The 57671-nt window shown below is 66.2% G+C and carries 49 protein-coding genes, 1 tRNA gene and 2 pseudogenes (1 of these 52 running past the window's edge); 26 read left to right on the top strand and 26 right to left on the bottom strand.

Annotated elements, in window-relative coordinates:
* Positions 1–147 precede the first annotated feature (147 nt).
* The gene (locus tag ACILR9_RS29235) at positions 148–795 is read left to right on the top strand and encodes a reverse transcriptase domain-containing protein (protein ID WP_395713505.1); all 648 of its coding nucleotides are present in this window, start codon (positions 148–150) and stop codon (positions 793–795) included.
* A gap of 107 nt (positions 796–902) precedes the next feature.
* Here the strand turns inward: ACILR9_RS29235 and ACILR9_RS29240 are convergent, their stop codons facing one another.
* Positions 903–1907: an LLM class flavin-dependent oxidoreductase gene (locus tag ACILR9_RS29240; protein ID WP_395713506.1), complete on the bottom strand. Its 1005-nt coding sequence runs from the start codon at positions 1905–1907 to the stop codon at positions 903–905.
* Positions 1908–1964: 57 nt separating this feature from the next.
* Positions 1965–2402: a hypothetical protein gene (locus tag ACILR9_RS29245; RefSeq protein ID WP_395713507.1), complete on the bottom strand. Its 438-nt coding sequence runs from the start codon at positions 2400–2402 to the stop codon at positions 1965–1967.
* Positions 2403–2789: 387 nt separating this feature from the next.
* Here ACILR9_RS29245 and ACILR9_RS29250 point away from each other — a divergent pair, with 387 nt between their 5' ends.
* The gene (locus ACILR9_RS29250; protein WP_395713508.1) at positions 2790–3056 is read left to right on the top strand and encodes a hypothetical protein; all 267 of its coding nucleotides are present in this window, start codon (positions 2790–2792) and stop codon (positions 3054–3056) included.
* A 4-nt stretch (positions 3057–3060) separates the two neighbouring features.
* Here the strand turns inward: ACILR9_RS29250 and ACILR9_RS29255 are convergent, their stop codons facing one another.
* Positions 3061–3540 carry a CoA-binding protein gene (locus tag ACILR9_RS29255; RefSeq protein ID WP_395713558.1) on the bottom strand — a complete coding sequence of 160 codons (480 nt, stop codon included), beginning with the start codon at positions 3538–3540 and terminating at the stop codon, positions 3061–3063.
* Between the two features lie 22 nt (positions 3541–3562).
* Between ACILR9_RS29255 and ACILR9_RS29260 the strand changes: the two genes are divergently transcribed.
* Positions 3563–4723 (top strand): NADH:flavin oxidoreductase/NADH oxidase, encoded by a 1161-nt coding sequence (locus tag ACILR9_RS29260; protein WP_395713509.1) that lies wholly within the window; start codon positions 3563–3565, stop codon positions 4721–4723.
* A 16-nt stretch (positions 4724–4739) separates the two neighbouring features.
* Positions 4740–5501: a class II aldolase/adducin family protein gene (locus tag ACILR9_RS29265; protein ID WP_395713510.1), complete on the top strand. Its 762-nt coding sequence runs from the start codon at positions 4740–4742 to the stop codon at positions 5499–5501.
* Positions 5502–5630: 129 nt separating this feature from the next.
* Here ACILR9_RS29265 and ACILR9_RS29270 read toward each other — a convergent pair whose 3' ends face one another.
* From ACILR9_RS29270 to ACILR9_RS29290, 5 genes are all read right to left on the bottom strand, one after another.
* On the bottom strand, positions 5631–6803 hold the full coding sequence (locus tag ACILR9_RS29270; protein ID WP_395713511.1) for a multidrug effflux MFS transporter: 1173 nt from the start codon (positions 6801–6803) through the stop codon (positions 5631–5633).
* Positions 6800–7258: a MarR family winged helix-turn-helix transcriptional regulator gene (locus tag ACILR9_RS29275; protein WP_395713512.1), complete on the bottom strand. Its 459-nt coding sequence runs from the start codon at positions 7256–7258 to the stop codon at positions 6800–6802. Before ACILR9_RS29275 ends, ACILR9_RS29270 begins: the two co-directional genes overlap by 4 nt.
* 107 nt (positions 7259–7365) lie before the next feature.
* The gene (locus ACILR9_RS29280; RefSeq protein ID WP_395713513.1) at positions 7366–7686 is read right to left on the bottom strand and encodes a type II toxin-antitoxin system RelE/ParE family toxin; all 321 of its coding nucleotides are present in this window, start codon (positions 7684–7686) and stop codon (positions 7366–7368) included.
* Positions 7683–7970: a CopG family ribbon-helix-helix protein gene (locus ACILR9_RS29285; RefSeq protein WP_395713514.1), complete on the bottom strand. Its 288-nt coding sequence runs from the start codon at positions 7968–7970 to the stop codon at positions 7683–7685. The genes ACILR9_RS29280 and ACILR9_RS29285 overlap by 4 nt, the downstream gene beginning before the upstream one ends.
* 3 nt (positions 7971–7973) lie before the next feature.
* A complete protein-coding gene (locus ACILR9_RS29290; RefSeq protein WP_395713515.1) occupies positions 7974–8768 on the bottom strand; it encodes an enoyl-CoA hydratase in 795 nt (264 codons plus the stop codon).
* Between the two features lie 33 nt (positions 8769–8801).
* Here ACILR9_RS29290 and ACILR9_RS29295 point away from each other — a divergent pair, with 33 nt between their 5' ends.
* From ACILR9_RS29295 to ACILR9_RS29310, 4 genes are all read left to right on the top strand, one after another.
* A complete protein-coding gene (locus ACILR9_RS29295; RefSeq protein WP_395713559.1) occupies positions 8802–9245 on the top strand; it encodes a PaaI family thioesterase in 444 nt (147 codons plus the stop codon).
* Between the two features lie 71 nt (positions 9246–9316).
* Positions 9317–9781, top strand: a complete 465-nt coding sequence (gene rplM / locus ACILR9_RS29300; protein ID WP_395713516.1) for a 50S ribosomal protein L13 — start codon at positions 9317–9319, stop codon at positions 9779–9781.
* Position 9782: 1 nt separating this feature from the next.
* Positions 9783–10265, top strand: a complete 483-nt coding sequence (gene rpsI / locus ACILR9_RS29305) for a 30S ribosomal protein S9 (protein WP_395713517.1) — start codon at positions 9783–9785, stop codon at positions 10263–10265.
* A gap of 34 nt (positions 10266–10299) precedes the next feature.
* Positions 10300–10836: a gamma carbonic anhydrase family protein gene (locus tag ACILR9_RS29310; protein ID WP_395713518.1), complete on the top strand. Its 537-nt coding sequence runs from the start codon at positions 10300–10302 to the stop codon at positions 10834–10836.
* A 155-nt stretch (positions 10837–10991) separates the two neighbouring features.
* On the opposite strand, the gene ACILR9_RS29315 is transcribed toward ACILR9_RS29310, so the two are convergent.
* The gene (locus tag ACILR9_RS29315; protein ID WP_395713519.1) at positions 10992–12806 is read right to left on the bottom strand and encodes a PHA/PHB synthase family protein; all 1815 of its coding nucleotides are present in this window, start codon (positions 12804–12806) and stop codon (positions 10992–10994) included.
* Between the two features lie 232 nt (positions 12807–13038).
* On the opposite strand from ACILR9_RS29315, the gene ACILR9_RS29320 reads away from it, so the two are divergent.
* The 7 genes from ACILR9_RS29320 (at position 13039) to ACILR9_RS29350 (ending at position 21768) form a co-directional block, all read left to right on the top strand.
* Positions 13039–15336, top strand: coding sequence for an OmpA family protein (locus ACILR9_RS29320; protein WP_395713520.1), 2298 nt, complete (start codon positions 13039–13041; stop codon positions 15334–15336).
* 18 nt (positions 15337–15354) lie between these two features.
* A complete protein-coding gene (locus ACILR9_RS29325) occupies positions 15355–16611 on the top strand; it encodes an LL-diaminopimelate aminotransferase (protein WP_395713521.1) in 1257 nt (418 codons plus the stop codon).
* Between the two features lie 25 nt (positions 16612–16636).
* Positions 16637–17929 carry a homoserine dehydrogenase gene (locus ACILR9_RS29330; RefSeq protein ID WP_395713522.1) on the top strand — a complete coding sequence of 431 codons (1293 nt, stop codon included), beginning with the start codon at positions 16637–16639 and terminating at the stop codon, positions 17927–17929.
* 173 nt (positions 17930–18102) lie between these two features.
* Complete coding sequence (glpX, locus tag ACILR9_RS29335; protein ID WP_395713523.1) at positions 18103–19098, top strand: class II fructose-bisphosphatase; 996 nt, start codon at positions 18103–18105, stop codon at positions 19096–19098.
* Between the two features lie 13 nt (positions 19099–19111).
* Positions 19112–19615, top strand: a complete 504-nt coding sequence (locus ACILR9_RS29340; protein WP_395713524.1) for a hypothetical protein — start codon at positions 19112–19114, stop codon at positions 19613–19615.
* A gap of 188 nt (positions 19616–19803) precedes the next feature.
* On the top strand, positions 19804–21648 hold the full coding sequence (gene recJ / locus ACILR9_RS29345) for a single-stranded-DNA-specific exonuclease RecJ (RefSeq protein ID WP_395713525.1): 1845 nt from the start codon (positions 19804–19806) through the stop codon (positions 21646–21648).
* A 44-nt stretch (positions 21649–21692) separates the two neighbouring features.
* Positions 21693–21768, top strand: a tRNA-Glu gene (locus ACILR9_RS29350).
* Between the two features lie 545 nt (positions 21769–22313).
* Here ACILR9_RS29350 and ACILR9_RS29355 read toward each other — a convergent pair.
* The 4 genes from ACILR9_RS29355 to ACILR9_RS29370 form a co-directional block, all read right to left on the bottom strand.
* The gene (locus ACILR9_RS29355; protein ID WP_395713526.1) at positions 22314–22628 is read right to left on the bottom strand and encodes a hypothetical protein; all 315 of its coding nucleotides are present in this window, start codon (positions 22626–22628) and stop codon (positions 22314–22316) included.
* A gap of 400 nt (positions 22629–23028) precedes the next feature.
* Positions 23029–23454: a hypothetical protein gene (locus tag ACILR9_RS29360; RefSeq protein ID WP_395713527.1), complete on the bottom strand. Its 426-nt coding sequence runs from the start codon at positions 23452–23454 to the stop codon at positions 23029–23031.
* A 63-nt stretch (positions 23455–23517) separates the two neighbouring features.
* Complete coding sequence (locus tag ACILR9_RS29365; protein WP_395713528.1) at positions 23518–23880, bottom strand: hypothetical protein; 363 nt, start codon at positions 23878–23880, stop codon at positions 23518–23520.
* A 241-nt stretch (positions 23881–24121) separates the two neighbouring features.
* Positions 24122–25498 (bottom strand): tyrosine-type recombinase/integrase, encoded by a 1377-nt coding sequence (locus ACILR9_RS29370; RefSeq protein ID WP_395713529.1) that lies wholly within the window; start codon positions 25496–25498, stop codon positions 24122–24124.
* A gap of 543 nt (positions 25499–26041) precedes the next feature.
* Between ACILR9_RS29370 and ACILR9_RS29375 the strand changes: the two genes are divergently transcribed.
* Complete coding sequence (locus tag ACILR9_RS29375) at positions 26042–27223, top strand: Fic family protein (protein ID WP_395713530.1); 1182 nt, start codon at positions 26042–26044, stop codon at positions 27221–27223.
* A 24-nt stretch (positions 27224–27247) separates the two neighbouring features.
* Positions 27248–28339, top strand: a pseudogene (locus ACILR9_RS29380) (ATP-binding protein); the annotation flags it as partial.
* Positions 28340–28651: 312 nt separating this feature from the next.
* Here the strand turns inward: ACILR9_RS29380 and ACILR9_RS29385 are convergent.
* From ACILR9_RS29385 to ACILR9_RS29430, 10 genes and pseudogenes are all read right to left on the bottom strand, one after another.
* Positions 28652–28765: pseudogene (locus ACILR9_RS29385) on the bottom strand (ISAzo13-like element transposase-related protein); the annotation flags it as partial.
* 51 nt (positions 28766–28816) lie between these two features.
* On the bottom strand, positions 28817–30001 hold the full coding sequence (locus tag ACILR9_RS29390) for a sensor histidine kinase (RefSeq protein WP_395713531.1): 1185 nt from the start codon (positions 29999–30001) through the stop codon (positions 28817–28819).
* A gap of 145 nt (positions 30002–30146) precedes the next feature.
* Positions 30147–32348, bottom strand: coding sequence for a DUF7024 domain-containing protein (locus ACILR9_RS29395; protein ID WP_395713532.1), 2202 nt, complete (start codon positions 32346–32348; stop codon positions 30147–30149).
* Positions 32336–33448 carry a glycosyltransferase gene (locus ACILR9_RS29400; protein WP_395713533.1) on the bottom strand — a complete coding sequence of 371 codons (1113 nt, stop codon included), beginning with the start codon at positions 33446–33448 and terminating at the stop codon, positions 32336–32338. Before ACILR9_RS29400 ends, ACILR9_RS29395 begins: the two co-directional genes overlap by 13 nt.
* A 16-nt stretch (positions 33449–33464) precedes the next feature.
* Entirely contained in the window at positions 33465–34901 is a 1437-nt protein-coding gene (locus ACILR9_RS29405; RefSeq protein ID WP_395713534.1) for a hypothetical protein, read from the bottom strand.
* 394 nt (positions 34902–35295) lie between these two features.
* Positions 35296–36846, bottom strand: a complete 1551-nt coding sequence (locus ACILR9_RS29410; RefSeq protein ID WP_395713535.1) for a hypothetical protein — start codon at positions 36844–36846, stop codon at positions 35296–35298.
* Between the two features lie 60 nt (positions 36847–36906).
* A complete protein-coding gene (locus ACILR9_RS29415) occupies positions 36907–38577 on the bottom strand; it encodes a hypothetical protein (RefSeq protein WP_395713536.1) in 1671 nt (556 codons plus the stop codon).
* Between the two features lie 89 nt (positions 38578–38666).
* The gene (locus ACILR9_RS29420) at positions 38667–40154 is read right to left on the bottom strand and encodes a hypothetical protein (protein ID WP_395713537.1); all 1488 of its coding nucleotides are present in this window, start codon (positions 40152–40154) and stop codon (positions 38667–38669) included.
* A gap of 182 nt (positions 40155–40336) precedes the next feature.
* Complete coding sequence (locus tag ACILR9_RS29425; protein WP_395713538.1) at positions 40337–41317, bottom strand: FkbM family methyltransferase; 981 nt, start codon at positions 41315–41317, stop codon at positions 40337–40339.
* A 121-nt stretch (positions 41318–41438) separates the two neighbouring features.
* Positions 41439–42077, bottom strand: coding sequence for a trimeric intracellular cation channel family protein (locus ACILR9_RS29430; RefSeq protein WP_395713539.1), 639 nt, complete (start codon positions 42075–42077; stop codon positions 41439–41441).
* Positions 42078–42377: 300 nt separating this feature from the next.
* Between ACILR9_RS29430 and ACILR9_RS29435 the strand changes: the two genes are divergently transcribed.
* Positions 42378–42506 (top strand): hypothetical protein, encoded by a 129-nt coding sequence (locus ACILR9_RS29435; RefSeq protein WP_395713540.1) that lies wholly within the window; start codon positions 42378–42380, stop codon positions 42504–42506.
* Positions 42507–42788: 282 nt separating this feature from the next.
* Here the strand turns inward: ACILR9_RS29435 and ACILR9_RS29440 are convergent, their stop codons facing one another.
* Complete coding sequence (locus ACILR9_RS29440) at positions 42789–43424, bottom strand: hypothetical protein (protein ID WP_395713541.1); 636 nt, start codon at positions 43422–43424, stop codon at positions 42789–42791.
* 402 nt (positions 43425–43826) lie between these two features.
* Between ACILR9_RS29440 and ggt the strand changes: the two genes are divergently transcribed.
* Complete coding sequence (ggt, locus tag ACILR9_RS29445) at positions 43827–45422, top strand: gamma-glutamyltransferase (RefSeq protein WP_395713560.1); 1596 nt, start codon at positions 43827–43829, stop codon at positions 45420–45422.
* A 505-nt stretch (positions 45423–45927) separates the two neighbouring features.
* On the opposite strand, the gene ACILR9_RS29450 is transcribed toward ggt, so the two are convergent.
* Positions 45928–46809 carry an aldolase/citrate lyase family protein gene (locus tag ACILR9_RS29450; protein WP_395713542.1) on the bottom strand — a complete coding sequence of 294 codons (882 nt, stop codon included), beginning with the start codon at positions 46807–46809 and terminating at the stop codon, positions 45928–45930.
* Between the two features lie 77 nt (positions 46810–46886).
* Here ACILR9_RS29450 and ACILR9_RS29455 point away from each other — a divergent pair, with 77 nt between their 5' ends.
* The 5 genes from ACILR9_RS29455 to ACILR9_RS29475 all read left to right on the top strand — a co-directional run bounded on the left by ACILR9_RS29455 (position 46887) and on the right by ACILR9_RS29475 (position 52447).
* Positions 46887–47858: a Bug family tripartite tricarboxylate transporter substrate binding protein gene (locus ACILR9_RS29455; protein ID WP_395713543.1), complete on the top strand. Its 972-nt coding sequence runs from the start codon at positions 46887–46889 to the stop codon at positions 47856–47858.
* Positions 47859–47924: 66 nt separating this feature from the next.
* On the top strand, positions 47925–48611 hold the full coding sequence (locus tag ACILR9_RS29460; RefSeq protein WP_395713544.1) for a glutathione S-transferase family protein: 687 nt from the start codon (positions 47925–47927) through the stop codon (positions 48609–48611).
* A 235-nt stretch (positions 48612–48846) separates the two neighbouring features.
* Positions 48847–50058, top strand: coding sequence for an acyl-CoA dehydrogenase family protein (locus ACILR9_RS29465; RefSeq protein ID WP_395713545.1), 1212 nt, complete (start codon positions 48847–48849; stop codon positions 50056–50058).
* Positions 50059–50061: 3 nt separating this feature from the next.
* Positions 50062–51276 (top strand): acyl-CoA dehydrogenase family protein, encoded by a 1215-nt coding sequence (locus ACILR9_RS29470; RefSeq protein ID WP_395713546.1) that lies wholly within the window; start codon positions 50062–50064, stop codon positions 51274–51276.
* A gap of 154 nt (positions 51277–51430) precedes the next feature.
* Positions 51431–52447, top strand: coding sequence for an aldo/keto reductase (locus ACILR9_RS29475; protein WP_395713547.1), 1017 nt, complete (start codon positions 51431–51433; stop codon positions 52445–52447).
* Positions 52448–52459: 12 nt separating this feature from the next.
* On the opposite strand, the gene ACILR9_RS29480 is transcribed toward ACILR9_RS29475, so the two are convergent.
* Complete coding sequence (locus ACILR9_RS29480; RefSeq protein ID WP_395713548.1) at positions 52460–53338, bottom strand: TauD/TfdA dioxygenase family protein; 879 nt, start codon at positions 53336–53338, stop codon at positions 52460–52462.
* 146 nt (positions 53339–53484) lie between these two features.
* Here ACILR9_RS29480 and ACILR9_RS29485 point away from each other — a divergent pair, with 146 nt between their 5' ends.
* Together ACILR9_RS29485 and ACILR9_RS29490 are read left to right on the top strand one after the other, a co-directional pair.
* On the top strand, positions 53485–55320 hold the full coding sequence (locus ACILR9_RS29485) for an autotransporter assembly complex family protein (protein WP_395713549.1): 1836 nt from the start codon (positions 53485–53487) through the stop codon (positions 55318–55320).
* Positions 55320–57671: the 5' portion of a translocation/assembly module TamB domain-containing protein gene (locus ACILR9_RS29490; protein WP_395713550.1), read on the top strand. It continues 1872 nt past the right edge of the window; only the first 2352 of its 4224 coding nucleotides appear in the window; its start codon is at positions 55320–55322; its stop codon lies off the right edge, out of view. The genes ACILR9_RS29485 and ACILR9_RS29490 overlap by 1 nt, the downstream gene beginning before the upstream one ends.

Here is a 57671-nt window from a genome sequence, read left to right on the forward strand (position 1 = left end):
TCCTCGTCGGCGAAGATAAAATCGTGATCCGCCACTCCATCCCTATCGCCGATGAGCCCGCTGGAGGCGGCGAAGCGCCGACAAATGGCCGCTCAACAGGCTCGCATCGCGGAAGTTACCTTTTGCGTTCGGGGCGTGGACTCACCGTTGCTCGCGAACGTCTACCTGCACTACGTGCTGGACGACTGGTACGAGGGCACGGTGCGGCCTCAGCTGCGCGGGCGGAGCACGCTGGTCCGGTTCGCCGACGACTTCGTGATGGCGTTCGAACACAAGGACGATGCCGAGCGGGTATTGGCGGTGCTGGGCGCGCGGTTTGAGCGGTATGGACTGGAGATCCACCCGAGCAAGACGCGGTTCGTCGACTTCCGGCCGGATCGGCCGGACGGAGGAGATGGGTCAGGGACCGACGGCACGACGTTCGACTTCCTCGGCTTCACCCACGTGTGGGGCAAGTCGCGGCGAGGCTACGACGTGATCCGGCAGGTGACGGCGAAGAGCCGGCTTGCGCGTGCCCTGGCAGCGGTCAGCGATTGGTGTCGGACGCACCGGCACGAGTCGATCCCCGACCAGCACACTCATCTCAGCGCCATGGCGCGCGGGCACTACGGCTACTACGGCATGTCGGGCAACATCACCCGGCTGCGCCGGTACGGCCATGAGCTCGCGCGAACCTGGAAAAGGTGGCTGGCCAAGCGAAGCGCTCTCGGAGACTTCGACTGGGACCAGATGAACGTGCTGCTCCAGCAGCATCCACTTCCCAAAGCCCGCATCACTCACCGGTACACCGTTTGAGCAAAACTCCCTCGTGAAGAACCGGATGCGGTAATTCTGCACGTCCGGGACTGTGGGGGGTGGGGGCGGAAACGTCCCCACCTACCCGGCGGCCTTTCCTCACGTGTTCACAACGCCGGCATGACTTCCTTGGCGAACAGCTCGACCGAGCGCGCCGACTCCTCGAACGACAGGTCGCCGAAGGCGAGCCGGCACAGGCAGTAGTTGATGCCGGCGATGTCGTTGTCCTTCTTCATGCGCTCGCGCACGGTCGAGGGCGAGCCGGCGATGATGTAGCCCTGGGCCAGCGCGTCGTCGAACTCGGCCGGGATCAACTGGCGCGGCAGGCCGACACCGTGCGCGCGCCACAGATGGATCAGCGCGTCGTACCACAGCAGGAAGGCGCGCTTGGCGGCACTCTGCGCCTCGCGATCGGTGTCGCCGACCACGATGTGCCGGCTGAGCCCGATCAGGGGCATCGTCTGCGGATCGCGGCCGAGCGCCTGCCAGGCCGCGCGATAGCGCGCCGAGAACCGGCCGACGCCGTCGGCTTTCATGCCGACGGCCGTGTTGCACGCCTGCTTGGCCAGCCGGTCGGCACTCTCGAGCGAGTTGGCGCCGTACCACAGCGGCGGGTAGGGCCGCTGGACCGGCTGCATCTCCATCGGCACGTCCTTGAAGGTGAAGTACTTGCCGGCATGGTCGAGCCGCGGCTGGGTGAGACCCTTCAGGATCACGTCGAGCGCCTCGGCGAAGCGCTCCGGGCCGGTGGCCGGATCGACGCCGTAGTAGCCGACCTCGTACGGCGAGATGCCGCGACCGATGCCGAGCTCGAGCCGGCCGCCGCTCATCTGGTCGAGCATGCAGATCTCGTCGATCAGGCGCAGCGGATGGTAGAGGTTGAGGGTGTAGACGAGCGGCCCGAAGCGCAGGCGCGTGGTGCGCTGGGCCACCGCGGCGAGGAACACGCTGGGCGACGGCGCCATGCCGAGCGGCGTCGCGTGATGCTCGGCCAGGTGATAGGCATGGAAGCCCGCCTTCTCGTAGAGCTCGATCAGCCGCAGCCGCTCGTCGAACTGCCGGCCGAGATTGGCACCGGCCCGATCCATGTGATCGAAGACCCCGAACTTCATGCGTCTCTCCCTTCGCGCCGATGCTACAGGGTCTGCATGAAGAAGTATCAAACCGTCTTAACTGATATCGCCCCCCTGAGGTCGAGGTCGGACCGCTCGCCGCAGTCGCGCAAGGTCACCGAGCCGACGCCGTCCACCTTCGCCAGCTTCATCCCGCCTTCGAAGCCGCTGTAGCCTTCGATGCGGCAGGCATCCAATGGCGTCATTGAAGTCGGCGACGATCTTGGCGCCGTTCAGGTCGACGCCGGCGGTCGTCAGCGACCGGGCCACATCGATGGCGATGGGGCGCTTCAGGCGCACGTTGCCGCCGGCCCAGTTGAGCACGTCGCCGTGCGCGAAGGCTGCGCGCAAGGCGGCCTCGAAGTCCGTCGGGTCAGCCGGCGTCGGTATCTGGGCGGCCTGGGACGGGCGTTTGTCCTGGGCGCGCACGACGCCCGGCCCGAGCGCTGCCAGCGCCGCAGCGCCAGCCACGAAATGCCGCCTGGCGTCGTCCATCGCATCCTCTCCACATTGCCGGGTGGGATTTGGCACCCAACGATGCGCCAGCACCCGGGAGAGGGGTGTGATCATGCGGTGAACGGTTGCCGCCCAGAGGCTTTGAGGAAACAAACGCTTCGTTTCACGAGATTGAGTGGCATACGACAAGGTTGTCATCCCGAGCTTGGCGAGGGACCTTTGAGGCGGCAGGAAAGGTCCCCTTCGCTACGCTCGGGATGACAGAGTCGTTGTCGCGCGCACCCATCGTAACGATCGGGGTTTGGAGCACTTGTTTTGTCACAGGCGCTCAGCGCCGACGGCAGGATCGACGGAGAGTTGGCGTGGCCCTGAATGAGGCTAAACCCTGGCTGTGCTATCGTCATACGCCACATGCGAGGAATGACGATGCGTGCTGACTCGGCTCCGCAATTGGAGGGGATGGATGACGGCGTCCCGCGCATTGTTGCAGGGGGCGCCGACTATGTTCGGGAGAATGCCCCGGACTCGGAGTGCCGCGACGTCATGCTGAAGATTGGCGCGGCGATGGCTGAATTGTGTGACATTTCAAGAATGATCTATGCCGAGCACCCGGCGTTGAACCCCTATGCCGAGGAATACGAGATTGCTCGGAAGCTCCGCGAGACCGCGGAGCCAGACAAGGGAAAGGGTTAATCCGTCAGAGCGCCCGCTTCCGGCTGCTGATCACGCCGCTGGCGATGCCGTGCCATTCGATGGTGCCGGCCAGGCGGGAGTGCTCGATCTTGGGGCAGCGGTTCATCACCACGCGCAGGCCGGCGGCCTCGGCCCGCTTGGCGGCAGCGTCGTTGCGCACGCCGAGCTGCATCCACACCACCTTGGCGCCATGCACGATGGCGTCGTCGGTGATCGCGCCGGCCGCCTCGGAGTTGCGGAAGATGTCGACCATGTCGGCCTCGACCGGCAGCTCGGCCAGGGCCGCGTAGACCTTCTGGCCCATGATCTCCTGGCCGGCCGCCGCGGGATTGACCGGGATGACCCGGTAGCCGCGGTCGAGCAGGTACTTCATGGCGAAATAGCTCGGCCGATTCCAGCTCGCCGAGGCGCCGACCATGGCGATTGTCTTGCACTCGCGCAGGATTTTGCGCAGGTAGGAATCCTCGTAACGGTCGTGGATCACGGCGGTCATGCAAGGAGTATACATGTCGGGACCCCTGCTTTTCGAACCGATTTCCCTGCGTGACGTGACGCTGAAGAACCGCGTCGTGGTGGCGCCCATGCACCAGTACGCGGCGGTCAAGGGTTTCGCCACCGACTGGCACCTGATGAATGCCGGGCGCTACGCCGCCGGCGGCGCCGGGCTGGTGATCATGGAATCGACCAAGGTCGAGCGGCGCGGCTGCGGGACGGTGGGCGACCTCGGCATCTGGGACGACGCCTTCATCCCTGGCCTGAAGCGCTGCGTCGAGTTCATCCGCGAGCACAATGCCGTGCCGGGCATCCAGCTCGGCCACTCCGGGCGCAAGGCCCGCCGCTTCCGGCCGTGGGAGGGCGGGGCGCCGCTCACCCCGTCGCCCGAGATCGACGATTGGGAGGCCTGGGAGCTGGTGTCGTCGAGCGGCCGCAGCTCGCCGGAGACCGATCCGACGCCGCGCGCACTGATGCGCGCCGAGATCCCCGAGGTGGTCGAGCGCTGGGGCCAGGCGGCGCGGCGCGCCCACGAGGCGGGCTTCGACGTGCTCGACGTCCATGCCGCGCACGGCTACCTCATCCACCAGTTCCTATCGCCGTTCTCCAACCTGCGCAACGACGAGTATGGCGGCAGCGAGCTCAACCGCATGCGCTTCTGCATCGAGGTGGTGGAAAGCGTGCGGGCGCACTGGCCGGCCAGCAAGCCCTTGTTCGTGCGCTTCTCGGTCGAGGACGACGCCGGCTGGGGGCCCGACCAGAGCGTGGCCCTGGCCAGGATCCTGAAGCCCAAGGGCGTCGACGTGATCGACTGCAGCTCGGGCGGCATGCGCGGCTCGCCGGTGGTGAGCGCCGGGCCGGTGACCTACGGCTACCAGGTGCCGTATGCCGAGCGCCTGCGGCGCGACGCCGACATCATGACCATGGCAGTCGGCCTGATCGTCCATGCCGATCAGGCAGAGCAGATCCTGCAGGAGGGCAGGGCAGACCTGATCGCCCTGGCGCGTGAGTTGCTTTACAATCCCAACTGGCCGATGGACGCCGCGCAGAAGCTCGGGGTCGACAAGCAGTTCGGCTCGGTGCCGCCGGCGCAGGCCTACTGGCTCGCCAAGCGCGCGCAATCGGTGAAGAGCGTGGTTCCGTCGACCTTCATGAAGGGCATGAACGTCGGCTAACGAAAGGGATGAAGCGATGGATACCGTTGTTCAGCAGGGCCGTCTCAACATGACCGACGCCGAGTGGCAGGCGCGCTGCGATCTCGCGGCGCTCTATCGGATCACCGATGCCTACGGCTGGACCGACACCATCAACACCCACATGACAGTGCGCATCGCCGACGATCCGAAGTGCTTCCTGATCAACAATTACGGCGACCTGTTCCACGAGATCACCGCCTCGAGCCTGGTCAAGATGGACCTCGACGGCAAGGTCTACAGCGACGACGGCAGCTTCAACGCCGCCGGCTTCACCATCCACAGCGGCGTCTACAAGGCGCGGCCCGACGTCAATTGCGTGATGCACACCCATACCCGCGCCGGCACCGGCATCTCGGTGCTGAAGAAGGGCCTGCGGCCGATCAGCCAGGATGCGCTCGCCGTGCTCGACGAGGTCGTCTACCACGAGTACGGCATGCCGACCTCGGAAGAGGAGTGCGAGGCGCTCGGCGTCACCTGCCAGAAGGGCAGCTCGGTGGTGCTGCGCAATCACGGCCTGCTCTCGGTCGGCGCCACCGTCCCGGCGGCGCTGCGCCGGCTCTACATGCTGGAGCGCGCCTGCGAGGTCGAGATCATCGCCCGCGGCCTCGACGAGGAGCCGGCGCCGATCGACGACGAGGTCGTGCGCCGCTACGGCGAGCGGGCGCGCCAGCAGCGCGCCTCGCCGGAGTTCGGCGTGTCCGACTGGAAGGCGGCGGTCCGCCTGATCGAGGGCAAGGGCACCGACTGGCGGCAGTAGCCGCGTTCATCGCCGGGAGCGCGCCAACTTTCACTTCTTCTCCCCAGCGAAGCTGGGGAGGAGAAAAGTTTGGCGCCATCGGAGTGGCGCGCTCCCAGCGAATGACGTCCCTTCGGACAATGTCAGCCTCTATGAGGCCGAGGGCTGCCGGCGGCGCAGCGCGAACCAGAACGCGATCTGACCGACCACGCCGGCGCCGACCAGGATGACCGCCGTCGTGAGGGCGGGATTGGCGCCGACGCCGACCAGGGCGGTGCAGATCGCGCCCACGCCCATCTGCGAGAATCCATACAGGCCAGAGGCCGAGCCGATCACCGTCGGGTTGACGCCGAGCGCCTGGGTGAGGGCCGCCGGCGAGGCTATGCCGACGCCGATGCCGAACACGAACATCGGTGCGATCGCCAGCAGCACGGTGAGCTGGTTCGACAGCACCGCTGCGAGGAACACGAAGGAGGCAAGCACGCTCAGCAGGTTGGCCGCCACGGCCAGGCGGTCGATCGGCAGCCGGCGGATGAGCCGCGTCGCGGCGACCGTTCCCAGCCACACGCCGGCCATCACGATGGCGGGGTAGAGGCCAACCTCGTAGTCCGGGCGATGCAGCTGCTGCATGAAGATGAAGGGCGAGGCGCCGAGGAAGGCGTACATCGACGTCGTCGCGCAGCCGCCGCCGATGGCGAAGCCGACGAAGGCCGGCGTCACGAGAAGGCGTCCGTAGTTGCGGGCCAGGGAGGACATCCCGGGCATGGCGGCGGCTGACCTGGTCTCCGGCAGCAGGCGCCAGCTGAACAGCAGGTTGACGATCCCGAGCAGCGCCAGGGCAAAGAACAGCGAGCGCCAGCCCAGGCTCGCCGCGAGCAGGCCGCCGACCAGCGGCGCCAGGCCCGGGCCGAGCACGATCATCAGGTTCATCACCGCCATGCGCCGACCGGCTTCCTGGGGCAGCGCCGAATCGCGCACGATGGCGCGACCGATCACCAGCCCGGCGCTGCCGCCCAGCGCCTGCAGCAGGCGGGCGACGATCAGGGCATGCGCATCCGACACGAAGGCGGCGCCCAGCCCGGCGGCGGCATAGAGCGCCAGGCCCACCATCAGCACCGGTCGCCGGCCGAACCGGTCGGACAAGGGGCCGTAGGCAAGCTGGCCGACGGCGAGGCCGAAGATGTAGACGCTCATCGTCGCCTGCATCTCGGCCAGGCTGGCGCCCAGGGCCTGCGCCGCCTCGGGCAGGGCCGGCACGAAGCTGTGCATGGCGAAGGTGCCGCTGAAGGTGATCAGCGTCAGCAGCCAGAGCGGCGCACTCATGCGTCGGCTCCCTGGGCGGCGTCGAGCGCGCGGCAGACATGCTCGAGCACGCGGATCGCCGTGTCGATGTCCTTTGCTGCCAGGCCGGCCAGGGCGTCGCTGCGGACGCGGCGCGAGATCGTCTCGACCTGGTCGGCGATGGCGCGGCCGCGCGGCGTCAGCACGATGACCTTGGCCCGGCGGTCGTTTGCGCCCTCCTTGCGCTGGACCAGCCCGGCCGCCTCGAGATTGTCGAGCAGGCGCACGACCGACGAGCCGTCGAGCGACATCGACTCGGCAAGATCCTTCTGCCGCGGCGGCATCGGCGCACGCGCGATGCGGATCAGCGGCAGCCAGGTCGCCTCGGTCAGGGCATAGGGTTGCAGGTGAAGGTCGGCGGCGCGCCGCCACTGGCGCGCCGCCCGCGCGAGCAGCGAGCCGAAGGCATCGCGGCCGGCGGCGGGTCGGGAAGGCATGCTTCATAATTGATGACTTACCAATAGATGGCAAGTCATCTAATTTGCCTGCTTACGACTCGGCAGGTAATTGCCAGCGCCTTTGGCCAAATGCTGCTTGAGAAAGATCAGGGCAACCATCGAACCGATCCCGCGCCCCTTACGAATGAACGAGGCCAGCGCCGCCGGCCGCGGAGGACAGCCAAGACCACGACAAGGTCGCCTGCCAACTCATACGCAATGATGAACGGGGCGACGACGAGTTCTCGGGTGCCACGCACTCGACCTGCCCGTCCAAGCCGAGGGTGAATGGACAGGGTGCCTACTCGCTCGTTGATACGTGCAGCGACGCGATCGGCCGTTACGGGATCCTGTCCCCGAATGTAGGCAAGTATCTCGTCAAGGTCTGCCAGCGCGGTAGCCGACCAGACGACTTCGAGAGATTTCATGCCGGAGTGCGGCGACGGCCTTTCGGCTTGGGCAAGGGAGTCGACGTCCCGCGTGAGCGGATCCAGTCCATCGCTTGCTTATGGGGAACGATGCGAGCGTTGGGTTGCCTCGACTCCTCCATCGCCCGTCTTATGTGCGCGATATCGCTCTCTTCCTGGTCCGTAAGTGTTCGCAAGGCATCGGTTGCGAGGTCGCTCAGGCTCCTCTTCGTTGAACGTGCCAGGGCATCGAGACGGTCTTTCAGGTCGGCTGGAACTCGGACCCTTATGTCAATGTCAGTCATTGCTCACCGCCCCGTCCACTCGGGCAGGCCCTGCTTGTTCACGAAGGCGTCGATGCCGAGCCTGGCGTCCTCGCGCTTGACGGCGCCGGCCATGTAGGCGGTGGCGTAGGCGTAGGCCTTCTCGACATCCATCTCCATGTGCTTGTGGAACAGCTCCTTGCCCTGGGCCAGAACCAGCGGCGACTTGCTGGCGATCGTGCGGGCGACCTCCAGCGTCGTGCTGTCGAGATCGGCCGGCGGCACGACGCGGCTCACCAGGCCGTCGCGCAGGGCGCTCTCGGCGCTGATCGGCTCGCCCGTGAACAGCATGTCGAGGGCGCGCTTGGAGCCGACATTGCGGCCGAGCGGCACCGAGGGCGTGCCGCAGAACAGGCCGATATTGACGCCCGGCGTGGCGAACTTCGCGTCGGTCGAGGCGACTGCCAGATCGCACGCGGCAACGAGCTGGCAGCCGGCCGCCGTCGCAATGGCATGCACCTTGGCGATGACCGGCTGGGGCAGGCGGCGGATCGACATCATCATCGCCGAGCAGCGCGTCAGCAGGTCGTGATGGAAGCCGTAATCGTCGGTCGAGCGGACCTCGCGCAGGTCGTGCCCGGCGCAGAACGCGCGACCGGCGGCCTCGATGACGACGCAGCGGATCTCCCTGTCCCGGGCGAGCTTGTCGAACTCGGACTGCAGGGCATCGATGAGCTCGCCCGACAGCGCGTTCATCGCCTTCGGCCGGTTGAGCGTGAGGATGGCGACGCGGCCGTCATCGCGGCGCAGCAGCACGGGCTCGTTGATCGCTTCGGTCATGCTACATCCTGACATAGGAGGACCTTGATCGTCATGCCAGTGATGTCGCCCATCGAGTTGCAGGAGTTTCTCAGAAAGGAGTTCCCCCAGGCCGTCGAGGCCGGGGCGGTGATCGAGCATCTCGACGACACTACCATTCGCATCCGCCTGCCGACCTACGAGCGCAATCTCAGGCCTGGCGGCACCGTCTCGGGACCCACCCTGATGTTCCTGGCCGATTTCGGCTTCTACCTGTTGCTGCTGGGCCGCCTCGGACCGGTTGCGCACGCGGTGACCACCAACCTCAACATCAACTTCATGCGCAAGCCCGAGCGGGCCGACCTGATCGGGGAGGGCCGGCTCCTGAAGCTCGGGCGGTCGCTGGCGGTCGGTGACTTCTTGATCTGGAGCGACGGCAAACCAGATCCGGTGGCGCATGCGACGGTGACCTACTCCATACCGCCCGGATTGAGGCCGATCGGGGATGCGGTAATATAATACCGCAATCTTAAGTGATTGACAGGCCATGCGTTTATGCGCATAAGCCCGCGCTCACGGAAGAAAGACCCATGAAAACCTTCAGTATCAAAACTGCCGACGTGCAGAAGAAGTGGGTGCTGATCGACGCCGACGGGCTGGTCCTTGGCCGCCTCGCCTCGATCATCGCCATGCGCCTGCGCGGCAAGCACAAGCCGACCTTCACGCCGCACATCGATTGCGGCGACAACATCATCGTCGTCAATGCCGAGAAGGTGCGCCTGACCGGCCGCAAGGCCGAGCGCGAGTACTTCTACTGGCACACCGGCCATCCCGGCGGCATCAAGGGCGAGACCTTGGGCAAGCGGCTGGAAGGCCGCTTCCCCGAGCGCGTCATCGTCAAGGCGGTCGAGCGCATGATCACGCGCGGTCCGCTGGGACGTGCCCAGATGAAGAACCTGCGGGTCTTCAAGGGCCCCAACCACGAGCACGAGGCGCAGCAGCCCGAGAAGCTCGACGTCGCTGCCCTGAACCGCAAGAACTCGAGGATCGGCTGATATGGCTACCGAACTTTCGTCGTTTGCCGAGTTGAAGAAGGCGCCGATCGCCGGCACGACCGTGCCGGCCGCGGTGCGCGAGCGGGAAGTCGACAGCCAGGGCCGGGCCTACGCGACCGGCCGGCGCAAGAACGCCGTCGCCCGCGTGTGGGTGAAGCCCGGCACCGGCAAGATCACCATCAACGGCCGCGACCAGACGATCTACTTCGCCCGGCCGACCCAGCAGATGGTCATCCAGCAGCCGTTCGACGTGTCGCAGAGGCGCGAGCAGTTCGACGTGTTCGCCACCGTCTCGGGCGGCGGGCTGTCGGGCCAGGCGGGCGCGGTGCGCCACGGCATCGCCCAGGCGCTCGCCAAGTTCGAGCCGGCGCTGCGCAGCGCCATGAAGGCGAACGGCTTCCTGACGCGCGACAGCCGCGTCGTCGAGCGCAAGAAGTACGGCCGGGCCGGCGCCCGCCGCCGCTTCCAGTTCTCGAAGCGCTGACGGCCCGTCGAAAGAGCCGTCGACGCAAGCATCGATGTCCGGCCTGATCGTCCCGTTCGGCGGGTTCACGCCGAGGGTCGACAGGTCGGCCTTCGTCGCGCCCAACGTCACGCTCGTCGGCGACGTCGAGATCGGCGCCAACGTCAGCATCTGGTTCGGCTGCATCCTGCGCGGCGACGGGCCGGGCATCCGCATCGGCGAGAACTCGAACCTGCAGGACGGCACGGTCGTCCACATCGCCAAGCGCGGCATCATGACCATCGTCGGCCGCAACGTGTCGGTCGGCCACATGGCGCTGCTGCACGCCTGCGAGGTCCAGGACGGGGCCTTCGTCGGCATGCATGCCAGCGTGCTCGATGGCGCCGTCGTCGAAAGCCGGGCCATGGTCGCGGCCGGCGCCCTGGTGACGCCGGGCAAGATCGTGCGCAGCGGCGAATTGTGGGCCGGCAATCCGGCCAAGAAGATGCGCGACCTTACCCCGAAGGACTACGAGACCTTCGAGGACGTCGTCGACGGCTACGTCAAGCTCAGCCGCCGCTACAGGACCGGCGAGCGCCAGGCAGCGGAGTAGCGTCATCATCCTCCCCAACTTCGTTGGGGAGGTGTCGCCGTCATACGGCGACGGAGGGGTCATGAGCCTCAGGTTCAACCCTCTTCCACGACTCATGACCCCTCCGTCCGCGATTACGCAGACACCTCCCAGCAGAGCTGGGGAGGACGACGAGGTCACTCGATCGTGCGCACCTTGACGTAGCTGCCGGGCGCGTCCTCGAGGGCCGGCAGGCCGCCGGCGCCGGGCACGCGCGCCGGGACCTTCGGGCCCGACTTGGCCGACAGCCATTTGTCCCAATCGTGCCACCACGAGCCCGGGAATTCCTGGGCGCCGGCGCGCCATTCCTCGAGGGTCGGCGGGTTGTGCTGCGTCTCGTTCAGCCAGTGCTGGTACTTCCTGTTGCGCGGCGGGTTGACCACGCCGGCGATGTGGCCCGAGCCCGCCAGCATGAAGCGCACCGGACCGGAGAAAATCTGCGTCGCCTTGTAGACCGACTTGGCCGGCGCGATGTGATCCTCCTTGCCGGCCTGCAGGTAGATCGGGATGTCGATCTTGCGCAGGTCGATCGGCACGCCGTCGAGCGCGAGCGCGCCGGGCTGCACCAGCAGGTTCTTCTGGTACATGTTGCGCAGGTAGTAGCTGTGCATGGCCGCCGGCATACGCGTGGCGTCGGCATTCCAGAACAGCAGGTCGAACGGGAAGGGGTCCTTGCCCATCAGGTAATTGTTGACCACGAACGACCAGATGAGGTCGTTGGCGCGCAGCATGTTGAAGGTCGTCGCCATCTCGCTGCCTTCGAGATAGCCCTTCTTGCTCATCATGTCCTCGAGGCTGGCGAGCTGGTCCTCGTCGATGAAGACGCCGAGCTCGCCCGGCTCGGAGAAATCGACCTGGGCGGTGAAGAACGTGCAGGCGGCGATGCGGTCGTCGCCGCGCGCCGCCATGTAAGCGAGCGTCGCCGCCATCAGGGTGCCGCCGATGCAGTAGCCGATCGCCGAGACCTTCCTCTCGCCGGTCGCCTTCCCGATGGCGTCCAACGCGGCAAGCGGCCCCAATCTCATGTAATCCTCGAACACCAGCTTGGTCAGGCGCTCGTCGGGATTGACCCAGGAGATGACGAACACCGTGTAGCCCTGCTCGGTCGCCCACTTGATGAACGAGTTCTCGGGCTTGAGGTCGAGGATGTAGAACTTGTTGATCCACGGCGGCACGATCAGCAGCGGCATGGCATAGACCTGTTCGGTCGCCGGCGCGTACTGCAGCAGCTGGATCAGGTCGTTCTGGAACACCACCTTGCCGGGCGAGGTGGCGACGTTCTCGCCGACCTTGAAGGCCGCCATGTCGGTCTGGCGGATGGCGAGCTTGCCCTTGCCGCGCTCGAGATCGGTCAGCAGGTTCTGCAGCCCCTTCAGCAGGTTCTCGCCCTTGCTTTCGACCGTCGCCTTGACGACCTGCGGGTTGGTCAGCGCGAAGTTCGACGGCGACAGGGCGTCGATGAACTGGCGGGTGTAGAAATCGACCTTCTTCGCTGTCTTGTCGTCGAGGCCCTCGACCTGCTTGACGTTGTCCTGCAGCCAACGCGAGGTCAGCAGGTAGGACTGCTTGAGATAGTCGAAGACGACTTCGTCCTTCCACGCCGGATCGCTGAACCGCTTGTCGCCCTTGGCCGGCTCGACCAGCGGGGCGACCGTCTGGCCCATCATGCGCTGCGCCGTGACCTGCCACAGCTTCATGTATTGCTGCCAAAGCTCGATCTGCGCCTGGACCAGCCGGTTGGGGTCGGCCATCAGCTTGGCGGTGAAATCCATGAAGGTCTGGGTGAGGCGCAGCGGATCGGCCGGCTGCGGGCCATCGGCCTTCTGCCGCTCGACGAAGCTTTCCAGGAGCTTCTGGCTGCGCTGCGCGATGTCCCGGAACGCCGCCTGCATCTTTTCGGACTCGGCCGACGTCAACTCTGGAATGACGTTGGGGGTTGACGTCTCCGACATTCGTTTCCCCTTCTGAATCATTGCCTTTGGGGCATTTCTTGCGATACTTTCACGGATCGGCGGCCGGCACGGAACCCGTCTTCCCAAGCCGCCGTCCGACGTCATAGGTAGGCTGCGACAACTGACGGGTCAAACTTCCTCTCGGACTTCGCTACACGGAAGGACGCGCAGGGTTTACGGACGAGGGCAACGGGTGACGGCGATGCGGCGACACGTGGACGGGAACAGCAGCGTGCGCATTCTGCGCGGCCTGCTCGGCGTCTCTGCTTTGGCGCTGCTGACCGGCTGTGGGTGGTTCGGCAGCGATGCCCCGACAGGCAAGGCGCGACCGGGTGCGGACCGCCAGATCCAGGGCGCCAATGCCCTGCCGTCGGCCAGTGGTGGGCGCGGCTACGACGCGGGCATTGCCGCCACCGACGAGACCCGCCAACCCCGGATCGGCTCGCTGGTCGAAGCCAAAGGCGGCCAGAAGGCGCAGAAGGAGGCCTCCGACAAGGAAGCCGCCGAGCGCGATGCCAAGGCGCGCGAGGAGCGGCAGGCACGCGAAGCGGCCGAGAAGGAAGCCCGGGCCAACGAGCCGCCGCCAGCGAAACCGCTGACCGCTGCCGGCACGTTGCCCGGACGTCCCGCGGGCGCACAGTTGGGGCGCGACGGATCGATGCCTGAGCCGCGCCCGGCGGTCCAGACCGAGCGGACGCCGCCACCGGCACCCGCACCGCCGGCTCCGGCCGCCATGCCGGCACCACCGGCTCCGGCTCCGGCACCGGCAGCACCGCCGCCCGCGCCGGAACCGGAATCGTCCACGCCGCCGGCCGCGCCGCCGCCACGCACCGAGGCGCCGTCCGGCGACCCCAACAAGGCCTTCGTGCCGCCCGCCGGATGGTCGCCGCCAGGACAGGCCGCGGCCGTGACGCCGGCGGTCGCGAGTGCAGACGCGCCCTCGGGCCTGATCCGCGCGAGCATGGCGCCCGCAGCCCCGGTGAGGAGCGAACCGGCGTCACCGCCGCCGCCGGTGGCCGAGAGCGCGCCTCCACCTCAGCCTGGGCCGCCGCCGATGCCGGCACCCACCGCGACGCCGCCGGCGCAGACCGCCACGCCGGCGCCGCCGGTCGCAACGCCCGCGCCGCGGGGTGACGTCAACAAGGCGTTCGTGCCGCCACCGGGCTGGACGGCACCCGGTCAGACGCCGCCGACCACGGAAGTTGCTGCCGCACCTGCGCCGGCTGCTCCCGTGCCGACGTCTTCGACGGCTGCCGCAAGGCCATCCCGCGCGGCCGATCCGAACAGGGCCTTCGTGCCGCCACCGGGCTGGACCGCGCCGGGGCAGTCGGCGCCGCCGACATCGGAAGTTGCGGCGGCCGCGCCCGCGACGTCGCCGCCGATGCAGACGATGCAGATCATGATGCCGCCGCCGCCTGCGGTCGCACCGCCGTCGCCGCCGGAGCCGGTTGCCCCGACCGCACGCCCGCGCGATGCCAACAAGGCGTTCGTGCCGCCACCGGGCTGGAGTCCGCCGAGACAACCAGAGATCGCCACGCCGGCGCCGCGGCCCGCGTCGCCACCACCTGTGGCGGCGGAGCCCGCGCCACCGCCGGCGCCGGCACGCGCCCGGCAAGCAGACGTCAACAAGGCCTTCGTGCCGCCGCCGGGCTGGACGCCTCCCGGCCAGCAGATCGTAGCGGCGCCTGCGCCGACAACGGCGCCACCCGCGCCGCCACCGCCCGCCGTGGCGGTGCCCGAGACGCCGCCTCCGCCCGCTCGGGCCGCAGCGGCCTCGCGCGGCGCCGACCCCAACAAGGCCTTCGTCCCGCTGGACGGCTGGACGTCGCCGGGACAGTCCGCGCCGCCGGCGACGGCCGCTGCCGAGCCCGCGCCGACGCGTGGCGCCCAGGCGCCGCGCCAGTCCAACACCAACAGAGCCGACGTCAACAAGGCCTTCGTGCCGCCGCCGGGCTGGAGCCCGCCCTCTGCGCAGGTGCCGGCAGCGACGCAGGTCGCCACTGCGCCGACCGCGGCCCCAGCGTCCGTGGCGGAGGTGCCGCCGGCATCGCGCAATCCGAATGCCGCCTTCGTGCCGCCGCCCGGCTGGACGCCGCCCGGCGGGCGTCCGGCCGTCGAGGTTGCCGCGGCGTCCCCGCAAGCCTCGACGCCGCAGCCGACGCGACCCTCCGTCGGCACCCGGCGCGTCGCGGTCATCCAGTTCGCCCAGATGTCGTCGGATCTCACGGTCACCGACATGGCGATCCTGCAGCGGGTCGCCGAGATCCAGCGCAGCAACGGCGGGCGGGTGCGCATCGTGGCGCATGCGGCCGAGGATGCCTACGGCTCGTCGGTCGCCGCTCTGGCGCAAGGCAACCTGGACGTGTCGCGCCGCCGGGCGCTCGCCATCGCCGGCCAGCTCGTCCGGCTCGGCGTGCCGCGCGATCGCATCGTCGCCGAGGCCGCGTCCGACGCAGAGCCGATCTACGATCCCAGGACCCCCCGCGGCGTTGCCGCCAATCGACGGGCCGACATCACTGTCGAGCTCTAGGCCTCGAGGACAACGACAATGGACGATTCGGAGTTCCACCGCCTCAAGCGTCTGCCGCCCTACGTCTTCGCCGAGGTGAACGCCATGAAGGCCCGCGCGCGCGGCGCCGGCCAGGACGTCATCGATCTCGGCATGGGCAATCCCGACCTGCCGACGGCTCCGCACATCGTCGCCAAGCTTGCCGAGGCCGCCGGCAATCCGCGCGCCCACGGCTACTCGGCCTCGCGCGGCATCCCGGGCCTGCGCAAGGCGCAGGCTGCCTACTATGCGCGGCGCTTCGGCGTCGAGCTCGACCCCGAGAGCGAGATCATCGTCACGCTCGGGTCGAAGGAGGGGCTCGCCAACCTCGCGCAGGCCATCACCTCGCCGGGCGACATCGTGCTGGTGCCCAACCCCAGCTACCCGATCCATCCCTACGGTTTCATCATCGCCGGCGGCTCGGTGCGCCACATCCCGGTGCCGGGCAGCACCTCGCTCGATGAGTTCCTGCCGGCGCTCGAGCGCGCGGTACGCCACACCGTCCCCAAGCCGATCGCGCTGGTCCTCAACTATCCGTCGAACCCGACGGCGCAGGTGGTCGATCTCGACTTCTATGCCGCCATCGTCGATTTCTGCAAACGCCAGGGCATCTGGATCCTGAGCGATCTCGCCTATGCCGAGATCTATTTCGACGGCGTGCCGCCGCCGTCGGTGCTGCAGGTGCCGGGCGCGCGCGAGATCGCCGTCGAGTTCACGTCGATGAGCAAGACCTACTCGATGGCAGGCTGGCGCATCGGCTTCGCCGCCGGCAACAAGACGCTGATCCAGGCGCTGACGCGCATCAAGTCGTATCTCGACTACGGCGCCTTCACGCCGATCCAGGTCGCCGCGACCGCCGCCTTGAACGGCCCGCAGGATTGCATCGTCGAGGCGCGCAACACCTACAAGGAGCGGCGCGACGTGCTGATCGAAGGCCTCGCGGCGGCCGGTTGGACGCTGCCGGCACCGTCGGCCAGCATGTTCGCCTGGGCGCCCATCCCGCAGGCCTTCTCCGAGCTGGGCTCGCTCGCTTTCTCCAAGCTCCTGTTGACCCAGGCCAACGTCGCGGTCTCGCCCGGCATCGGTTTCGGCGAGCACGGCGATGCCCATGTCCGCATCGCGCTGGTCGAGAACAAGCACCGGATCCGCCAGGCAATCCGCAACATCCGCCAGGTCATGGCCGATCCCGGTCGCGCCATCGATCTCTACCTGCGCGGGGTGGGGGACAACATCACGCCGATCAAGGCTCGCGCTTAGCCGCAACCTGTCGTATCAGGCGGTCATGAAGTCACCTCTCAGAATCGGCATCGCCGGACTCGGCACCGTGGGGTCCGGCGTGGTCAAGCTGCTGGCCGCGCACGGCAAGCTGCTTGCCGTGCCCGGCCGCCGGCCGCTCAAGCTCGTCGCCGTCAGCGCGCGCCGCAAGGCCCGGAAGCGCGACATCGATCTGACCGGCGTGCGCTGGGAGAACGACCCGCTGTCGCTCGCCACGGCGGATGACATCGACGTCGTCGTCGAGCTGATCGGCGGCTCGGGCGGCGTGGCGCGCCGGCTGGTGCAGAAGGCGCTCGGCTCGGGCAAGCACGTCGTCACCGCCAACAAGGCGCTGCTCGCCATGCATGGCGCGGAGATCGCCGCCGCGGCCGAGGCGAAAGGGCGCATGCTCGCTTTCGAGGCGGCTGTGGCCGGCGGCATCCCGATCATCAAGGCGCTGCGCGAAGGCCTGGTCGGCAACCGGGTGCGGCGGCTCTACGGCATCCTGAACGGCACCTGCAACTACATCCTCACCACCATGCGCGAGACCGGCCGCGACTTCGACGTCGTGCTGGCCGAGGCGCAGGCGGCGGGCTACGCCGAGGCCGATCCGAGCTTCGACGTCGACGGCATCGACGCCGCGCACAAGCTCGCCGTGCTGACCGGCGCGGCGTTCGGCGCCAAGGTGAATTTTGCCGGCGTGCATGTCGAGGGCATCCGCCGCGTCAGCGCGAGCGACATCCAGTTCGCCGAGGAGCTCGGCTTTCGCATCAAGCTGCTCGGCCTCGCGCGCGAGACCAGCCACGGCATCGAGCAGCGCGTGCATCCCTGCATGGTGCCGCTGGCCGCGCCGATCGCGCATATCGAGGGCGTGTTCAACGCCGTCGTCGTCGAAGGCGATTTCGTCGGCACGACGATGTTCCAGGGCCGCGGCGCCGGGCAGGGGCCGACGGCGTCGGCCGTCGTCGCCGACCTGGTCGACGTCGCACGCGGCCGCGAGATGCCGGCCTTCGTCGTGCCGGCGGCGCGGCTTGCCGACAAGAAGGTCTCGCCGATGGAGCGGCACGAGGGCGCCTACTACATGCGCCTGATGGTGCAGGACCGGCCGGGCGTGATCGCCGCCGTCTCGGGCGCGCTCGCCCAGGAACGCATCTCCCTGGAATCGATGCTGCAGCGCGGCCGCTCGCAATCCGGCGAGGTCCCGGTCGTGCTGACCACGCACGAGACCAACGAAGCGGCGATGCGGCGGGCGCTGGCGCGCATCGCCAGGCTGAAGGCGGTGGCCGAGGAGCCATGCGTCATCAGGATCGAGGCGTTTTGAGTTTTTGCACGGCGGCCCGCCAACGCTAAAGCGATTCTCGATTTGATGGAACCGCTCGCGGTTCCATCAAATCGAGAATGCGCGCACAGGAGTTGGTTGTTGCAAGAGGCATGTTCCGTTCGGCTGTTCCAGCCGGACGGAACATGCTCTAAGAGACGCCGACGGAGGAGACGATGGCCAACGACGACGTGAAGCTCGACCGCAATCTCGCGCTCGAGGTGGTGCGGGTCACCGAGGCGGCAGCCCTTGCCGCGTCCAAGCTGATGGGGCGCGGCGACGAGAAGAAGGCCGACCAGGCGGCGGTCGACGCCATGCGCACGACGCTCAACTCGCTGTCGATCGACGGCACCGTGGTGATCGGCGAGGGCGAGCGCGACGAGGCGCCGATGCTGTTCATCGGCGAGAAGGTCGGCTTGGCCCAGAACGGCATGCCCAGGATCGACATCGCGCTCGACCCGCTCGAGGGCACGACCATCACCGCCAAGGGCCTGCCCAATGCGCTGGCCGTCATCGCCATGGCCGAGCATGGCGGCTTCCTCAATGCGCCCGATGTTTACATGGACAAGGTCGCGGTCGGCGGCGGCCTGCCCGAAGGCGTCGTCGATCTCGACAAGACGCCGCAGCAGAACCTCGCCGATCTTGCCAAAGCCAAGAAGGTCGACATCGCCGACCTCGTGGTCTGCATCCTCGACCGGCCGCGCCATGCCGAGCTGATCGCCAAGGTGCGCGAGGCGGGCGCCCGCATCATGCTGATCGGCGACGGCGACGTGTCCGGCGTCATCGCCACCTCGACCGGCGATTCGGGCATCGACATCTACATGGGCTCGGGCGGCGCGCCGGAAGGCGTGCTGGCGGCGGCGGCGCTGCGCGCCATCGGCGGCCAGATCCAGGGCCGCCTGTTGTTCCGCAACGACGACGAGAAGGGGCGGGCGCGCCGTCTCGGCATCACCGACCTCAACCGCAAGTACTCGATGCTCGAGATGGCCAAGGGCGACGTGATGTTCGCCGCGACCGGCGTCACGTCAGGGTCGATGCTGAAGGGCGTGCGCCGCTTCCACAACGGCGCGGAGACCCATTCGATCGTGATGCGCTCGAAGACCGGCACGGTGCGCTGGATCTCCGCCCATCACAATTTCTCGATCAAGTCTGGCCTGCCGAACTGGGCGTGATCATGATGGCGGGATGCGGGCCGTCCTGACTGCCGGCATCCTGTTCGCCAGCGTCGCACCGGGCCTTGCCGGGCATGCCGCGGCCGAGGATGGCTGCGGCCAATTCGCCTGGTCGGTCGAGCGCGAGCGCGAATGGTTCGGCGACGGCTTCATTGCCGCCGTCGAGAGCGAGCTGGCGCTGCCCAGGGACGGCGCCTTCACGCTGCTCCTGAAACCGGTCAGCACGGTGATCTACCGGGTGCCGCCGGAACGCGGCCGCGACGGCGGGCTGGGCGGCACCGTCACGCTGGAATGGGTCTCGGCCGGCCGCTACCAGGTGACCTTGTCGGGCGACGCCTGGATCGACGCCGTCCAGGACGACCGCCGCCTGCCCATCCTCGCCTCGACCCGCCGCTGGGATTGTCCCCGCATCCGGCTCAGCGTTCAGCTCGAGATCGCCGAGAGCGGCCCGCTCACGCTGCAGTTCGGCGGCGCCAGCGAACGCCGCCTCAACATCGCGGTGCTGCGCAGCCGGTAACCCTGCTCCTCCCAGCCCCGCCGGGGAGGTGTCGCCATCATACGGCGACGGCGGGGTCATGGCCGGGAGCGCGCCACTCCGTGGCGCTCATCGGATCGAGCAGAGCGCCACGGAGTGGCGCGTTGTCAGCGGCTGCCTCTTCATCGTGAGGTGTCCACAGCGGCTTCGGCTATGGTGGGGAGATGACCATGGACATCCGCCTCGAGCGGGCAGCTTTTCTCGGCGTCGAGCGGTCGCTGACGGGCCGACGATGGGCGTCCCGGCTGAGCGACGAACGGATGGCATTGGCGATGGCCCAGCGTCACGGCCTGCCTGATTCGATCTGCCGTCTGCTGGCCGCGCGCGAGGTCGGCCTGGAGGGTGTGCCGGATTTTCTCGAGCCGACGCTGCGCAAGTTCCTGCCCGATCCGTCGCATCTTCGCGACATGGATGCCGCCGTCGAGCGGCTGGTGCGGGCGGTACGCGCCGGCGAGCGCATCGTCGTGTTCGGCGACTACGACGTCGACGGCGCGACGTCGGCGGCGTTGCTGCTGCGTTTCTTCCGCAGCATCGGCGGCACCATCGATGTCTACATTCCCGACCGCCGCAAGGAAGGCTACGGCCCGAACGCGTCGGCGCTGCTCAAGCTCAAGGCCGATGGCGCGTCGGTGGTGGTCACGGTCGATTGCGGCGTCACGGCCTTCGAGCCGCTCGCCGAGGCGCGCCGTGCCGGCCTCGACTTGATCGTCATCGATCATCACATGGCCGAGCCGGCACTGCCCGACGCGGTGGCCGTGGTCGATCCCAACCGCCTCGACGATGCGAGCCCGCACAAGCAGCTCGCCGCCGTCGGCGTGGCGTTCCTGCTGGCTGTCGGCGTCAACCGGTCGCTGCGCCAGGCCGGCTGGTACGGCACGGCGGGTGACGTGAACGGGCGGCGCGAGCCCGACCTTCGGCAGTGGCTCGACCTCGTGGCGCTGGGCACGGTGTGCGACGTCGTGCCCTTGACCGGCGTCAACCGCGCCCTGGTGCGCCAGGGGCTCGCTGTCATGGCGCAGCGCGGCAATGCCGGCCTGGCAGCGCTGGCCGACATGGCGCGCCTGCGCGAGCCGCCCGGCGCCTACCATTTGGGCTTCATGCTGGGGCCGCGCGTCAATGCCGGCGGACGGGTCGGCGAAGCCGCGCTCGGCGCGCGCCTGCTGTCGAGCGACGATCCGCACGAGGTTGCCGCCCTGGCGCTGCGGCTCGACGAGTTCAACGCCGAGCGGCGGGCGATCGAGCGCGAGGTGCTCGACCAGGCGATCGCCCGCATCGAGGGCCAGTACGGCCCCGATCGCAAGGGCCTGCCGGCTGTCCTGGTGGTCGAGAGCGAGGGCTGGCATGTCGGCGTGATCGGCATCGTCGCCAGCCGCCTGGTCGAGCGCTACGGCCGCCCGGCTTTCGTGATCGGCATGTCGGACGAGCAGGGCGTGGAGCAGATCGGCAAGGGGTCCGGCCGCTCGGTGCGCGGCGTCGATCTCGGCGCCGCGGTGATCGCCGCCCGACAGTCCGGCCTGCTGCTGAACGGCGGCGGCCACGCCATGGCCGCCGGCGTGACGGTGGCGCGCGGCGCGCTGCCCGCCTTTGCCGACTTTCTCGACCAGCGCATCGCGCCGCAGCTCGGCGCCGCGCCGGTGGTCCGCGAGCTCGGCATCGACGCCGCCCTGGCGCCCGGTGCGGCGACGACGGAACTGGTGGACATGATCGAGCGCGCCGGGCCGTTCGGCGCCGGCAACGCGCTGCCGCGCTTCGCCTTCACCGGCGTGCGAGTGAGCTACGCCCAGCCGGTCGGCGACGGCCACGTACGGTGCAGCCTGGTCGGCGCGGGCAGGGGCAAGGTCGAGGCGATCGCCTTCCGCGCCAGCCAGACCGCGCTGGGCCCGGCGCTGCTCGATCCGACACGGCCCATTTTGCATGTCGCGGGCGCCTTGCGCATCGACCGCTTCGGTGGCCGCGAATCAGTCCGCCTGCAGATCGACGATGCGGCCGCCGGAACGGGCTCCATCCTGGCTTGATTCGAGCCCTCCCAGCCGCTACATGCTCGCGCTCCTGCGACCTCGTCCCCTTCGTCTAGAGGCCTAGGACACCGCCCTTTCACGGCGGCGACACGGGTTCGAATCCCGTAGGGGACGCCAGCAGAAATCCGAGACAGCCTAAATGTGCCAAGAATGCTTGATTTGTTAGGGTTTCAGAGCTGTTAGGGCGGAGGCTATCTAAGCTGACAATTGAAGTACGCTTTTGAAGTACGGGCCAGTCCGGCCTCCGTCGGCCTTGCTGTCACCGGGACGCCAGTGCGATCCACCGTTGGCGCTCCTGCTCTCTCGCGACCCTTTCAGCCTCCCTTCTGCGTCCCGCAGGCGACACAGGAGGCGGCGGCGGATTGGGATCGCCCCGCTTGATCGCCTTCTCCCTCGCGTACCTTTCGCGCCTGTACTCGCGCTCTTCCGCCTTCCGCACCCGCTCGCGCTCCTCCTGTGCCGCCTTGGCGCGCTCCGCGCTGGCGATGAAGTCCGCTAGAGTGCGCCGTTGGGGCCGCAGCGAGGAGGCTGGCGGGAACGACGGCGGCGGCGCCGTGCGTCCAGCCGCCCAGCTAGCGGCCTCCACAGCCATCCTCCGTTCCTCCTGTCGCTCCAGCATCTCCAGCCCGAGGCGCAGGGCCTCGGCCTGTAGGCCGGATCGTCTACCCGCCCGCGCCAAAGGGAAGCTCCATCTGTCTGGGCTCGAAGCGCGAGATGTCGAATCCGAAGCAGCCCGCGTTGACCTCGCAGTCCGTGAAGTCATCACGGTAGAGCTTGCGTCCCAGCCGGCGCTCGACGCACGGGATGCACAACATGCCGCGACTGTCGACGCGGCCGTTGACGTGTCGCCACAGCCCGTCGTGAATCATGAAGTAGTTGCGTGGGTACGACAGGGCGCGGCCGCACCCGCCGCACGGTTGGTCTAGGTACGCAACGCTGGCGAAGGCTGGCTCGCACCACAGGAAGCTCTTTCTCATTTGCTGGTCTCTCCTTCTTACGACTGATGATCGGCAGTCAGCCGGATGCAGAGGTCCATGCCCGGCCGTGGGCGCTTGACCTCGACGACAACCCCCGCGCACTCGTCCGGCAGCTCGACCCCAGCGGTGTCGCTGTCGACCGAGAGGCGAAGCTCTTGATGGCGCCCTGGTCTTGCTGGGTCAGTGCCGTAGGGGTTGTGAGGCGTGCCGCCTGCGAGGGTGCGGACCTCCAAGACGGCGGGCGTTGGGTCACCGTCCGGGGAGGTCCATCGGCCGGTGATCGAGATGCGCACTCCGCTACGGGCGCCTTCGGGCACTGGCAGTCGGATCGAGGCTGTCTGCCTGTCGACGCGGCCGAAGGTCGATGCACGGTCGCGGTCTCGAGACCGCTCGGGGCTGTTCATCGCGCCATCTCCGCGCGGGCCTGGGCTATCGCCTTGTCGGCCTTCCGGTCGCCCGACGACAGGCGGGGGCGTTCAAGAGGATGGACGAAGCCGGCGAGGGCCATTGCCAGCGTAGGCGCGGCTCGACTCTTCCGAGCTGCTCCCTCGTGCGGCAGTTGGCTATGCTCGTAGCGCCATTGCCTCTTGGCCGGCGCTGGGGTGGCTTTGGCCGGGGCGCCGCTTGGCGCGGCTGGGAGCTTGAGCTGGGTCTCTGCGACGGTGGCGGGCTTGCTGGCGGTGGCGGCTGCCTTGGCTGCTCTCTCGGCGCGCTTCTCGGCGTCGGCGGCGTTGAGTTCGGCGAGCTTCGCCATGGCCCGGAGGCCGCTGTTGTAGTCGATGTTGTTCCGGCGGCGGGTGCGGCCGGACTTGGCGATGGTGGTCACTGTTGGGTTCCTTTTGGGGGTTGATGGTGAGCTGGGCGGGGGCGCTCACACGCAGAGGGGCCTTCACGTCTGAGGGTCGCGGAGATCACCCACCCCGGAGATCGCGCTGTACGACGCCGCAGGACGACGGCAATCGGCCTTCCAGAGACGACGGCGCAGAGGCTCGCTGTCGGGTTCCGAGTAGGTCCACCGTGCCAGCTCCCCGATGGGAGCCGGCTTGGCGAAGCTGTCGTAGCTCTTGCCGACGTGGCGCATGGCGAGCGGTGTCTCAGGGTCGAAACCATGGGCGAGAAGCTCGCGCGCACTGTCCACGAGCGGTTGCCGGCTGCTGGTGACCACGAGGGAGCCGTCTTCAAGACGTCCGGTGAAGGCGCCCGGCCGGGATGGGCAGGGCACCACGATGATGCGGAGAGCGGTGAGGCTCATACACCGCTGCAGTGACGCAGGACCTCACGACTTACTGGTGGCACTCTGCCGGAAGCTGTGTGCGCGTGGTCACTGCGGATGACCATTACAAGGTGGTTGGGCCGGCTACGGCGTCCAACTGCGGACGCGGCACACCGTCTCCGACGAAGCCCCCACCGGAGGACAGGCCGTAGGTAATGCGGCGCTTCTCGTGGCCCATGATGTCTGCCGCGACGTTCACTAGCGCGCTAACCTCAGCCCTCTACACCGGGGCCTTGAGCGTCCCCGGATACGACAGCTTGGCCAACGCCGCTGGAAGGAGCCGCTTGCGGGCCTCAGGCGTCCCGTAGGTTCCACCGGTGACAGTCGCCACGTGGTGGCCGAGGACATCGCTGACCACGTCGGGGTGTTCCCCGGCGGCCCTGAGAAGCTGTTGGACCGTGTGCCTGATTGAGTGGGCGGTCTTGGTGTCCCCGTGGCCCAGCTTCTGCTTGAGCCTCGTGAACCGCTTTCCAACAGCGTCTCCACGGTGCCCGAAGCGGTCGGCGTCCAGACCATCGAAAACATACCCAGTGGTCCGCTTGCCGATGAGCCGCCGAATGACTGGGGCCAGCGGCTTGGCGATAGGCAGGCTCCTCCACCCAGCTTCGGATTTTGCGTCTTGGATCGAGGCCCAGCCCCCTGACACGTCGGCGACCTTGAGGGCACAGGCCTCCTCACGCCGCATGCCCGACATGGCAAGGACGGCAATCAGGTCCGCTAGCTCTTGGTCCTCAGTCTTGAGGGCCGCGGCGTGCAGCTCCGAAACCTCCTTGGGCGTGAAGGCCTGCCTTTTGGCTGCGGCCTTGTCCTTGCGCCGATCCTTGAAGCGCTGCCCTGCGAAGGGCTGTTGGTCCTTGGGGACTTCCCCACGTGACTGCAGGTATCCCCAAAAGGCCTTGAGGCCGGACACTTCGCGCTGAACCGTTGCCCCCGATACCTCGCCTCTACGCTTGGCGATCCAGTCGGCGACTGCCTCGCTAGTCACGTCGCTGACCAGCGGGAAGGCCTCAACGAAGCGGAGGGCCGCTGCCTTGTCCATGGACGCAGTCTTGTCCTGCACTTCGGTGGTCCTTACGGCGGACCAAGAGGACACGAAGGGGAAGAGGGGTTGACGACCTTCCAAGGCGATGGAGACGAAGGTCTTCGCCTTGGGGCCGCCAAGCTCCAGTAGGGCGTCACCTTCGGAGCCGTCGTGGAACAGCCTTGCCGACCGCTCCACGGCCGCATAGCCGCCCCTGACATGCTGGCGCGATGCCTCGCGGATGGCAGCGTCGACTAGGTCGGTGGCGTCGGGGCCACTCCTGTCGTCTGGACCTGCGTCCCTGCGTGCCTCTGCGATCATCTGCCGCCAAGCCAAGGCGTCCTCTTCGACAGTGCCCACCCGCCCACGGGCTTCAAGAACCTTGGATCGGAAGTCGCTGGCGGCTCTGTGTACGCGGGCTGTGGCTGTCCGCAGGTCATCGGTGTGCAGGTTCGCCCAGTGCGTTGACTGGTTCCCGAAGTGACCCCGCACGTCCTCGGGGATCGCTGCCCTGTACCAGTACCGGCGACGCTGGCGCACCAAGCCCCGGACGTTCGGAACAGAGACGTAGGCCATGCTGGGCTTCCCTTCGATTTGCAGTACATAGTTGAAGTACATCGAAGGCCATAAAAGCGCAACAATCCTGCATTTCCTGGCTCTTTCGATTGAGCGCCGTCACCTCCCGTAGGGGACGCCAAATCTTCGCCAGACTGGCCCAGAGCACCCCACAAAAGCCTGGAGCCCTGAGTAATGCTCGAACCGCCGCACGCTCGAGCTCTCACTTTGAGATGACCATAATGAGACAGCCACAGGAAAGCGTCATAGAGGTTCGCGACGATAGAGAATGGGCGCAGCCCCACTACATCAGCGCAAAGGGCATCGCGCAGCTTCATGAGATGGTCGCCTACGTACGCAGCGCCATGGCCGACATGACAACGCCACTACCCACCGTGGTAGCCCAGCTTACGGGTTTAAGAATGACGAGCTTGGGCTGACCTGTTCATCCGGCTACACCCGACTCCCTGGCCCCACTGTTTAAACTCGCCTACCTAAGCCTGCTCCCTAATTAAGCCAAGCGGGCATTGCTTAAATAAGGGTCGTTTGCCATAGTCGGTGCAAATGGCCGATCCCGAACCCAATCAGCGGCTTGGCCGTTTTGTCGAGACGCCCGTTGCCGGCGAGACCGTACGCGCCTTCGTGCCGCCGCCGCTGCCACCGACGCCACCTATCGATGTGCTCGTGCTGCTGGACCGTTTGAGCTTGGCCGAGCGCGCGCTTGGGCGGCTGGATGGCATCACCATGCTTCTGCCCCGCCAGGAACTCTTCCTCTACATGTACGTGAGGAAGGAGGCCGTTCTCTCTTCGCAGATCGAGGGCACCCAATCGACCCTTTCCGACCTGCTCCGCTTCGAGACCGAAGCGCAGGTTGGCGAGCCGATCGACGACATCCGCGAGGTCTCGAACTACGTCGACGCGATGATGTACGGGCTGGAGCGGCTCGAGGATCTGCCGCTCTCGCTTCGCCTCATCCGCGAAATGCACGCCCGGCTTCTGCAAAGCGGGCGGGGCGGCGCAAAAAGTCCTGGCGAATTCCGTCGGTCGCAGAACTGGATCGGCGGCACCCGTCCGGGCAACGCGCTCTTCGTCCCCCCTCCCACGACGGAGCTGGATAAATGCCTCGACGCCCTTGAGCGCTTCATGCACGAGGGCGAGTCCCGTCTGCCGGCGCTGATCAAGGCGGGTCTCCTGCACGTGCAGTTCGAGACGATCCATCCGTTCCTGGACGGCAATGGCCGCATTGGCCGTTTGCTGGTGACACTTTACCTCTGTGTCCACGGAGTGTTGCGAAAACCGCTGCTTTATCTGAGCCTCTATCTGAAGATCCATCGCGCCGACTATTATCGGCTGCTTCAGGAGGTCCGCGAACATGGGGCTTGGGAGGCTTGGCTCGACTTCTTCCTCGCTGGTGTTGCGGACACGGCAAATCAGGCCTTCGACGCGGCCACCCGGATCATCGAACTGTTCAAGCAAGACCGTGAACGCATCACAGGCGAAAGCGAGCGCGCTGGCTCCGCGCTTCGCATACACGATCTCCTTCAGCAGAACCCTTATCTCACCGCAAACCTGCTCGTCGAACGAACGGGCCTGTCAGCACCCACGGTCAACGCCGCGCTTGCCGACCTTGAGCGCCTCGGCATCGTCGAGGAGATTACCGGTCGGCGGCGTGGCCGAGTCTTCGGCTATCGCCGCTACCTTGCCATCCTGAGTGAGGGCACAGATCCTCTGCCCGCAGCAAATTGACAGACATGATCGACTACTGACGATCATGCTACGCTCGACGATCAGACGGTCCTCGAGGCCGCCCAATCTGATCCCGCTGGCTTCATTCGTGGCCTGGACCGGGCCATCATCGACGAGATCCAGCGCGCGCCTGACCTGCTCCTGGCGATCAAGAAGACGGTCGACGAGGACTATCGTCCGGGCCGGTTTCTGCTCACCGGAGCCGCGAATGTGCTGACCCTGCCGCGGATCGCCGACAGCCTAGCCGGCCGGATGGAGACCATCCGGATGCTACCGCTGGCGAGGGCTGAAATCGAAGGCCGGACGCCGACCTTTCTCGAACGCCTCTTCGAGGGGAAATTGCAGGGCCGGAAGGACGCAATCGTCGGCGATGATCTCGTCCAGCTTGCCCTGGTCGGCGGCTTCCCCGAAGCGATCAGCCGCGACAGCGAACGTCGACGGCAGGATTGGGGGCGATCCTACCTCACCTCGATCCTGACGCGCGATCTGCGCGACATCGCCGAGGTGGAGAGGCTGACCGAGCTTCCGAAGTTCGTGCGACTGCTGGCCGAGCACTCCGGCCAGTTGGTCAACTATTCGCAGTTCGGCGGAGCCATCAACGTCAGTCACAAGACAGGGCAGCGCTATGTCGGGCTGCTCGAGCAGGTATTCCTGGTCGCGACGCTGCAGCCCTGGTTCACCAATGCGCTGAAGCGCATTGCCAAGACGCCCAAACTGCACTTCCTCGATTCCGGTCTGCTGGCGACTGCGCGCGGGCTCACCTTCGATCGGTTCAGGGCGGATCGCGGGGCGTTCGGCGCGCTGCTGGAGAGCTTCGTGTTCTCGGAGGTGCTGAAACTGATGACGGCCTCGGACCTGCGACTGACGCCTCACCATCTCCGGGAGCGGGACATGCGGGAGGTGGACATCGTGCTGGAGCGCGACGACGGGACGATCGCAGGCATTGAGGTGAAAGCGAGCGCCACGGTTAAAGCTGGCGACTTCTCAGGCCTCCGGGCGTTGGCTGAGGCTTGTGGGGACCGCTTCGCGTTCGGCGTTGTTCTCTACGACAGCACGGATGTCGTGCCATTCGGCGACCGTCTGGCGGCGGCGCCATTGTCGTGCTTGTGGGGGTGAGTGCGATGGTTCGACAGGTCGATAGGTTGGGAGCAAGGGCACGGTTGACCACAGGCTTCGCTGCAGGACAGCCCACCCCGCGCGCTGGAATTTTTGGGCCTGCATCGAAGCTAATTCGGGAGGCATTCCAGGGTAGTACTTACGGCACAACAAGAGACATTGCGGGGGATGGGCGATGAAGGCATTCGAATTCCTGATTACCCAGATACGTCCGCCCGCACGAAATAGCGCCATCGGACGCGTTGGCTAGGCCCCTCTATTGCGCCCTGCAATGGCGCTTTGGCGCTCTGAGGTCACAACTTTCTTACGCTGCAGCAGGCGCGTGGCGGCGGGATAGCGCTTGCGACCCATACACTGCCACCAGCGCCGGATGCTCTCGACGGCGAAGGCCGCGGTGTCGTGATCGACCCCGACACTGACCGAGCCTATAAGGCGTGGATGGCAACGCCTACGCCAAGACGCAGGAGACTTATGACGCTAGGCCGCCAGCCGCTCCTCAGGTACCCGCAGCGTCACTATCAGCCCCTGCGGCCTCCAGTCATGCCTCTGCGTGCCGGCGAGAGTAGTCGTGACAGTCTCTCGAACCAATCTCGTACCGAATCCCACTGTCGATGGCGGGCCGGCAACGGCAGGCCCGCCGCTTTCCCGCCAGACGATTTCCAGATGCCCATCCGCGACCCGCCAATCGATCTCGACCGTGCCCCCATCCTGGGCGAGCGCACCGTACTTCAGGGCATTCGTAGCGAGCTCGTTGAAGACGAGTGCAACGCCGTTGGTCGCGTGCTCCCCGAGTGGGACCGCCGGGCCGGCGATTGCAAATCGTCGGGGCTCTTCCGGCAGCGCCTCGTGAGGTTCGAGAACGACCCTCAGCAGGCGTTCCATGTCCGCAACCTTGGGGATCCGAACATGATCAGCGAAGTCGCGGCGGATCAGGCCATGAGCCGCAGCAAGGGCGCGTATGCGGCCCGACAGGGACGTTGACAGTTCCGCCACCGACCCTGCGTGTCGGGCACTTAGCAGAACCATGCCTTCGACAATGCTGAAGACGTTCTTCAGGCGATGGCTCATCTCGCGCGAGAGCACCTGATGCTCGCCCAATGCGCCCCGGAGCTGCTGTTCGATCTGGTGTGTCTTGAGAGCCGCGCTGACAAAGGACGCGATCTCAGTGACGGCTTCGACGTGCCCCTGATGGAAGTGGCCTATGTCATTGGAGACGATCCAAAGGGTGCCCAGCTGATCGCTGCCGCTGTGAAGGGGCACCAGCAAGACCTCAGGAAGCACGACGTTCTTCTCGGCGATCCAGTCGTAGTAGCGCTCGCTATGGCGGGTAAGGAGCGGGCAATCTTCGTCCAGCGTTAGGCCGCATGGACTGAAATTGCGCGGGGTCTGTGAGCCCTCGAATACCGCGAGCGATCCGCGCAGGAACGCCCAACGGAACATTGGCGGTTCGTAAACGCTAATGCCCGATGACACCCCGCCCGCGGTCTCCATGGCGAGATCGACAAAGCGCGGCAGAACCCTTTCCGGCGCGTCGGCCATGTTGGTCGCCAGTTCCAGGATCGCTTCCTTGACCCGCATATGGTCGGTATCGGGCGCCGGACGATGGTCCAGCTCATGCGTTACGACCACGTCGGCGAGCGAGACGTCTGATCCGACCGGCACGGGACCTCGCTGGGCGTGTGTTGTGCGCCGTTCGACAGCATAGGGGGCTCGGACGGGTTAACAAGCGGTTTCGGCGGCCTGCTTACGCCCTCGCCCGCTGACGGAGGCGTCGGCAGTGGCAGGCGCGAGCGATCGGGACGAGGTGTCATCCGCCCTCCCATTCGACTGACAGCAATCCGATGCCCAGCAGTCTCGTGTCGTTGCTGATGCCCGCGCCGGCGGGCGAATGCGGACGTCCGATGCGCAGCGTCAACACGACGGAACCCGACGATCTGGCATTCGGATCGACGGCGACGCGTATGGTGCGGACCTGCCCGGCGACGAGCTCGCCTTGCCAAAGCGTCTTGTCTCCCATCATCACGGTGAGGGGCTGCGGCTGCGATGGCGCGGCCGAGAAGGCCGTCAGCTCGAGCCGAAGCGCGCCGGCATGTGGCTGCGTCGGGAGGGGCAACCACAACACCGCCAAAGGCCCGTCCGTCCAGGTGCCCCAAGGCTCGGGGCCGCTCCAGCCCTCGTACAGCCAGTCCGCGCCCGGTTGGCCCAGAGCGATCGGATAGCGCACTCCGGGTTGCACCGACTGTCCGGGGAACAGCTGCGCAAGGGCGTCCGCCAGGGGCAGAGCGGCTGGTCTCTCGTCACGGCAGACGAGCAGGTCCTTGCCGACGGTGCAATTCCGCCGCCTGAGAAGCTCGACGAGGTTGGCGCGTGACAGCGAGCCCCGGAGAATCACGTCGGTTACGCCAGCCAGCGGCTTGTCGCTGGCAATGCGTGACCGATCGCAATCTCCGGTCGCGCCGCGCGCCAGCGGCGGCTGATGCACGACGGCACCGGCTCTCGCCATTTCCAGCGCAAGTGGACGGACGAGCGCTGAGCCTTGAAACGTCAGGCATGCCCAGCTTGGGCGAAAGCGAACATCGTGCATCGGGGCGTTCGCAACCAGGCTGGCCAGCGACTCCTCGGGGAGCACCGCCGGCGGCTTCGCGAGCATGGTCCGGATTTCCTGTCGCAGCAACGCGACGTCGAGAACCTGCACGCCGAGCGCCACGGTGATGGCGACGGAAGCCGCGCGAACCCCCATGAGCTGTACACTGGCAACGAGTGCCAGGATCACAAGCAGGTAAAGAAGAGGCCAGGCGAAACGTCCGTTGGAGCGAAACTGCTCCCAGAACGTGGCCGTTATTTCGGGAACCGGCAGCGAGACGATCCTCTCGTTTCCCACCCAAAGGTCGGGGAACAGGGCAATCGGCAAGAGTCCGCCCACCACGATGGCAATCGGCCAATAACGCCGGAGGTCGTCCGTGCCCTCGTTGATCCGATCCAACGGTCCGGTTCGCCGCGACACCAGGAAGCGGCGTGCCGCGCCGATCGCGGCAAGGCTAAGCAGCAGCAGCGTGCCGGTCCCGACGTAGGCCATACCTTCGTATTGGCCGTGCGTCGCATCGATCGACCGGCTCGCCTGCCAGATATCGGAATAGGAAAAGTCGAACGGCCCGAGCAGATTGAGCGAATGATGGCCGGGCTTGGTTATCAACGGCCCGATGGTCAACCCGGCCTTGGGAGGCGGCAAGAGACCGACAATGGCCGCACCGAGGATGGCCGCGCCCACCAGGCCAACTGCAAGCGCCACGGCAGCAGGAGCACGTTTGTCGGCCACGAGGACGAGGCAGCCGGACAGCAGCACGGCCACGACCTGAAAAGCCAGATAGGCATGCGTTGCGCTCGCAACCGCGCACAGGGCGAGTGCACCGATGACCCCGCCAAGCGCAATCCGGCCGGCACGGCACCAACCGAGCGAGAGTCCGAGCGCGAGGAGGATCTGCCAATGCCAGGTCAGAGCCAGATGTTGCAACAGCAGACGGAACAACCAGAAGGGCGCACAGGCCAGCAGCAGCGCGCCCGGGACGATGACGGCCCAGTGAGACAGGCCCGCGCGCCGCAGGGCCCATCCCGCAGCAATCGGCTGGAGGACCTGCCCGAGGAAGATCGCCAGCCCGAACGGCGGCAGTGCGGACGCTTCGACCCCAAGAATCTTGAGGGCGATCGCCAGCAAAGGCAGGCTGTCGGTATAGGCGATGGAGATCGGTTTGCCATCCGCCAGCAGACGCCCGGTGGCAGCCAGCGGCCAATGCCACGCATCGCGCAGGAATGCCTCCAGGCCAATCACGCCGACGGCGATATCTCCGGGCGGTGACTTCCAGAACGGGGCATCGGCCGACCAGAGCATGGGACCCACCAGCCACACGCCGTGCAGGGCGCCGATCAGACCAAGCAGGGCCAGAGACCACCACGCGCCGGCGCGTCCTGCGACGTGCCCGCTGTAGAGCGTGCCGGAGCTCAGCGCCGCCACGTATAGATCGCCGAGACGGCATAGTTCCAGACCGAGCCCACCAGGGCGCCGGCGAGCCCGGCCTGCCACCAGACCGACCACTGCGTGTAGATCGCATTGGCGATACCGACGTTGGCGATCGCGCCGATGCTGCAGATCAGGTAGAAAGTTGCCAGACCGGTCACGATGTTCCAGCCGCGCCGCCGCTTGTCGGCGTAGGTGAGATAATTGTTGAGAAAGAAGTTGTTGGTCATGGCGACCCAGGTCGAGAGCGCCTGGGCGACGGCAAAGGGCAATCGCCAGTCCACCGCAACCGCGAGCACGGCAAGGTGAACCAGCAGCCCGATACCGCCCACGGCCGAGAACAGCAGGTAGCGCGCCGGCACGATGCCGGCACAGAGCTTTTCGATCAGCAGCAGCAGGTATTCGGCAACGATCCCCGCGCTCAGCTTGCTGTCGCCCGCATGGCGAGGACGAAACCGGAAGGGCAGCTCAGCCACTCTCAGTGGGGGTCTTGCGCTCACCAGGATATCGAGCAGGATCTTGAACCCGATGCCGCTCAAGCGCGGTGCCACCTCGTCGAACTGCGCCCGACGCATGGCGAAGAATCCGCTCATCGGGTCGGACACGGGTTGCCGCAGAACCAGTCTCGAGAGCATGGTGGCAGCGCGGCTGGCAATGCCGCGACGGGCTCCCAGTGCTGTCCCGTCTCCGCCCGCCATGTAGCGGCTGCCGATTGCGAGATCGGCAGTGTCCAGCGCCTCCAGCAGGTGCGGGATCAGGTCGGGGTCGTGCTGCAGGTCGGCATCCATCACGACGAAGGCCGGCGTCGTGGTCGCCAGGACGCCGTCTATGCAGGCCGACGAGAGGCCACGGCGCCCAAGCCGCCGCAGCAGGCGCACGCGGGGATCGCCGTGGGCCAGCGCCATCACCGCCTCGGCGGTCCCGTCATGACTGTCGTCGTCGACGAAGACGACCTCCCAGGCAATGCCCCGCAGGGCGCGATCAAGCGCAGCGACCGTAGGCTCTATGTTGCCCCGTTCGTTCAGGGTCGGGACGATGATCGACAGGGCCGGAACGCCGGCGCGACCGCCCCCGGCTTCGACGATCGGACAGTTCATCGACAGCATCGCCGTCCTAACGAAGGACGATCGCGGTCCATGCCCCGCCCGCATACGTTCCGATCACCCGATTGCCGCGAAGCTTGCCGACGTAGGTCATCTTGGCCTGCTTGTCGCGCGGCTCGCGCATGATGAAGATCTGGTCGCCGTCGCGGACGATTTCCGCCGTGTACTGCACCACCAGGCCGCCTTTGGTCATGGTCGCGTCGAACACGTTGGTGCCGGGCCGGCGAACCAGCGCTCCGGACCAGGCATCCTCTTCCATGTACCAGACGTTCCCGGGCGGAATTCCCCGGGCAGTCACCACCTCGACCTTCGGCCGGACCTTGCGAGAGAAGTAGGTCACGCCGGACTCGACCAGTCGGCCGATCGGCCAGTCCCTGATGAACGTCCGATCCTTGACGCCCGCGACCTCGGCATAGCCGTAGACGAACGGCGCCTGCACCAGCACCAGTGCCGCCAGCCAGCAGCCGGCAGGCAGCCACCGCCCGGGCGGTCCAGCAGGCTCGAGCGACTCGGCGAGCAGAACAGTCAGAAGGGCAAAGAACGGCGCTGGCGCCAGGAAGCGCGTGAGGTCCCAGCCGACCAGGTTGATCGACAGGGGAAGCAGCGTCGCGAGGCCGAGCGCGATCCAGGCGCGCCTGTCGGCGCGCTCGCGCTCGTACAGCACGATGAGCAGGACCGCCGGCAGCGTGAAGTAGGCTACTGCAATCAGGACGTTCGAGAAGTAGTTGCTGATTTTCCACAGGACGATGTACAGGCTCGAGAGGAAGGTCTGCCCGAACTGATAGGCGACGCTGAACGCCTTGACGTCATCGGGCAGCGGTGCCGCTTGCATCTGGGCGATGGCGGCCTCCGGCGTCGGCACGAAGTATACGATGGCCGTGGCGACCAGCGGCGCCGAGAGCGCAAGGCAGGTCTGCAGATTGGGCCGCAGCCACAGCGCCACGGCGGCCGGACAGAACCAGGTGAAGATGAAGGCATCGTGGACGAACGGACCGACGGCACCGACCGCGGCGGCAAGCCATAGGCGGTCTTTCGCCAGGGCGATCGCGGCCAGCACCAGCAGCAGATAGTCGTAGGCATCGAGAAAGCCCACGTTGTAGGAGACCGTCGGAATGAACTGCGAGGCCGCGTACAGCGCATAGAGTGAGGGCGCGAGCAGGTCGCGGCGTCGCAGCTCGATGCTCGCCGTCCAGGCGAAGAGAAGGACGAGGACGGCGATGTTCGTCGCGGCGTACACGACGGCCGCGACGGCCAGCGCGTCGGCCAGATTTGACTGGTCGACGACCCACGACAGCATGTGGCCGACCAGGCCGCGGCGCACCAGCCCATCATGGTAGTTGATCACATAGTAGAGATGGACATCGGGGCTGATCCCGTAGGCAAACCCCTTTGCCACGCCGAAGACCGTGAGCAGCACGCAAGCCAGAAGCGCAAGCCACGAGAGCATCGAAGTCGGCCACCAAGTCGTGCCGAGAGTGGCCTGCGTTTCACTCCGGAGCTTACTCAATCTGCTTACTCTAGGCTGGGTTATGGAGATACTGTACATCAGGTGATGACAATTGGCATGCAAGAATATCCAGTGATAAAGACAACTTAATGGGGCGTTACTGCAAGTGTTGCTGTCTGTCGGTGCTGCAGCGCACGCGGCTCGCTGGCCATTGGGTGCTTGCCATGAAGTCCTTCACTGGTAACGCCGCGGTAAAGGCTGCATAACGCTCGCGCTCGCCGTGTCGGGGCCTGCTTTGCTCTGGCCCTGTGTCTGATGATCCGCGAAGACGCTGACCTGCATGCAAGCGGCGTGGTTGTCCTGCTCTCCATTATGCAGTGGTTTGTAGCCAAACTCACTGCTGGTTCAGGACGCTCCACCAGATTCGAAGTATCGCCGTCCGCCCGGTCCCGCCGATGGCATCGCCCGGCACGGCGCCCGGTGTCGCGACGAAGCGGCGATCGAGCGGTCCTGCGGCGAAGACCAGCCAGACCGGGTTGTGAGGCAGGCGTCCAGGAGAGACCGCCGATGCATTAATCACGTGGACCGGCTTGTCCGCCGCGAGGTAGGCGACCGGCCAGTAGAGCCACCAATCCTCGACCACAACTTGCAACGGGCGCGGCCTCTGATGCGAATTGGCAAGCAATGCCCGGAACGCCAATTCCTTGGGCTCGACCGGTCCGGTCCAGAATGTTCGATGCGACAGACTGCCGGTCGCTTCCAGGGCGGCGAAATAGTGCCGGTGGAAGCCGATCAGGAGCAGCGCTCCGATCAGTACGGTAGCCGCCAGCGGCCAAGCCATCCGCGCACCACGTCCGCCGATCTCGCGAAGCAGTATTGTCGTCGCCAGCACGGTCGGTGCGATCAGGCAGATGGAATAGCGCTCCAGATGCGGAGCCATCGCGTCGGGCCCAGCGACTAGGAAGAAGCAGAGCAGGGTCGCGAGCCAGCCGGAGACGATGCCGGCTTCGCGGCCAAAGGGGCGCCGCCGCAACATCCAGAGACCGGCGGCGATCAGGCCGGTCAAGCTCGACAGGATGGCGAGGTCCACGAGCCGCTGTTCGCCGCCGAAGCCCGCGCCGGCGATGTAGGTATAGACCGTGTCGCCTGAGATCAGCCGACCGAACAGGACCACAAAGCTGGCCCATTGCGCGGGATCGAGGATGCGCGCGAGCATCGTCAGCGGGTGGGCCGATGCCTGAGCGTGCGGGCTCGTAACCGCCAATATGCCGAGCGCGAGGACGAACATCGGCAGCGCCGGGGCTGTCCACTTCACTGCGGCGCGCCAGCCCGAACGCTCGGCCGCGACTCCGAGCAGAGTGAGAAGCAGAAAGGGCGCGATGAAGACGTTGGTCGGATGGGCAGCGAGCGCGACCGCAAAGGCCAGGGCGCAGGCCAGTCGCTGTCCGGCCAACGCGAAAGCAGTGCAGACGAGGGCGATCATCGGCCCATGGCTAGGATCCCATCCAAAGCGTGCATATGCGATGCTCGTCGGTAAGGCGGCCATCAAGATGAGCGCGATCACTGCCGGGTGCCGATCGAAATGGCGCTGCATGATCCACCAGGTGAGCCCGGCGGCTGCAATCGATGACAGCACGGTGGGCGACCGCAGCAGTGCAAAGGAAGGCGGGAAAATCGTCTGAAGGATCAGCAGCGATCCGACCTGGAAGGGACCTGGCAGGTTGCCGCTTGGCGTCCGCCATTGTGCATCGGTCCCGCTTGCGATGGTCTGCGCAAGCACTCCGTACCAGGCTTCGTCGCCGTTGACGCCAGGCAGATGATCGAGGCCGATGACGCGGAAAGCGGTGGCGACGATCAGAAGGGCCGCGATGGCAAGTGCCCAGCCGACGCGAAGGACAGGAACGGGCAGGTCGCGATCCGCCCCATATTTCGGCATTCCGTCCATGGATTCTCTATAGCGAGCTTGGGAAGGGCAGGGCAATCCACCTCTGGAAGCGACACTGGATCAGAGCCCCAGCAAGCTGCCAAGTGATGGCATCCTGATACGGATCTGATGACGCCCAGCTCGCTCGAGGCGAACGGCGCACAAGCCGGGGGCCTCGGGTGCCTCGGCGCAGCGCTGTCCGATTGGCCTCTTGTCGAGCTCGCCCGTCTCGACGACATGCAGGGGCGAGCCAAAGAGGGGTAGTGGATAGGTGCCCGGCCTGTCGCAGTTGAGCACGTACTCCTGCACCATCTGCTCTGCAGGCTCACCATTCATCCTTGGCGACGCCTCGAGTCGGCATCCTGCCTGCTCCAGCAGCTTTGCGACATCGCTCTCCTTGTAGAAGAACACGGCGCCAGCCTTGAGGGGAACATACTCGCCAAGCACGCCGTAATGAAGGTCGCGCAGCCCGAGCGTGACGGGCTTCTCGAGAAAGACCGCGGGCGCCCACGCGCCGCTCAACCACACCGATGCGGCGAGTGTCCCGGCGACGACCGGCACCGACAACACAGACGGTACCGTATGCCAAAGCCATAGCGACAGAGCGATCATGACAGGGGTGATGAACGCCAGCAGCCGCCAGGGAAACTGGATATATGCCGCCCCCGGAAAGTAGCGATAGAACGGAATAGCCCAGGTGGTTTGCAAAAGTAGCGACAAGGCGAGGCCGATGACCAGTGCCAGCACGACGACACGCTGGCCGCCCGTCAGCGTGTTCCCGCCGGGGCGCACCGCCACCGAGGCGGATCGAGTCGTCAGCGCCGCGATCAGCCCACCCAGCAACAGTACCAGGACCGGCGCATCAAGCTGCATGGTATAGCCGGTCCAAAGCTTCCCCCACTTGAAGTCGATGTCCCAGATATACCGCATCGCCGGGTGCATCTGATGCTCGGGCGTGTACGGGTGAGAGAGCATGCGCTTCAGGTCATGGTCGCGGCCAACCAGGTACATCGCCAGCATGCCTGGACCGGCGATTGCCGCGAACGAGGCCGCGCCTGTCAGGAGTGGCATCGGCATCAGCCGGCGCAGCGACAATTGACGGGTCGTCACCATCAGGAGCGTCGCCACGCCCAGCAATATCGCGAGGTAGTAGGTCAGGACCGAATGGGCCAGGAACATCAAGCCGGCGATCAGACCGAGCGCCATGCTGGCGCGGTAACGATTTTCCTCGAGCATCAGCCATTGGGCGAAGGCTGCCAGCACCCACGGCACCAGCATGGCCGCGGAGAACTCGGCCATCGCACCGCGCACCAGCCAGTTCGTCGTCGTGTAATTGGCCACGATCAGCATGACGCCGCCGCACCACGCGAATCCTTGACCGCATCGCAGCCCGCGGCACAGGACATAGGTGCCCGTGGCACCGACGGCCATCCAGAGCCACAGGCAGATCAGCATGGCCGACTTGATGTGGCCGATCAGGACGTACAGTGGTCCCGATAGCGCATAGAACAGTTTATGGTACAGCAGAGGTTGAAACGATCCGAAGCGGTCGTTGTCAGCCGAAGCCCAAATCGGAAACCAATCGCCCTGCCTCAGGTGCTCCGCATGAATGTAGGTGCGCACATCGAAGGCGTTCTCTTCATGGTTCGCCGGCCATCCCTCTCCGAGTAGAACCGGCAACAGGGGCAACCCCGCTAGTAGAACCAGGCTGACGATACAAATTACTGCTGATTTGCGACGTACCCAGTTCATCGATCCCAACGCGCATCCGGCACGGAGTCCTTACATCATCCATCACCGCGCGAGAAGCGATGTCGCACATTGGCGAGAGCCTTCTCTACTTACCGAAGGACGATCGCACCCCAGATCCCGCCCCGGTACGTTCCTGTTACCCGATTGCCGCGAAGCGTGCCGACGTATGTCATCATGGCTTTCTTGTCGTGTGCGTCGCGCGTGATGAATATGCGATCTCCGTCGCGCACGATCTCGGCAGTGTACTGCACCACCATGCCGCCTTTGGTCATGGTCGCGTCGAAGACATTGGTGCCTGGCCGGCGTATCAGCGCTCCCCTCCAGGCGTCTTCCTCCATGTACCAGACGTTCCCGGGCGGATCGTCGCGGCCGGTCACCGTCTCGACCTTCGGCCGGATGTTGCGCACGTAGTAGGTCATGCCCGAGGCGACCCATCGGGCGATCGGCAAGTCCCGCACGAAGCTGCGATCCTCGATGGCAGCGAACGTGGCGTAGCCGTAGACGAAGGGTGCCTGGATCAGCGCCAGAGCCGCCAGCCAGCAGCCCGCGGGCAGCCATCGCGGGGTCGCTTCGGTCGGCCGCACCGATTCCATGAACAGGACTGCCAGCATGGCAAAGAAGGATGCCGGTGCCAGCAAGCGCGACAGGTCCCAGGCGATCAGATTGAGCGACAGGGGAAGAAACGTCGCCAATCCGAGAGCCGCCCAGGCGCGCCCGTCGGCGCGCCCGCGCCCATAGAGCACGATGAGCAAAAGAGCCGGCACGGTAAAATAGCCGATTGCGATCAGAAAATTGAATAGGTTGTGGCCGATCTTCCATAGGACGATGTACAGGCTCGACACGATCGTCTGGGAAAACTGAAAAGCGATGACGAAATCCTTCATGTAGTCGGGCAATGGTGCCGACTGCATCTGGGCGATCCCGGCTTCGGGCGACGGCACCCAGTAGACGATGGCCGTCGTGATCAGCGGCGCACACAGCGCAACGAGCACGCGCGGGCTCGGCTTGAACCACCACGCCAGGGCGACGGGGCAGAGCCACAAGAAGACAAAGGCCTCGTGAACGAAGGGAGCGATGCTGCCGATCAAGGCCGCAATCAGCAATTGCTTCTGGGCAAAGGCGATGGTCGCGAGCAGCAACAGCAGGTAGTCGTAGGCATCGAGAAATCCCGAATCGTAGGCTACGGTCGGAATGAACTGGCTTGCTGCGTATAGTGCGTAGAGCGAGGTCGCGAGAAGGTCGCGGCGGCGAAGCTCGATGGCTATCGTCCAGGCGAAGAGAATCAGCATTACTGCGACATTCGTCGCCGAATAGACGATCGCTGCTAGGGCGATCGTGTCTTCGAGGTTGCTTTGATCGACGAACAAGGAAAGCGCTTCGCCCAGCAGCCCCCTTCTGATGAGCCCGTCCCGGTAGTTGATGACGTAGTAGACATGGACGTAAGGGTTGATCGCGTAGATGAATCCCTTGAAGAAGCTCAATACGGTAAGCAGGGCACAAGCCGCAATTGAGAGCCAGGGTAGCCAAGCCGCCAGCGGCGATGTCGAGTTCGTCAGCGGAACGGTCTCTCGGTGCATGCGGACTCCAACACTTCCAACTCCGAAGTGATTGTACGCGCCGATGGACCATTGGAAAGGCTTCTCGTCGCAGACCCTGGTCAGCTCGAGAACCAGATGCAGTCGGCGATGAGGGCCGGTAGCGATCGGTGCAATACCGCAGGCGAGGCACGCTGCAGAGGCGGGACTCTAGCGGAGCCCCACTAGTCAGGGACTGCAAAGATGTCGATGTGGTCGACTTGGCTTTCCTGGTATGCCTGCAAAATCGGATGGGGTTCTCTATGGTACGCAAGAACTTCGCCGGCTGAGCCGATCACCCCTATCCGGTAGCGGTGCGAGAATATGAATCGGAGGTACTCTTCACCCGTGACGTTCTGCAGCCGCAGCATACCGGGAAAGAACTCGCTGACTATTAACGGACGTCTCGACAGACCAGCAATAAATCCGCGCAATGCGTCGAGTTCCCGTCCTTCAATGTCGAGTTTGATGAAATCAATGTCGCTCGCGATCGAGTCGAGCGGGAATTGAGGCACAAGGGTTACCTCCATGATGTCGTCGAGGTTCGACAAATCGCTCGTAACGCCATTGGTGTGCGCAGCGCGTAGCGTCGCAATACCAGTTTGCGCGCCTGCGGCGACCGGCACAATATGGACATTGTCATATTCGTTCTCTCGGCACCCTATCACCAATAGACGTACGTTGCTCATGTGAGGCTCGACGGCGAAGACGTCCCCCTGCTCGCCAACCAACTTCCTGGCGAGGAAGGTGAAGTAGCCGCAGTTTGCGCCGACATCCACGACGCGCATGCCTGGCTTTATCTGAGCTTTTAACAAGGCAGTTACGTGAGGTTCGTAAACGCCATGAACTAGGGTTGAGCCCACGTCCAGGTCGTCTGGATACAATGCCACCTTTGTGCCATTGATTTCTGTCAGGGCGTACTGCCTGAATTCTGTCGAGGATAGCATACCGCGCGCGTGAAATTCTGACGATTGTAGGTAGCTGCTAACGACGGACTTGAGGTCTTGGCCCGTGCGCAAAGAATGGCCGGGCCATTCCTCCGGATTGGGCTTGCGCCCGAGGATGAGGCGAAAGCACGCCCGAATGTCCTCTGCCGTCGCTCTATCTGGCGAGGAGTCTACGTTGACCTTTCCAAGCCTTGTCAATTTGCGAAGAAGGCTCCTCATTTATCCATCCTATGGTCGCACGAGGTCCACGCCAAGTGTACTGAGTCAGATCGACGAAAATGCTGACCGCAGCCACGCCGCATTCCTGCGTCGTCGACTGGATCAAGGCGCCCGGCGATTTTCAACGGCCTGCGGCGAGCCCGCCGTCGCAGGACGAACGCTCGATGACGCGGCCATGCGAATCGCGAAGTCGAGGGACGATTGCCGCGGCCTCACGGGCGCTGCGGACGAGGATCAAGGGTTCGCCCGAAACGCCGAACTGCACCCGGAACACGATCGCCAGGGCGCGCACGGTCAAGGCCAAAGCGAAGGCGAGGATACCGGCCAATCCGGCGGTGACGGCATGTTGCGCCAGGACGGCGTAGGCCGTCGCCCCGACCATGGCCGCCGTGGCATAGATCTCGCCGCACAGGATCATCGGGCGCGTCTGGGTGAGCAGGTCGCGGATGACGCCGCCGCCGCACGCCGTCACCATTCCGAGGAACGCCGCCACCACGACGGGTGCGCCGGCCATGACCGCTATGTGGGCGCCGACGACGGCGAAGGCGGCGAGACCCAGGGCGTCGGCCCAGACGACAAGGCTTTGCCGCTCGACCGTCAAGCGTTGCAGGAAATACATGACGAAGGCGACAATGCTGCAGAGAATCAACTCATCCGGATTTTTCACCCACCACACAGGCTTACTGAGCAGGATGTCGCGCAGCGTGCCGCCGCCGATGCCGGTGATGACGCCGATCAGCACGATGCCTAGCGCGTCCATGCGGTGGCGTGCGGCGGCGAGGGCGCCACGTCGCCCAGATACATGATCGCGACGATGATCAGGCTCAACGGCTCGACGGGTGGCGTCATGGACCTGCCTTTCAGTACCGGCGCCCGGACCTCTGGCGACTGAAGGGATCGGCTTCCCGTACCGGCGCGCGCCTGCTTCCTGTCATGAATCGGATGCTCGGCCGTGACACAGACGATACATCTTGCCCCGCGCCTCGATACGTTCAAGACACGCCACGCCGATAGAAGCCCTTTGCACAGACGGGCAAAGCAAGGCCTTCCTGGGGGGCAAATGATTGGCGGTCTTCTGGCGGGGCTGGGCCTCGCCGCGGCGATGGTTGGGACAGTCGAGATCTGGTTGCCGATGGGGATGCTGGCGCTCCTTTGGACCGTCGCCGTCGACGCCAACCTCAGTCGATAGGGTGGTGACCGTGTCCTTCGTCCCGATCGCTCTTCTCGTCACCATGGGCGTCAGCCTGACGGTCATCGTCGTTGTCGCGGGCCGCGAAGTCGCGAAGCGGATTCGTTAGGCCGGACACCAGAGCACGCGGAGTCGAGGACCGCATATTCCCACTGACGTCGTGATCAGGCGCAAACCTGAGCACCGACACGATGCGGACAGGAAGGCCTTGCGAGGCCCGCCGCCCGGGATCTCCAGGATCAGTCGACCTGATCCCGGAGTCCTCGGGGGATAGCCTCGAGCTCAGCGGATGACGGTGGCCTTGATCGCCGTCTGCTGGCTCCAAACGGTCGTCACGGTGTCACCCGGCTTGATGCCTGCCAGGGCGCTCTTGCCGGCGGCCGTGCGGACCGGCGGCAACTGGATGACCTCGCCGCTGTCGGGCGACGGCTCCTCGGGGAGCCCGGCCGAGGCGTTGATGAGGTAGAGCACGCCGGCGCCCTGATCGACCTTGGTGACCATGCCGTCCATGCCCCAGAGCCTGATCGGCTCCTGCGCGCCCGGGATGCCCTCGAGGCGGGCACCCTTGGCGATCATCGCCTTGCCCTGGGCCTCGGTCGCCGGGGTCTTCTTGGCGATCAGGAAGTCGAGGTAGTCGTACCAGTGGGTGTCGACGACGTTGCCCACGCGGAGCGACGGGTAGTTCGTGACGAGATCGGCGGCCCGCATCTTCACGCGGCCCAGATCTTCCCAGACGATGTTGAAGATGCGCCTCTCGGGATGGAGGCTGTGGATCGTCCCGCGCTTGAAGTTCTGGTAGCTGTTCGGCACGACAAGATCGGTCTGTTGTGCCATCGCCGGCAGCACCGGCATCGCCGTCGCTGTGAGCGCGGCACCCCCCAGCAGCTTCAAGGCCGAACGGCGGCTTGATTGCATCATGACAATACCCCCCGATTCATTAACCTAGCCATGGTCATTGATGCGCATATGCGCAAGAACATCCCTAATCCGACAACGGTGAATTGGCCAGCGTGAAACGTGCTTTTCATTCTCCTCCCCAGCAAAGCTGGGGAGGTGCCCCGTAATCGGGGGCGGAGGGGTCATGAGCAATGCGACTGAGGCTCATGACCCCTCCCTCGCCGTAAGACGGCGACACCTCCCCAGCGTCGCTGGGGAGGAGAATGAGAGACGGCGGGAAGCCGCGCGTCGGGCGATCGCGCCGTAGCGCGAAAGCGGCACGGGGACGGCCCTTCGCGAGGTCCATGCTCCAGGAGTAGGGTGGCACCACAGGCGGCATCCGCCGGGCAGGAGGAGACTGACGTGCGCTACGCGAAGAAGGCGATGATCGTGGCACCCCAGCCGGAGCCGACCGAGGCGGGCGCCGACATCCTGCGCGACGGCGGCAACGCGGTCGACGCCGGCATCGCCTGCGCCCTGGTCCAGGGCGTCGTCGACCCGATGATGTGCGGCATCGCGGGCTTCGGCAGCTGCGGCATCTACATGCCCGGCAAGAAGTTCCACGGCTACATCGACGCGCATGCGCCGGCGCCGCTCGGCGCGCGGCCCGACATGTGGGCCAACCTGATCGAGAGCGAGGCGCGCGACGGTTACGGCTTCATCCTGAAGGGCCGGGTCAACGACATCGGCTACAAGTCGATTTGCGCGCCGGCCAATCTCAAGATGTACCACGAGGCGCACAAGGAGCACGGCAGCCTGCCATGGTCGCGCATCGTCGAGCCGGCGATCGCCTGCGCGGAGAGCGGGTGGACGGTGCGGCCGCACGTTCACTACTGGTGGAGCGACGACGGCGCCTTCGGCCGGGCCCCCAATCACGAGCGCACCGGATTCACGGCCGCGGCGCGCGCGCTCTACTGCCGGCCGGACGGTACGCCCAAGCGGGTTGGCGACCGCGTCGTCAACCGCGACTACGGCCAGACCCTGCGCGCCATCGCCAAGGGCGGCGCGGACGCGTTCTATTCGGGCGAGATCGCCCGGGCGATCGCCGAGGACATGAAGAAGAACGAGGCCCTGCTGTCGCTCGACGACCTCGCGGCCTGGAAGCCGACGCGCAATCCGCCGCTGTGGGGCGATTATCGCGGCTACCGCGTCTCGACCAACCAGCCGCCGGGCGGCGGCGTGATGCTGCTCGAGATGCTGAACGTCCTCGAGAATTTCGATCTCGCGGCGATGGAGCACAATTCGGCGGAGTACCTGCGCGTCGTCAGCGAGGCGATGAAGCGCGCGACCATCGACAAGGATGCCCATGTCGGCGATCCGAAGTTCGTCGACGTGCCGGTCGAGCGGCTGATCTCCAAGTCCTACGCCAAGACCATGGCGGGCGAGATCATGCGCCGCGTCAAGGCCGAGGTGCCGCGCTTCAATTCGGGCGCCGTCTCCAAGGACACCACGCACATCTCGGTGCTCGACAAGGACGGCAACTGCTTCTCGATGACCCATTCGCTCGGCATGCCGTCGGGCGTCGTCACGCCGGGGCTGGGTTTCATGTACAACGGCTGCATGGGGGTGTTCGATCCGCGGCCTGGCCGGGCCGGCTCGATCGCCCCCGGCAAAGCCCGTTTCAGCTCGGTGGTGCCCTCGATCATCTTCAAGGACGGCAAGCCGCATCTCGTCATCGGCGCGCCGGGCGCGACGCAGATCGCCATGGGCGTGCTGCACGTCGTGCTGAACGCGCTCGATTTCGACATGACCATGGTCGAGGCGGTGAGCGCGCCGCGCTTCTCGGCGACCTCCGACACGATCGACATCTCCAATCGCATCCAGGGCCGGGTCGAACGCGAGCTGCAGGCCGAGGGCTACCCGGTGGTGCGCAGCCCCTACACGTTCGGCTTCGCCGCCGTGCACGCCATCCGCATCCATGACGACGGCCTCGACGGCGGCGCCGACCCGGGCCACGACGGCGTGGTGATCGCGGTGTAGGGGATCACCCCCCTAATCGGGTCAGGGCATTTGCATATGGAAAAAATGCCCAGCGGAAGAGTTCCCAGCGCTGACTCCATTCCGCTGACCGAACGCGTGCAATCAAGTGCACACGACTTTGGCTGCAGAGGCGATCCAGGCCGGCTGGCCGGCCTGCCTGTGCGTACGGTGTCGTGATAGCTCGGATCGCGAGACTGCTGGCAAACCGAAGGACACGACCGTGACCATCAGCACCGATGCGGATGCAAGAGGCTGCGGCACGTCCGCGAGGCGCTCAGGGGCTGGCGAGAGGCGACGCATGATCGTGCGCACGCCGATGATCCCGACCGCAAGACGCCGGGTCCGACCGCAACGACGGGCTGCCGGCGGCGGTTTGCGGTCGGATAACTCCTTGATTCTAAAGGGCCCGAACGCACCGAACGCACCGAACGCAAAAATGCAGGGTGATTCTCCGCCGGCCGGCAACTCCGCGACCGGGGACGCGAGGATGCCCGCGCGCGAATTCCTACACCGGCATGGTGCGCTTCTGATGGGCACGGCCGACCTTCGCGGCCTCAGGGTTGTGGCCCGAGATCACGCGTACGCCCTCGTCGAGGCTGGCGGCGATCTTGTCGGGCGTGGCGCCTTCGAGAAAGGCGAGGCGGTTCCGTTTGCAGGCGGAGAAGACGCGCGCGCGGGCCTCTTCCATGACGGGCGGGTAGGGACGCCGCTGCAAGGTGGTGTAGCCGAGAGAGAGGCCCAGATCGCCCGGGCCGAGCTCGGCAAAGCCCAATCCGGGCACCGCCAGGATCTCCTCGCAGTGGGCGACGCCGGGCGGACTCTCGATCTTGACGCCGAGCAGCAGCTCGCCCTCGGGGTTGAGCGGCCACGGCTCGCACTTGGCGAAGTAAGCCATCTGGTCGACGCCCCAGATCGGCGCCGCCGTGGGCTCCGAGCCGCGGCCGCGGCTGCCGATGCCGAGCTTGTCGACGCCGGCCTTGTGGTGCGGAAAGCGGCAGGCGCGCACGAACTCGCGCACCGCGTCGGCCGACTCGGCCTGGCACAGCAGGATGCCGTGCACGCCGCGCCCCAGGATCTGGCGGAACTGCCAGGCGTTGTAGGCGACGTTCGGCCCGTCGATGCCGTTGACCGGCGCCTCGACGATGACGGTGGGCGTGCGGTGGCCCGAGTTGGTCGGGCCGCCATCGACCAGGCCGCGCATGTAGTCGGACAGCCCCTTCATGTCGAAGTCGCCGTGCTCCATGCCGACATTGATGTAGTCGGCCCACGTCCTGGCGTCCTTGCGGCCCTGCTCGTAGGTCAGCACGTGGCCGGTGTGGGGACCGTCGTAATAGATCGCCTGGTCGGCTTCCAGGAGCTCGATGGCGCGATTGATGCGCTTTGCCATGGTGTTTCCTCCTATGTCCCCGCGAAGGTTGTCCTGGATCAGCATAGCCGTACAGTGCCGGCCAAAGGGAGGAAACGATGAAGGGTCTCGACCGCCGCGGGTTTCTCGCGGCAGCGTCGGCGTGGGCCGTCGCGCCGGCGGCGCAGGCCCAGGCAGGCTATCCCGATCGGTCCATCCGGTTCGTCGGCGGCTTCCCGCCGGGCGGTCCGGCCGATCTTTCCGGGCGGCTGCTGGCACAGAGCCTGAGCGAGGCGCTGGGCCAGCAGGTCGTGGTCGAGAACAAGTCCGGTGCGGCGGGCAACATCGCCTCGCAGCTCGTCGCCGAGGCCAGGCCCGACGGCTACACCCTGCTGATCGGCACCTCGATCATGAGCATCGTGCCGTCGGTCTACGAGAAGCTGCCCTACGATCCGCTGAACAGCTTCGTCGCGGTGGCGCATTTCACGACCATCCCGATGATCATCGTGGTGCCGGCGGACGGCCCCAAGACGTTGCAGGAGCTGATCGCGCTCCTGAAGAAGGAGCCGGGCAAACATTCCTACGGATCGCCGGGCAGCGGCAGCCTGATCCACATGGGCAGCCTGCTGCTCTCGCAGCGCATCGGCGCCGAGACGGTGCACGTGCCCTATCGCGGCTCGGCCCCGGCGATGCAGGACACGCTGGCCGGCCGCCATGCCTTCCAGATCGACACGCTGGGCAGCAGCAAGGGGTTCGTCGATGGCGGCCGCCTGCGCATCGTGGCGGTGTGCAGCGACGAGCGCATGGCGGCGCTGCCCGACGTGCCGACGGTGAAGGAGATCACCGGCTTTCCGCTGCAGGTCGTCACCTGGTACCTGATCTTCGCGCCGGCCGGCACGCCGCAGCTGATCGTCGACAAGCTGAGCGGCGCCATCAATCAGGCGATCAAGGCGCCGTCGGTCGTCGATAAGGCGAAGGCTCTCGGCATGGAGATGGTGCAGTCGACGCCGGCGTCGTCGAAGCGGTTCTACAAAGGGCAGATCGCGCTGTGGGCGCCGATCGTGAAGGCGTCGGGCGCCAAGGTGGAGTAGGAGATGGATGATGCTTTCAAGCTGGAGTAGGGCCCGCGCGGCCCGTGCAGTCGAGGAGGGGAAATCATGATCAAGTTCTATTTCAATACCGCGCCGAATCCGACCAAGGTGGCGCTGTGCCTGGAGGAGATGGGCCTGCCCTATGAGATCGTGCCGGTCGACACGCGAAAGGGCGAGCAGCACACACCGGCCTTCCTGGCGGTCAATCCCAACGCCAAGGTGCCGGCGATCGTCGATGGCGACGCCACAGTGTTCGACAGCAACGCGATCCTGCTCTATCTCGCCGAGAAAACCGGGACCTTCCTGCCGGCTCCCGGCCTCAAGGCGCGCGGCGAGATGCTGTCGTGGCTGATGTTCGTGGCCTCTGGCATCGGCCCCTATTCGGGGCAGGCGGTGCATTTCAAGACCTATGCGCCCAAGCCCAACGACTATGCCGTCAACCGCTACGCCTTCGAGGCAGAGCGTCACTGGGAAATCGTCGACGCGCGCCTCGGCAAGCATCGCTACATGTGCGGCGACACCTACACCATCGTCGACATGGCCCTGTGGGGCTGGTCGCGCCTGACGCCGTTCGTGCTCGGCCAGGAGGCAGCGGCGAAGCTGCCCAACGTCCAGCGCCATCTCGCCGAGATCAGCGCCCACCCGGCCGCCGTCCGCGCGCTCGCCCTGAAGGATCGCTACACCTTCAAGACCGAGATGGACGAGACGGCGCGGCTCGCCATGTTCCCGCACCTGGCGAAGAAGGTGGCGTGACCGTGATTCGCCTCCCCAAGCTTCGCTTGGGGAGGCGTCGCCGTCATACGGCGACGGAGGGGTCATAAGCACCACCACTGATGCTCATGACCCCTCCGCCCCGTATGACGGGGCACCTCCCCAGCGAAGCTGGGGAGGAGGATGAGAAAAGCCGGGGAGGAGAATGAGAAGAGGTGAGATGCTTTACGCCCGCAGGCCCCGCGCGGTACTTTCGCCGCCCTGAGAGGAGCCCCCGATGGACCTGAATTTCGGCAAGGAAGAGCTGGCTTTCCAGCAGGAAGTGCGCGACTGGCTGAAGGACAACCTGACGCCCGAGATCGTCGGCGAGCTGAAGGTCGCGCGCAACGCCTACATGCCGAAGGAGCGGCTGATCGACTGGCAGAAGCGGCTGGCGAGGAAAGGCTGGCTGTGCACCGGCTGGCCGACCGAGTTCGGCGGGCCGGGCTTCACGACGACGCAGAAGTACATCTTCGAGATGGAGATGGCGCGCGCCGGTGCGCCCGGCACCTCGCCGTTCGGGCCCAAGATGTGCGCACCGGTGATCATGAAGTACGGCTCGCCCGAGCAGAAGGCGCGCCATCTGCCGCCGATGCTGAACTCCGACCTGATCTGGTGCCAGGGCTACTCCGAGCCGGGATCGGGCTCCGACCTGGCGTCGCTCCGCACCAGGGCGGTGCGCGAGGGCGACCACTACGTCGTCAACGGCCAGAAGACCTGGACGACCCTGGCGCAGACCGCCGACTGGATCTTCTGCCTGGTGCGCACCTCGAGCGCGGGCAAGCCGCAGGAGGGCATCTCCTTCCTGCTGATCGACATGAGGACGCCGGGCATCTCGGTCGAGCCGATCATCACCGCCGACGGCAACCGCGCCGGCACGCAGGAGGTCAACTCGGTGTTCTTCACCGACGTCAAGGTGCCGGTCGAGAACCGCGTCGGCGAGGAGAACAAGGGCTGGACCTACGCCAAGTACCTGCTCGAGTTCGAGCGCGGCGGCAACCCGTACAGCCCGCGCCTGCGCTCGGCCTTCGAGCGCCTGAAGCGGCTGTCGCAGGCGATGCCGGACGGCGAGGGCTCGATCATGGCCGACGTCTCGTGGCGCGAGAAGCTGGCGCGCATGGATATCGAGATCTCCGGTCTCGAGATGTTCGAGCAGGAGTTCTACTCGCGGCTGGCGTCGGGGCAGAACCCGGGTCCGCTGTCGTCGATGATCAAGCTGCGCGGCACCGAGGTGATGCAGCAGGTCCAGGAATCGGCGGTCGAGGCGGCCGGCTACTACAGCCAGCCGTTCCCCGAGCAGCGCGCCTGGAACGCCAATGTCGAGCCGATCGGCCCGGAAGGCGTCGATGTGCTGGCGCCGCGCTACTTCAACGGTCGCAAGATGACGATCTACGGCGGCTCGTCCGAGGTACAGCGCGGCATCATGTCGAAAGTCATGCTGGGGCTCTGAGTCATGCGTCTTGCCTTCAACGACCAGGAGCTTGCCTTCCAGAAGGAAGTGCGGGATTGGATCACCGCCAACATGCCGGTCGAGGTGGCGGAGGAAAGCCGGCGCAGCCGCACCAGCCATGTCTCCAAGGAGCGTCTGCTGCAGTGGCAGCGGAAGCTTGCCGAGCGCGGCTGGCTTTGCCCCAACTGGCCGAAGGAATACGGCGGACCAGGCTGGAACTCGACCCAGAAATTCATCTTCGAGATGGAGATGGCACGCGCCGATTCGCCCTATCTGTCGTCGTTCAGCATCAAGATGGTGGCGCCCGTCCTGATGAAGTACGGCAGCGAGGCGCAGAAGAAGCGCTTCCTGCCGAAGATCGCGGCGGCCGAGGAGCTGTGGTGCCAGGGTTACTCGGAGCCGGGCTCGGGCTCCGATCTCGCCTCGCTGCGCACGCGCGCGGTGCGCGAAGGCGACCACTACATCGTCAACGGCCAGAAGATCTGGACGACCAACGCCCATTTTGCCGACTGGATATTCTGCCTGGTGCGCACCTCGAACGAGGGCAAGCGCCAGGAGGGCATCTCCTTCCTGCTGATCGACATGAAGTCGCCAGGCATCAAGATCGATCCCATCTACCTGGTCGACGGCACGCGCACGCCGATGCGGCACGAGGTCAATCAGGTGTTTTTCACCGACGTCGAGGTGCCGGTCGAAAATCGGGTCGGCGAGGAGAACAAGGGCTGGACCTACGCCAAGTACCTGCTCGAGTTCGAGCGCGGGGGGCAGGCCCACGGGCCGCGTCTGCGCAAGGCCTTTCGCCATCTGCAGACCCTGTCGAAGTCTCAGATGGACGCCGGCGAGCCCTTGTCGGCAAGCCCCGTGTGGCGCGAGAAGATGGCGGCGCTCGAGATGGAGATCGACGCTGTCGAGATGAACGAGATGATGTTCTACTCCAGCCTCAAGACCGGCGATGCCCCGGGCAACATGGCCTCGGTGGTCAAGATGCGCGGCACCGAGGTCGGCCAGAAGGTGACCGAGCTCGCGGTCGAAGCGGTCGGCTGGTACGGCACGCCGTTCACCGAACTGCGCAACTACGACAGCAACGTCGTGCCGGTCGGCGGCGAGTACGTCGACGATGTCTCGCCGCGCTACTTCAACACGCGCAAGACCACGATCTATGGCGGCTCGTCCGAAGTGCAGCGGAACGTCCTGGCCAAGGCGATGCTGGGCCTGTGACTCCTCCCCAGCTTTGCTGGGGAGGAGTCCGCGTCTTCGCGGACGGAGGGATCAGGGCTCTTCCGCTACCGCCCGATTCATGACCCCTCCGTCGCCGAAGACGGCGACACCTCCCCAACCAAGCTGGGGAGGAGAATGAAAAGGAAGCCTGAGAATGGACTACCGTCGTCTCGGCCGCGCTGGCCTAAAGGTCTCGGAGATCTGTCTCGGGACCATGACATTCGGCAACGGGGCCGATGAGGCCGAGGCAGCGCGCATGGTGCATGCTGCGTTCGATGCCGGTGTCAATTTCTTCGACACCGCCAACACCTACGTCGCCGGCGTGTCGGAGACCATGCTGGGCAAGGCGCTGAAGGGCAGGCGGCAGGACGCGGTGGTCGCTACCAAGCTGTTCAATCCAACGGGCGGACGGGTCAACGATTCGGGCATGTCGCGCCTGCACATCAAGCAGGCGGTGGAAGATAGCCTGCGCCGCCTGCAGACCGACTACATCGACCTTCTCTACATTCACCATGTCGACGTCCAGACGCCGCTCGAGGAGATGCTGCGCGCCTTCGACGATCTCGTGCGCCAGGGCAAGGTGCTCTACACCGGCTGCTCGAACTACGAGACGTGGCGCCTGATGGAGGCGCTGTGGATCAGCGACACCAACGGCTGGGCGCGTTTCGACGCCTACCAGCCGCAATACAGCCTGGTCGTGCGCGACATCGACGAGGAGCTGGTGCCGGCCTGCGAGGCCAAGGGTCTGGGCGTGGTCGTGTGGTCGCCGCTCGCCGGCGGCTATCTCGCCGGCAAGTACAAGCCCGGCAACCTCCAGGCCGATGGCACCCGGTCGGCGGAAGGCTGGGGATCGCAAGGCCGCTTCTTCGCGCACAATCATGCCGACATTCTTCGGACGCTGCTCGAAACGGCGCGTCAGATCGACCGCTCGCCGGCCGAGACGGCGCTGCGCTGGGTGATGGACCAGCCGGCCATCACCAGCGCAATCGTCGGCGCGCGCAATGCCCGGCAGCTCGGCGAGACGCTGAGCGCCGGCGGCTGGCGACTGCCGCCCGAGGCGCTGGAGCGGCTGAACAAGGTATCGGCGCAGCCGCACCGTTATCCGCGCGCCTTCGAGGAGACGATGGTCGAGCGTCGCGCTTCGGCGATCAAGATGCCGGGGAAGAAGTAGCGAAGCCTCGTCTCAACCGGCGAGCACCGGCTCGCCGACAATTTGAGTGCGGTGCATCAGCCGACGCAAGCCCTCGCCGAAGGCATCGCGCCGATGCATGACGCAGCGATTGTCCCACATCACGAGATCGCCGATCCGCCACTTCTGGTACCACGCGAAGCGCTCTTGCGTGGCGTGCTGCCACACCGCGTCGAGCAGCGTCTCGCTGTCTTCGACCGACAGGCCGTGAATGTAGGCGCCGGGCCGGCGACCGAGAAACAGCGCCTTGCGTCCGCTCACCGGATGCTTTCGCACGAGCGGATGGACCGCGCCCGGTGTCTGGCGGACATCGAGCGTGCGTTGGTAACCCTTGCGCAATTCGCCGGCCGAGTTGCGGCTCGAATCGTGGATGCAGGTTCGGCCTTCGATCGCGCGCTTGAGATCGTCCGGCAACGTCTCGTAGGCAGAATACATGTTGAGGAAGCCGGTATTGCCGCCATCGGGCGGCACCTCCAGTGCGTAAAGCAGGCTCGCGCGCGGCGGCAAGGGGTTGTAGGACATATCGGTGTGCCAGACGAGTTCGTAGCTTCCCAGCCCGCCGACCGGCTTGCCATTGTGCACGATGCTGGAGATCACCGCGACCCACGCTTCGGCCTCTTTCGGCAGAACCGAATCGGTGCGGTCGAAGCCGGCAGCGGCAATAGGCACGCGATCGAGGTCGCCGAAGCGAGCACTGAAGGCCATCAGCATGTCGTCGTCGATCTTCTGCCCGGAGAACCGCAGGACAAGATGTTCACTCCAGGCCTGCAGGATCCGTTGAAAGACAGAGTCGCCGATCGGCCTGGAAAGGTCGACACCATGTATGTCGGCGCCCAGCGCACCACCGGTCGGCTGAACCCATATGTCGCTCATCGCCGTCTCCTCGCTGGCGCCAGTTTGGCACAATTCCGTTGCGGCATGCATCCATTCGCGCCGCCGCGCGTTGGTGTTCAGTAGATATGCGTTGCTACCACGCAATAGGTATCGTCTGGCGTTGGAGCGCCAGGGGTTGGGCCTGGTTGAGCTGCATCCTGGCGATCGGCGCCTTGCTGGCCCTCGGCCCTTGCCGGAGTGCCGAGGCGCGCACCGGCCGTATCGTCCTCGTGGTGACGGGCGACGCGGCAATGCAGGGTGAGCTCGAGGAGCTCGTCGAAAGCTTCGAAAAATCGCAACCGCTGTCCGGTGACAGCCTGGGCGTGCTGCAGGGCGCACAAGCGGTCGCGGCCAAGGTCAACACGGCGCTGCGATCACGCGGCTACTATGGCGGCACGATCAGCGCGACCGTCGACGGCAAGCCGATCGCCGACGCCAGCGCGCTCGATGCCATCGACGCCCGGCCGGACAACGAACCCGTCTCCATTTCCGTCGAGGTCGCGACCGGACCGCGCTTTCGCGTCGCCGACATCGCGATTCGGCCGCCGCAATCCCACACCTCCTTGCCCGGTATCGACCGCGGCAGGCTTGGCCTGACGACGGGCGATCCGGCCGACGCTGCCGCGATTCTCGGCGCCCAAGAGAAGCTGCTCGGTGAGCTGCGCAAGGAAGGCTACGCGCTGGCCAGGATCGACAAGCGCGAGGTCGTGATCGATCACGCTACGCAGGAAGCGGAGATCACCTTCATCGTCGAGACCGGCCCGCCCGCCAAGATGGGGCCGGTGCGGTTTTCCGGCAGCGACAAGGTCGACATGACCTGGTTGCAGCGCCGCGTTCCGTTCAAGGCGGGTGAACCGTACGACCCGGACAAGGTCGAGGCGATGCGCGGCAGGCTGACGTCGATCGGCACGTTCAATTCGGTGCGCATCCGGCAGGCGTCCGCGCTCTATGCCAACGGCGAGCTGCCGATCGACGTCGAGCTGACAGATCGGCTGTCGCGCTCGATCGGCTTCGGCTTGAGCTACGAGACCCAGCTCGGCTTCTCCATCAACGGATTCTGGGTGCATCGCAATCTGTTCGGCCAGGCCGAAAGCCTGCGCCTGTCGGCCGAGATCAATCACCTCGGTCAAGGCTATGCCATCCTCGACACGGGCTTTGCCTTCCGTGCAGCCTTCCGCAAGCCGGACTGGTGGCTGTCCGGCCAGGACGCCCGCCTCGAAGCGGCGGGCTTGCGCGAGGTGCTGGACGCTTACACGCGCAAGGCGGTGACGACCTACGCCGGGCTCGACCGGGTGTTCTCGCCGAGGCTGCAAGCACGCGGCGGACTCGCCGGCGAGATCTCGCAGATCACCCGCAACGGCGTCACCATCAACTATCAGCTCATCGGCCTGCCGTTCTCCATTCTGTACAACCGCACGAACAACGATCTCGATCCGACCAGGGGCTATCGCATCGATGGCGAAGTGACGCCATGGTTCAGCGTCGGGCCGTCCGGCGATTTCTTCACCGTCTTGCGTCTCACCGGGCGCACCTACGTCGACCTCGCCGAGCCGGGACGGACGGTGCTGGCCACCCGAGGCTCGCTCGGCAGCGAGCCGGCCATCAGCATCGGCGGCATTCCGCCCGACAAGTTCTTCTATGCCGGCGGCGGGGGCTCGGTACGCGGCTTCGTCTTCCAGAGCGCGGGGCCGCGCGATGCGTTCAACAACCCGCTCGGCGGGGCAAGCGTCGTCGAGGCGAGCGTCGAATTGCGCCAGCGCATCGGCAGGTCGTTCGGGGCCGTGGCGTTCGTCGATGCGGGGAGCTCGTATCCATACTTCTTTCCCGATTTCTCGCTGTTTGCGCCACGGGTAGGCGCGGGTGCCGGTTTCCGTTACTACACCGACTTCGGGCCGGTGCGCCTCGATGTCGGCTTTCCGGTCAACCGCCGCGAGGGCGATCCGGCGTTCGGCGTCTATGTCAGCCTGGGACAGGCCTTTTGATGCGCTGGCTCCGTCTCCTCGCAAAGATCGCGGTCGGCGTCGTCGTTGTCCTGGCGTTCGCCTTCGCGGCGCTGCAGACCGCGCCGGGGAAGCGCGCTGTCGCCTCTCTCGTGTCCGATCTGATGACAACGCCCGACGGCGGCCTGGAGATTGCGGGCCTCCACGGCTTCTTTCCGACGGACCTGACGGTGGAACGCCTTGTCTATCGCGACCGGGACGGCCCCTGGATGACGGCCGACAATCTGCGCCTTCGCTGGTCGTTCGCCTCCTTGCTCGTACGGCGGCTGCGGATCGAAATCCTCTCCGCCGATCGGCTCGCAGTCGTGCGCCAACCGCAGCTCAGCGCGGCGCCAGACACGAACAAGAGCAGCGCTCCGTTGACGCTGCCGCTCGAGGTCGATCTTCTGGATCTGTCGATCGCCGACCTCCATCTCGGGGCTGCGTTGGCCGGCATCGATTCGCGCTGGAAGATCGCGGGAAACGCGCACCTGCCTGCCGATCTCGTCCAGGGGAGGCTGGTCCTCGACGGCATGCGCATCGATGGGCCGACCGGCAAGTTCGCAGCCGATGTCCGGTTCGATGCCCGACAGAAATCGGTCGATGGCCAAGTGAGCCTGAACGAGCAGCGCGGCGGGGTCGTTGCCGCGCTGCTGGAGCGGCCCGACATCGAAAATCTGTCAATTCACCTCGGGGCGCGCGGCGATGCGAGCTCCGGGCAAGCCGATCTGAACATGGCAGCCGCCGATGCCGTTCGGGTGGCTGGCAAGCTGACATGGGAAGCAAACGGCGAGGGGACGAACATCGTCGCCCACATCGATTCCGAAGCACCCGGCCTGCTGCAAGGCCCCCTCGCCGACGCCCTGCGCGCACCGATCCGTCTCGATGCCCAAGCCAGGGTCGACGACAAGCTCGTCGTCGTGAACAGCCTCAAGCTCACCGCCGCGCCGCTCTCGGTTGAGGCGTCGGCTCGCTACGACAGGATCGGCGATCGCCTGGACACGACGGCGACGATAGACTCCCGTGAACCGGGTGCGCTCGGCCCGCTGGCAGGTGGTGTCGCCTGGCGCGGTCTGCATCTGCGGGTCAAAGCCGATGTCGGGTCGCTGGCGACAGTGCCGCAGGGTTCGGTCGTGCTCACTGCGACCGCCGCAGACGTATCCCTGACGGCAATCGACACTCAATTGCCGCCGCCGGGAGCGGTGCGGCTGGACGCCACACTCGGCGTCGCTGACGGCAAAGTCACCATGCGATCGTTCGACCTCGGATCCGCGCCGGCTTTGGTTAAAGGGGAGGGCTCCTACGTCCTGGCGAGCAAGGTCGGAGCGTTGAAGGCGACCGTCACGCTCCCAGACTTTGCCGTCTTCTCGGCCTTAGCCGAGCGGCCGATTGCGGGACGGGGGACCTGGGATGTGACCGCGACATCGGATGCCGAGGGCGTGTCGCTGTCTTGGGAGGGAGCGGCCAACAACATCGGTGTCGCCGGGTTGCCCGCCGACTTGAGCAAGATGAAGATCGAGCTCTCGGGAGCAGCTTCCTGGCATTTCGACCAGTCCTGGACGCTGAGCGATGTGCGTGTCTCGGCCGACGGCGCGGCGCTGACTATTGCCGGTCGAGGGCAGGCGCAAGCTGCCGATCTCGATCTGTCGCTCGACCTGCCAAGGCTCGGCTTGCTCCAGCCCGATCTTGCCGGCAGTACCAAACTCGCTGCGACCATCCACCAGAGCGAAGCCGGCACCGACCTGAGCGTGACAGGGGAGGCGAGCGACCTTCGCCAGGGCCCACTGACGTCGCGGCGCCTGTCGATGTCGACGTCGCTGTCACGCGACCCGACCGGCGTGATCCAGGGCACACTGGCGACCAACGGTGATCTGGCAAACCAGCGCCTCTCGCTGGAGGGACGTTTTCGCTACGATAGAGACGGCCTCGCCGTGCCGACCTTCCAGGGCCAATGGGCGAGCGCCGTATTGAACATTGCCGATCTCGCGATCACCCGGACGCGGCGATCGGGACGGGCTCAATTGCAGATCGCGCGCTTGCAGGATGCAGTGCCTCTTGTCGGCACCGATCTCGCCGGCTCGCTCGACCTGGAGATTACGGCTGCCGATATCCCACCTGATAAGCAGGCTGCTTCCGATCCCGCTGCCGCCGGCCTGGTGACGGTGACAATGCAGGGCAAGGGACTGAGCAGCGGCACCACGTCGATAGCCTCCCTCGACCTGAAGGGGACCGTCAAGGACCCGCTCAATACCGCTACCACCGACGCGACGCTCACCGTCGGCGGCATGAAAGGTGCGGGCGACATCAACCGCGTCACGGCGACAGCCAATGGCAACAGACAAGGACTGGTCGTT

It is taken from the genome of Reyranella sp. (genome assembly GCF_044224635.1).
Lineage (GTDB): Bacteria > Pseudomonadota > Alphaproteobacteria > Reyranellales > Reyranellaceae > Reyranella.

Bases quoted from the DNA above. Each gene is read 5' to 3' on its own strand.
- ACILR9_RS29290 (WP_395713515.1), bottom strand. From the start codon at position 8,768: ATGACCGAAGCGATCAACGAGCCCGTGCTGCTGCGCCGCGATGACGGC.
- ACILR9_RS29355 (WP_395713526.1), bottom strand. From the start codon at position 22,628: ATGAGAAAGAGCTTCCTGTGGTGCGAGCCAGCCTTCGCCAGCGTTGCG.
- rplM (WP_395713516.1), top strand. From the start codon at position 9,317: ATGAAAACCTTCAGTATCAAAACTGCCGACGTGCAGAAGAAGTGGGTG.
- ACILR9_RS29370 (WP_395713529.1), bottom strand. From the start codon at position 25,498: ATGGCCTACGTCTCTGTTCCGAACGTCCGGGGCTTGGTGCGCCAGCGT.
- ACILR9_RS29460 (WP_395713544.1), top strand. From the start codon at position 47,925: ATGATCAAGTTCTATTTCAATACCGCGCCGAATCCGACCAAGGTGGCG.
- ACILR9_RS29400 (WP_395713533.1), bottom strand. From the start codon at position 33,448: ATGAACTGTCCGATCGTCGAAGCCGGGGGCGGTCGCGCCGGCGTTCCG.
- ACILR9_RS29480 (WP_395713548.1), bottom strand. From the start codon at position 53,338: ATGAGCGACATATGGGTTCAGCCGACCGGTGGTGCGCTGGGCGCCGAC.
- ACILR9_RS29295 (WP_395713559.1), top strand. From the start codon at position 8,802: ATGCCAGTGATGTCGCCCATCGAGTTGCAGGAGTTTCTCAGAAAGGAG.
- ACILR9_RS29430 (WP_395713539.1), bottom strand. From the start codon at position 42,077: ATGGACGCGCTAGGCATCGTGCTGATCGGCGTCATCACCGGCATCGGC.
- ACILR9_RS29470 (WP_395713546.1), top strand. From the start codon at position 50,062: ATGCGTCTTGCCTTCAACGACCAGGAGCTTGCCTTCCAGAAGGAAGTG.
- ACILR9_RS29265 (WP_395713510.1), top strand. From the start codon at position 4,740: ATGGATACCGTTGTTCAGCAGGGCCGTCTCAACATGACCGACGCCGAG.
- ACILR9_RS29270 (WP_395713511.1), bottom strand. From the start codon at position 6,803: ATGAGTGCGCCGCTCTGGCTGCTGACGCTGATCACCTTCAGCGGCACC.
- ACILR9_RS29410 (WP_395713535.1), bottom strand. From the start codon at position 36,846: ATGGACGGAATGCCGAAATATGGGGCGGATCGCGACCTGCCCGTTCCT.
- ACILR9_RS29475 (WP_395713547.1), top strand. From the start codon at position 51,431: ATGGACTACCGTCGTCTCGGCCGCGCTGGCCTAAAGGTCTCGGAGATC.
- glpX (WP_395713523.1), top strand. From the start codon at position 18,103: ATGGCCAACGACGACGTGAAGCTCGACCGCAATCTCGCGCTCGAGGTG.
- ACILR9_RS29435 (WP_395713540.1), top strand. From the start codon at position 42,378: ATGATTGGCGGTCTTCTGGCGGGGCTGGGCCTCGCCGCGGCGATGGTT.
- ACILR9_RS29425 (WP_395713538.1), bottom strand. From the start codon at position 41,317: ATGAGGAGCCTTCTTCGCAAATTGACAAGGCTTGGAAAGGTCAACGTA.
- ACILR9_RS29405 (WP_395713534.1), bottom strand. From the start codon at position 34,901: ATGCTCTCGTGGCTTGCGCTTCTGGCTTGCGTGCTGCTCACGGTCTTC.
- ACILR9_RS29315 (WP_395713519.1), bottom strand. From the start codon at position 12,806: ATGTCGGAGACGTCAACCCCCAACGTCATTCCAGAGTTGACGTCGGCC.
- ACILR9_RS29340 (WP_395713524.1), top strand. From the start codon at position 19,112: ATGCGGGCCGTCCTGACTGCCGGCATCCTGTTCGCCAGCGTCGCACCG.
- ACILR9_RS29280 (WP_395713513.1), bottom strand. From the start codon at position 7,686: ATGAAATCTCTCGAAGTCGTCTGGTCGGCTACCGCGCTGGCAGACCTT.
- ACILR9_RS29440 (WP_395713541.1), bottom strand. From the start codon at position 43,424: ATGATGCAATCAAGCCGCCGTTCGGCCTTGAAGCTGCTGGGGGGTGCC.
- ACILR9_RS29420 (WP_395713537.1), bottom strand. From the start codon at position 40,154: ATGCACCGAGAGACCGTTCCGCTGACGAACTCGACATCGCCGCTGGCG.
- ACILR9_RS29325 (WP_395713521.1), top strand. From the start codon at position 15,355: ATGGACGATTCGGAGTTCCACCGCCTCAAGCGTCTGCCGCCCTACGTC.
- ACILR9_RS29365 (WP_395713528.1), bottom strand. From the start codon at position 23,880: ATGAGCCTCACCGCTCTCCGCATCATCGTGGTGCCCTGCCCATCCCGG.
- ACILR9_RS29285 (WP_395713514.1), bottom strand. From the start codon at position 7,970: ATGACTGACATTGACATAAGGGTCCGAGTTCCAGCCGACCTGAAAGAC.
- rpsI (WP_395713517.1), top strand. From the start codon at position 9,783: ATGGCTACCGAACTTTCGTCGTTTGCCGAGTTGAAGAAGGCGCCGATC.
- ACILR9_RS29310 (WP_395713518.1), top strand. From the start codon at position 10,300: ATGTCCGGCCTGATCGTCCCGTTCGGCGGGTTCACGCCGAGGGTCGAC.
- ACILR9_RS29275 (WP_395713512.1), bottom strand. From the start codon at position 7,258: ATGCCTTCCCGACCCGCCGCCGGCCGCGATGCCTTCGGCTCGCTGCTC.
- ACILR9_RS29375 (WP_395713530.1), top strand. From the start codon at position 26,042: ATGGCCGATCCCGAACCCAATCAGCGGCTTGGCCGTTTTGTCGAGACG.
- ACILR9_RS29415 (WP_395713536.1), bottom strand. From the start codon at position 38,577: ATGAACTGGGTACGTCGCAAATCAGCAGTAATTTGTATCGTCAGCCTG.
- ACILR9_RS29330 (WP_395713522.1), top strand. From the start codon at position 16,637: ATGAAGTCACCTCTCAGAATCGGCATCGCCGGACTCGGCACCGTGGGG.
- ACILR9_RS29450 (WP_395713542.1), bottom strand. From the start codon at position 46,809: ATGGCAAAGCGCATCAATCGCGCCATCGAGCTCCTGGAAGCCGACCAG.
- ACILR9_RS29245 (WP_395713507.1), bottom strand. From the start codon at position 2,402: ATGGACGACGCCAGGCGGCATTTCGTGGCTGGCGCTGCGGCGCTGGCA.
- ACILR9_RS29465 (WP_395713545.1), top strand. From the start codon at position 48,847: ATGGACCTGAATTTCGGCAAGGAAGAGCTGGCTTTCCAGCAGGAAGTG.
- ACILR9_RS29260 (WP_395713509.1), top strand. From the start codon at position 3,563: ATGTCGGGACCCCTGCTTTTCGAACCGATTTCCCTGCGTGACGTGACG.
- ACILR9_RS29250 (WP_395713508.1), top strand. From the start codon at position 2,790: ATGCGTGCTGACTCGGCTCCGCAATTGGAGGGGATGGATGACGGCGTC.
- recJ (WP_395713525.1), top strand. From the start codon at position 19,804: ATGGACATCCGCCTCGAGCGGGCAGCTTTTCTCGGCGTCGAGCGGTCG.
- ACILR9_RS29240 (WP_395713506.1), bottom strand. From the start codon at position 1,907: ATGAAGTTCGGGGTCTTCGATCACATGGATCGGGCCGGTGCCAATCTC.
- ACILR9_RS29455 (WP_395713543.1), top strand. From the start codon at position 46,887: ATGAAGGGTCTCGACCGCCGCGGGTTTCTCGCGGCAGCGTCGGCGTGG.
- ggt (WP_395713560.1), top strand. From the start codon at position 43,827: ATGATCGTGGCACCCCAGCCGGAGCCGACCGAGGCGGGCGCCGACATC.